This is a genomic window from Leisingera sp., from assembly GCF_982940295.1.
Genome location: NZ_CEYXRG010000010.1, coordinates 53,212 through 107,376, shown reverse-complemented (window position 1 = coordinate 107,376; position 54,165 = coordinate 53,212). Strand labels below are relative to the sequence as shown.

Genomic DNA, 54,165 nt, shown 5'->3' with positions numbered 1-54,165 from the left:
GTGATCGGCCATTCCGACACGCTGCAGCCGGATGTGTTCGGGCTGGTGGAAGCGGCGCGGGTGCTGAGCAGCGAGGGGTTCCAAGTCTTTCCCTATACCACCGACGATCTGGTGGTTGGGGAGAAGCTGCTGGACGCAGGCTGCGAAGTCCTGATGCCCTGGGGGGCGCCGATCGGCTCCGGCCAGGGGCTGCGCAACCCGGATGGCTTGCGGGCGATGCGGGCGCATTTCCCGGATGTGCCGCTGATCGTGGATGCCGGAATCGGGCGGCCCTCGGACGCGGCACAGGCGATGGAGCTGGGCATGGACGCGGTGCTGCTGAACACCGCCGTGGCCAAGGCCGGTAATCCGGCAGGGATGGCCCGCGCGATGGCGCTGGCGGTTGAGGCCGGGCGTCTGGGGTATGAGGCCGACCCGATGGAGCGGCGCGATATGGCGGTGCCCTCCACCCCGGTTCTGGGATTGGCGGAGTTTGCATGATGGACCGTTTCTATTTGATCGTGAGCCATGTCGGCAGGCTGGAGCTGCTGGTGCCGCAGGGGGCCAGCCTGGTGCAGCTGCGCATCAAGGATGAGCCGGATGCCGAAGTGCGCCGCCAGATTGCCCGCGCGCGGGATTTCTGCGCGGTGCATGGCGCGCAGCTGGTGGTGAATGATTACTGGCAGGCGGCGTTGGACCTGAACTGCAACTTCGTGCATCTGGGGCAGGAGGACATGGACACCGCCGACTTCGCCGCGCTGCGCCGCAAGGGGGTGCGCTTTGGACTGTCGACCCATGATGAAGACGAACTGGAGCGGGCGTTGTCCTTTGATCCCGCTTACGTGGCACTGGGGCCGGTCTATTCGACACTCTTGAAGAAGATGAAATGGGGGCCGCAGGGGCTGGAGCGGGTGACGCGCTGGAAGCGTATGGCGGGAGAGGTGCCCCTGGTCGCGATTGGCGGGCTGACGCCGGAGCGGCTGCCGGGGGTCTTTGCCGCCGGGGCCGACAGCGCCGCGGTGGTGACTGATATCCAGTTGGCGGAGGATCCAGAGGCGCGCACCCGGGAATGGGTGGAGGCCTGCCGGATCAAGGAGCCGGCATGAGCCGCTATGCGCGCCAGATGATCCTGCCGGAGGTCGGCGCCGAGGGGCAGGACCGGCTGGCTCGTGCCCATGTGCTGGTGGTGGGCGCCGGGGGACTGGGCTGCCCGGTGCTGCAGTATCTGGGCGGGGCCGGCGTGGGCCGGATCACGGTGATGGATGGCGACGTGGTGGAGGAGAGCAACCTGCACCGGCAGGTGCTTTACACCATGGACGATCTCGGCCGGCCCAAGGCGGAGGCTGCCAGGAGGCATCTGCTGGCGGCCAACCCGGAGCTGGAGGTGCAGGCGCAGGTCCAGCCGCTGGAAGCCGCCAATGCCGCCGCGCTGGTGGCCGATGCAGATCTGGTGGTGGATGCGGCGGACAGTTTTGCGGTGTCCTATATCCTCTCGGATGAATGCCTGCGGCAGGGCAAGATGCTGATCTCCGCCTCCGCGCTGGGGCAGGCCGGCTATGCCGGCGGCTTCTGCGGCGGCGGACCGTCCTTGCGTGCGGTGTTCCCGGATCTGCCCGCACAGGCCGCGACCTGCGCAACCGCAGGCGTGATGGGGCCGGCCGTGGGCATGATCGGAGCGCTGCAGGCGCAGCTTGCCTTGAAGGCGCTGCTCAATCACCAGCCGTCCCCGCGGGGACAGCTGTTTATTTTCCGGCTGCAGGACTTGCAGGTCAGCACATTCCGCTTCGACGGCGCCGAGGAGCCGGAGGACACCCCGCCCTTTATTGCGGCGTCTCATATCACCCCGCAGGATACGGTGATCGAACTGCGCGATGCCGCCGAAGCGCCGCGCCTGCCGGCTCCGCAGGCCCGCCGGATTGCCCGCGGGGGCCTGCTGACGGCAGACCTGCCGCGCGAGGGGCGTATCGTGCTGTGCTGCCGCACTGGTCTGCGGGCCTGGGGCGCGGCGCAGGATCTGCGGCAGGCCGGTTTCAACGATCTTGCGCTGCTGGCGGCGGGAGATGGTGCGTGACAATGATCCTGGCCATTGGCGGCACCGACAGCAGCGGCGGCGCGGGGCTCACCCGCGATACGGCTATGGCGGCGGAGCTGGGTGTCTCCGTGCGCCCGGTGGTGACAGCCGTCACGGTGCAGACCAACGAGGCGGTTCTGGCCGTTCACCCCTGCCCCGCCCAAGGTGTTGCGGACCAGGCGCGCGCTGCCTTGGCAACGCTGCCGCGGCCCGGTGCGGTGAAGATCGGGATGCTTGGCTCGGCTGCGGTGGCGGAAGCGGTAGAGGCCGCTTTGCCCGCGGGCCTGCCCATCGTGCTGGACCCGGTGCTGAAGGCAAGTTCCGGCGGCACCCTGATGGCGGCGGACGGGTTTGGCGCGCTGCTGCGGCGGGCGGCGCTGGTAACGCCGAACCTGGCGGAGCTGGAGCTGCTGTCCGGCGTGCAGGGCAGCCTTGAGACCCAAGCCGCCGCGCTACTGGCGCAAGGAGTGCAAGCGGTGCTGGTCAAGGGCGGCCATGGCACCGGGGCTGAGAGCATTGACCTGCTGCTCACCGCAGATCACGCGCCCGTCCCCTTTGCCGCGCCGCGGCTGGCGGTATCGAGGCGCGGCACCGGGTGCAGCCTGGCCACGGCCATCGCTTGCCATCTGGCGCGAGGGGCCAGCCTGCAGGCGGCCTGCCGCCACGGCAAGGACGCGGTGTACCGCTGGCTGCGCCGCTGAGGCGGGCAAGGTCGCTGGCAGACGGTTTTGAGGCCGGTTTCAGGACGGAGCCTGCGGAAACGTCTCCCTAGTGTCCCGGCAGCCTTAACGCCAAAGCCCGGGAGACCTGCCGCATGACCGGAATCACTGCGCTGAGCGCCGAACAGATGGCGGCCAAGCTGCGCGCCCGCGAGCTGAGCGCCCGCGAGGTGCTGGCGGCGCATAAGGCGCAGACAGAGGCGCGGGAGGGCGCGGTCAATGCCTTTGTCACCCTGGACTGGGACGCGGCAGAGGCGCGGGCGGCGGAACTGGATGCGATGGCCGCCGGCGGACGTTTTGCCGGGCCGTTGCACGGGCTGCCGCTGGCGGTCAAGGATTGCTTTGAAACCACGGGGTTGCGCACCACCTGGGGGTCGCGGAGCTTTGAAAACCATGTGCCGGACTATGACGCGCTGCACGTGGCGCGGCTGCGGGCGGCGGGCGCAGTGATCACCGGCAAAAGCAACACGCCGGAATTCACCTTTTCCGGCCAGACCAGCAACCTGGTGAGCGGCACCACCCGCAACCCGCTGAACCCGGAAAAGACTGTGGCCGGCAGTTCCGGCGGCGCGGCGGCGGCGCTGGCGGCGAACATGGTGGCATTGGCCGATGGCTCCGATCTGGGCGGCAGCACCCGCACGCCTGCGGCCTGGTGCGGTGTCATGGGGATGCGCCCGACCTCCGGCCTGATCCCCTATGCGCCGAACCCCGCGCCCTTTGACGGGCTGTCGGTGCCGGGGCCGATGGCGCGGACGGTGCGCGATCTGGTGCTGATGCTGGAGGTGATGCAGGGCAATGCCGCCAGCCAGCCGCTGGGCTTCTGGCACGGCCTGCCGCGGCTGGCGGACCTGGAAGAGCCCCCTGCCCGGCGCCCTGGCCGGGTTGCGCTGTCGCTGTCGCCCTTCGGGGCCAGTGTGGAGCCGTCAGTGCAGGCGGCAATTGCGCCGGTTGAAATCCTGTGCCGGGAGCTGGGCTGGCAGGTGGCGGAAGACGCCCCGGCGCTGGAGCCGCTGCTGGCGCATGGCGATGTCACCCGCGGCCAGTGCGCGCTGCAGATCCGCGCGGCGCTGGAGCCGGACATGGCGCTGGCGGGCGAAAGCTTCCGCACCGCCTGCGCCCAGGCAGAGGGGCGCAGCCTGGCGGAGCTGGTGGCCTATCAGACCACCCGCGCCCGGGTCTGGGCGGATGTGGCTGCTTTCTTTGACCGCTATGACTTTGCCCTGTGGCCCACGGCGACGGGGATGCCGTTCTCTGCGGATCTGCGCGACAGCGAGCTGCCTGAGGACTGGCGCACGGTGACGCTGACACCGCCGATGGAGCTGCCCTCAGTCTCAATTCCCTTCGGCACCTCAGCCGATGGGATGCCCGTGGGGCTGCATATCACCGGGCCGAAAGGGTCGGATGCGCGTCTGCTGCAATTTGCCCGCAGCATCGAGCGGGCGCTGCGTTAGAAAGAAAGCACCGCGCCACTGCCGCCCTCAGCGCATCCAGAAGCCTTCTTTCTTGATCCGGTTGCGGATCGCCTGCTCGCGCCGCGGCAGGTTTTCGCGGTCAAACAGCGCCCGCACCTTATCTCCGCGGCCCTGATAGACCATGCGCTTGATAGGCTCATAGGATTTCAGCACCTTCTTGATCCGGTTCGGTGCGGTGATCTCGTGCAGCAGCTCCACCACCCGGTCGCTCTCGCGCGCATAGAGCAGCGGAAACAGCCGGTAGTGGCAGCTGGTCTCCCCGTCCAGATAACCGGCTGGCAGCGCATCGCGGCCGCCGCCGAAGGAGTGGATTACCAGCGGCAGCACGATCTGATCCAGCCACGGATCCAATGACTGGCCCGTCAGCTCCGGCGGCGGATCATTCCTGACCGATTGCGCATAGACCAGGAAGCGCTTGCCAAAGGCCCGCGGGCAGGCGCCGTAAAAGAAGCCCGCGTTGAAGTAGAGATACCGCTTCCAGAATTCATCCGGCTGGCTCAGGTCGAGGCTGGCCAGGAAATCAAGGCCAAAGCGTGTATAGAGCGACTGCCAGATGCCGGCATAGCCGGGCCCGTAGAGGGTCGGCTTGGGCCAGGTCCCCTCCACCCGCAACGACGCCGAGGGACGGGAGAAGTCAAACGGCACCTCCGCCAGCTCGCCGGTGATCAGCGTGTCGGTGTCGAAGAACACGAACGGCTCCCCTTCCGGCAGCACCTGCAGCGCCTCGATCTTGTTGCCATAGGGGTATGCGGCGCCGAACACCTTGCTCTCGAACGGCACAATCTCCGCGCCCAGATCCGCGAGCACCTGCAGCACCTCCCGGTTGCGGATGCTGGGGTCCTTGTCCCACAACGGCCCCGGCTGCGGCACCGCCACAAACAGGCGGCCGGAAAACCCGGGGGAACAGTGGCGCAGCGAGGCGGCAAACAGGACCGCCTCATACTGCAGCCGGCCCGCCTGGCCGATGATCATCACGTTGAAGGGGGCATTTGCCATTGTTTTCCCCGTTTTTTCGTCTCTGCCGGGCGGCTAGGACTGCCTGTTAAGGCCGCAGGCAGACCTGCCTGCTATGGTAGCTACTAGCCGGCAGGATGCCGTGCAACAGGCCGCCGGGAATTTCGGGCGGCCCTGTGACTCGAAAGGGCGTCCCAAGTGGAGAGAGAACATGATTGATGTGATCCTGGCGATAATCGCGGCCGCGGCGCAGCCGGGCTCGGAGGACGGCACGCAGGAGGCTGCGGCGGTCGCCGCGCCTGCTCCGGCTGGCAGCGCGCTGGCGGCGGAGCCGCAGGAGGCCACCGGCCGCTTTACCACCGCAACCGAGGTGAAGCCGATCCTGGCCGCGACCCTGGCCAATTGGATACATGTGCGCGAATTCAACGGCCAGGACTTGCTCTATGTCACCCACCTGTGGTCCTGGCGCTGCGGCCTGGCGCAGGTGAAACTGGGGGTGAACGGCAGCCCGCTGGAAGTCTGGCCGCTGCCAAAGTGCCATCTGGACGAGGGCTTTCCCAACATGATCAAAGAAGAAGACGGCATGCCCTACCGCAGCTACCCGCTGGGCTCGATCCAGCAGGTCGCGGTTGAAGTGACCTATGATGACCTCAGCACCGAGAGCTTTTCCTTCGGCCGCAACGGCCACCCCCTGCGGTAAGCCTGAACCGCTGGCCGGATCTGGCCGGTTATGGCTGAGCGGCCGCGTACCGGCCTTCCCGGCAAGGCATTGGCAGCAACCCCCGCGGCAGTCTCCCGCAGCGCCAGCAATGCGCGCGGCGGTCTGCAATTCTGCAAGCTTGTTCATTTGCTGAAAAGACCTCTTGCGAGGGACCTGCGAAGGATGCTAAGCGCGGTTTCACAGCTCGGCGCCCCTATAGCTCAGCTGGTAGAGCAACTGATTTGTAATCAGTAGGTCCGCGGTTCGAGTCCGTGTGGGGGCACCACTTTTTCAGCTAACATATTGGTTTCTCTCCGGCTTCACCAAATCTCAATGAGCCGTGGATCCTGCCGGAGACCGTTTCGCCTACGGCTGCCTTTGCAGGTGCCGGTGCTTTTGGCTCCGGCAGCTGATACGCAGGAAATCGGAAAACAACATCCTCTGGCCGTTCTGCGTGCTGCAGTCGGCGGGGCGCGGGTGATTTGCCCGCTTGCTTCCCTTGCCGATGCTGCCGCATGCCGCCAGCGGCACGATCCTCCGCGCGGCCTGCCTGCGCTGCGGCATTGGCGCGATTGCCTTCTGCATCCAGCCATGCTGTTGTGCGCGCGAAAGAGTTTTCAGGGAGACCCACTCATGACCGATGCCCCGTCTTATGGCTTTGACACCTTGCAAATCCATGCCGGCGCCAAGCCGGATCCGGCGACCGGCGCGCGGCAGACGCCGATCTATCAGAGCACCGCTTATGTCTTCCGCGATGCCGAGCACGCTGCGGCGCTGTTCAACCTGCAGGAAGTCGGATTTATCTATTCCCGCCTGACCAACCCCACGGTTGCAGTGCTGCAGGAGCGGCTGGCGACGCTGGAGGGCGGCGTCGGCGCGGTCTGCTGCTCGTCCGGCCATGCGGCGCAGATCATGGCGCTGTTCCCGCTGATGGGTCCGGGCTGCAATGTGGTCGCCTCGACCCGGCTGTATGGCGGCACCGTCACCCAGTTCAGCCAGACCATCAAGCGCTTCGGCTGGTCGGCGAAATTTGTCGACACCGACGATCTGGACGCAGTGAAGGACGCAATCGACGAAAACACCCGCGCGGTGTTCTGCGAGTCGATCGCCAACCCGGGCGGTTACGTGACCGACATCCGCGCGCTGGCGGACATTACCGATGGCGCCGGCATCCCGCTGATCGTCGACAACACCTCTGCCACCCCCTATCTGTGCCGCCCGATCGAGCAGGGCGCGACGCTGGTTGTGCATTCGACAACCAAGTACCTGACCGGCAACGGCACTGTGACCGGCGGCTGCGTGATCGACAGCGGCAAGTTCGACTGGTCGGGCAACGACAAGTTCCCCTCCCTGTCCGAGCCGGAACCCGCCTATCACGGCCTCAAGTTCCATGAAACATTCGGACCCCTGGCCTATACCTTCCACGGTATCGCCATCGGCCTGCGCGATCTGGGCATGACGATGAACCCGCAGGCGGCGCATTACACGCTGATGGGTGTCGAGACCCTGTCCCTGCGGATGCAGCGCCATTGCGAGAACGCCCGCAAGGTGGCCGAATGGCTCGAGAACGATGACCGGATCGACTATGTGACCTATGCCGGCCTGCCGTCCTCCCCCTATTACGAGCGTGCCCAGCAGCACTACCCCAAGGGCACCGGCGGGCTGTTCACCTTTGCCGTCAAGGGCGGCTACGAGGCCTGCATCAAGCTGGTGGATTCGCTGGAGATCTTCAGCCACGTCGCCAACCTCGGCGACACCCGCTCGCTGATCATCCACTCGGCCTCCACCACCCACCGGCAGCTGACGCCGGAGCAGCAGGAAGCCGCGGGCGCCAGCCCCAATGTGGTGCGCGTGTCCATCGGCATCGAGGATGCGGACGACCTGATCCGCGACCTGGACCAGGCGCTGGCCAAAGCCTGCGGCTGAGGCACGGCTTATCCGAATGAGAAAGGCCGGGCGCTCTGCCCGGCCTTTTTTGTTATTCGCTGCCCTCGCCGCCCGGCACCGCCATGTCGAACACCACCGAGACGTTGTGCGTGAACGTCAGCTCCCCGGCTTCGACCGGCATCGACTCGCTGCGGGCCATGTCCATCGCCATCATCGGCCGGGGCCCGCCGCCGCTGCCGTGCTCGGTGATTGTGCGCACCGGGCCCAGCTCCATGCCGGCCGCCTCCGCCAGCTGCTGCGCCTTGCGCATCGCATCCTTGACCGCTTCGCCGCGGATCCGGTCAGTGACCGCGGCAGGGTCCTCCACGCCAAAGGTCAGGCCCTGGAACTGGTTGGCGCCGGCGGTCAGAACCGTGTCCAGCACCGGTCCCAAACGGTCCAGATCCCGCACCCGCACCATCAGCGTGTTCGAGGCCTGGAAGCCAGTGATCTCGCGCCGGCCGCCGCTGTCGTAGGACCGGTCCTGCGACCAGACCGGATGCATCGCGATCTGCCGGGTCTGCAAGTCCGCGCCGGCGATGCCGCTTTCCTTGAGCCGTGCGATCACCCCGCCCATCGCCTCAGACACGGCCGCCATCGCAGCTGCGGCTTCCTCGGCCTCCTCCGTCACGCCCAGGGTGATGGTCGCCAGTTCCGGCGCCACTTGCAGCGTGCTTTCGCCATTGACCGTGATCTGCCGCGGCGCCGCGGCCTCGCTTGCGGCAGCAGCGCCTGCGCTCATCGACAGCATCAGTGCGGCGGCCAGAAGTTTCCTTGCTTTCATTCTCAAAAGCTCCTTTTTCGAATACCCCTTAGATGGGGACGGCAAACTGCCGCCCGCAAGCCCCGGCAGAAGTCTTTTCCTTTAACTCGGCAATCTCCTGCTTTAAGGTCCGCGGCAAAACACCGGGCGCGTCGGGCGGCCCCGGGCAGTATGGATTTGGATGGTTTGACCCAAGGCATGAAACCGGCTTTTGCTCTTTCGCTTTCCGCTGATGGTATTGCGCTTCTCTATCGCGCCGAAGACGGCTGGCGGCACGTGGGCAGCACTCCGTTTGACGCCGAGGATCTGCCCGCCGCACTGGCTAAGATGCGTGCTGACGCGCTGCGGCTGGCGCCGGAGGACGTGTTCAGCAAGCTGATCCTGCCCAATGACCAGATCCGGTATCTGACGGTTGAGACAGGTGAGCAGTCCGCGGAGGAGCGGATTGCCGCCGCCAGGGCTGCGCTGGAAGGGGCGACGCCTTATCCGGTGGACGAGCTGGCGTTTGACATCAGCGCTGACGGCAGCCTGACCCATGTTGCCGCCGTGGCGCTGGAAACGCTGGATGAGGCGGAAACCTTTGCGGTGGAGCATGGCTTTGGCCCGGTGAGCTTTGTCGCGGCACCCGAAGACAGCGGTTTTCAGGGCGAGCCCTTCTTTGGCACCACACGCGCGATCCGCGGCACCGAGGTGGAACCCGACGCCGAAGCGGTAAAGGTTGCCGGCCCGGCCAAACTGCCGGACCCGGTGACAGAGGACGGCAGCGAAGACAGCAGCTCCGAGGCTGCGGCGGACACCCCGTCACCCGCCCACGCCGGCGATCAGAAGCGGCCCGAACCGCAGGCAGACAACTCTGAGCCGGCGAGCGGCGGAGACGCCGCCCTGCCCTCCGAAGAAACTGCGCAGAAACCGGAAGCGGACCCGGCGCAGGAGGATACGCCGGAAACCCCTCCGGTGAAAGCTGCAAAGACTGAGACGCCGGCCAGCCTCCCGCCTGCCCCGCCGCCTGCCGCGCCCGCGGCTGACGTGCAGGTGCAGAACGCCAGCGGGTTCTCGACCACCCGCAACAAAGCTGCCGCAGCCGCAAACTCTGCTGCTCCGCCAATCCCGGCTGCGGTCCCGGCGCCGCAGCCCCAGGAAAACACAGCACCGCTTGCAGCCGCACGGCAGCCGGGCCCCGTGCCGGAAGCGGCGAAACCGCTGGGAGCCGCAGTTGCGGCCAAGGGCGCAGACCAGGCTGATGCCGCCGCGGCCAGCCCGAAAATTCCGCCCGCGCCCGCGGCGCTGCGCGAGTCTGCCCCAGCCCCTGCCGCACCGTCCAAACCCGCACCGTCCAAACCCGCCGCAGACAAGCCCGCCACCAAAGGCAAGCCTCGCTTTCTTGGCCTGATCCTGACCGCCATCCTGCTGCTGTTCATGGCCACTGTCGCGGTCTGGGCCGTGTTTGGCGGCGGCGGCTTCCTGTCTGACGCAGCAGACGGCGGCCGCAGCCTCTCCCCCGCTTCCGGCGGCAGCCAGACGGAGGAGACAGATGGCCAAACCGAACCGCCCGCCCTGGTGCCGCAGCCCGAAGCAGACCAGGACACCTCCCCCATCGCTCCGCAGGTCAGCGTGCTGGCCGATCAGCCCGATCCCGGCATCCAGGAAACCGGGGCGGCAGCGGAGGAGGCTGCCGGCGACGCAGCCCTGGCGGACACTGGGCCGGACCCCACCGCCGAGGACGAAGCCGCCGCAGACGGTGCGGAGCTGCCTGAGGATGGCACGGACACCGCCCTTGTGGACACGGACGCGGCCGCCGTCCAGGATGAGCCGCTGGACGAACTGGCCCTGGCCGCGCGGTACGCTGCAACCGGGATCTGGCCTGTGGCGCCGGATCTGGGGACGTTCCCCGCTGCGCCGCGCCTCGATGAGCTGTATACCGCCTCTATCGACCGCATCGGCAGCGCGCCGGACGCTGTGGCGCTGCCGCAGCCGGAGACCTTTGCCCTGGATGAGGAACCGGGCGCCGTCGCCTCGCCCGCCGCGGCAGGCGCAGATTTCGACCTCGATGAGCGCGGCCTGGTCAAAGCGACGCCTGGCGGCACGCTGAACCCCGATGGCATTACGGTCTACCTGGGCCGCCCCAAGAAGGTGCCGCCGCCGGCACCCGAACGCAACGACCCGGCCGCTGAGGCCCTGGCCGAGGAAGTGGCCCGGAATCAGGTGCTGTCGCGCAAGCGGCCAAAGGCCCGGCCCGCGGACCTGCAGGAACAGACCGAGCGCGCCCAGCTGGGCGGTCTCAGCCGCGCTGAGCTCGCCTCGCTGCGCCCGCGTCAGCGGCCGGCCAGCCTGAAGCCGGCGGAGGAAGAGCAGCTGCCCGCAACAGCCTTGGCAATTGCCGCCTCGGCAGTCCCCCGCGAGCGGCCCGCGAATTTCGCAAATCTGGTCGACCGCGCCCGCCGCAACGCCCAGAACCAGGTGAAGACCGCCGCCGCGGTGCCGGCTGCCGCCGCCGCCGTCGCGCCGCGCATCCCGACTACGGCGTCGGTCGCCCGCCGGGCCACCGTCAGCAACGCTATCAACCTGCGCAAGCTGAACCTCATCGGCGTCTACGGCACTGCGTCCGACCGCCGCGCGCTGGTCCGGCTGCCTTCGGGCCGCTACAAGAAGGTGCAGGTCGGCGACCGCATCGACGGCGGCCGGGTGATCGCCATCGGCGAAAACCAGTTGCAGTATCAGAAAGGCGGCCGCAACCGCACTCTGAAGATGCCGAACGGCTAAGCGCCCGCTCCAAAGAGATTTCCCTTTCCTGCGCTCTCCCCTGGCCAGCATACAGCTGCCGCCGCCGCAACGCGGGCGGCGGCTCCTCTTTTACGCGGGCCGGGACAGGAAGGGTGCAGGCACAGAAAAGGCCGGGCCCGCGATGCGGACCCGGCCTGGGGCAAAAGCCTGCTAGCCGTTATTCCGCGGCCTGGATCTCGCCGTTTTCGATCTGCTCGCGCTCGATCGATTCAAACAGCGCCTTGAAGTTGCCTTCGCCAAAGCCGTCGTCGCCCTTGCGCTGGATGAATTCAAAGAAGATCGGCCCGATCACGGTCTTGGAGAATATCTGCAGCAGGATCTTGGTTTCGCCGCCATCGACCACTCCTTCGCCGTCGATCAGGATGCCGTGCTTCTTCATCCGATCCAGCGGCTCGTCATGTCCCTGCACCCGGTCGTGGCTCAGGTCGTAATACGTTTCCGGCGGGGCCGGCATGAAGCGGATGCCGCGCTCCGAGATCTCATCGGTCGAGTCATAGATGTTCTCGGTGCCGACGGCGATGTGCTGGATGCCCTCACCCTTGTACTTCTTCAGGTAGGAGACGATCTGCCCGGTCTCGCCACGGTCCTCGTTGATCGGGATCCGGATACGGCCGCAGGGCGAGGTCAGCGCGCGGCTCAGCAAGCCGGTGTACTTGCCTTCGATGTCAAAGAAACGGATCTCCTTGAAGTTGAACAGCTCGCCATAGAACTTGAACCACTTGTCCATGTTGCCCTTGTAGACATTGTGGGTCAGGTGATCGAGGTAGTAGAAGCCGACGCCGCGCGGCTTGGACTGCTTCAGCCACTCGAATTCCTCGTTGTAGGGCGAGGTGTCGTAGTACTGATCGATGAAGTAGATCAGCGAACCGCCGATGCCCTTGATCGCGGGCACATCCATGGTCTTGTCATCGCCGTCGTAGGCTTCGGCGCCCTTGGCGACGGCATGTTCGAACGCTTTCTGCGCGTCGGCCACGCGCCAGCCCATCGACGGGGCGCAGGGGCCGTGCTCTGCCACGAACTTTTCGGCAAAGCTGCCGGCCTCGGCGTTCAGAATGTAGGTGATGTCGCCCTGCTGCCACAGCTCGACGCCGGGCTTCTGCTTGTGGCGGCCGACCAGCTCATAGCCCATCTGGGTGAACAGGTCGCGCAGTTCCTGCGGTTCGGGGCTGGCAAATTCAACAAATTCAAAGCCATCGGTGCCAGCGGGGTTCTCCGGCGTGATCTCGGATTTCGGGGCGTTATGCGGGAACGGGCCCATTGCGCGTCTCCTTCATCTGGTGTGGGGACAGGATCAAATCTTGCCCTAAGAATACCGCTTTTCGGATACAGGTTTTCCGCATAGTTTCGCGCGCGCAGGTTGATATGCGCGGCGTTTTCACGGAAAGTGCCGAAAACGCGGAGATTTTGCGCATGCTGGACCCAACGGATACGAAACTCCTCGCAGCGTTGCAGAAAGACGCGCATCTGACGGCGCAGCAACTGGGAGACCTGCTCAACCTGTCGCCCAGCCAGGCCGGGCGGCGGCGCCAGCGGCTGGAGGCGGAAGGGTATATCGAGGGCTATTCGGCGCGGCTCAATCCGGCCAAGCTGGGGCTGGCCGTTCAGGGATTTGTGCAAGTGCATCTGGGCAGCCACGGCCCTGAACAGTCCAAGGGGTTCGCCCGGCTGGTGGCCAGCCAGCCGCAGATCACCTCAGCCTGGACGATGACCGGAGAGGCCGATTACCTGCTGCGTGTCTACTGTGCCGACTTGCAGGCGCTGAACACGCTGATCCACGAGATTCTGCTGCCGCATCCCGGGGTGTCACGGGTCCAGAGCCAGATCGTAATGGCACAATTAAAACGCGATGCGCCGCTGCCGACTTAACCAACAAACAAGAATTTCTATGTAATCAGGCTGCAACAAATATCTCAATCTGAAGTGGAAACTGACGTGTCCTTTGTCGACCGGCGTGTTGAAACGCGGCCAAGCAGCGGCGAGGCTCCCTTTGGCCTCAATGAAGTGTTCTTTTCGAGGACTGACAGCCGCGGTGTTATCCAGGCGGGTAACTATGTGTTCCGGCGGGTGGGCGGCTACCCTTGGGAAGAACTGATTGGCGCTCCGCACAAGGTGATCCGCCACCCTGACATGCCCAAGGGCGTGTTTTCGCTGTTCTGGGACACCATCCAGCGCGGCGAGTTCATGGGCGCCTATGTCAAAAACAAAGCCAAGGACGGTTTGTATTACTGGGTCTTCGCCGTGGTGGTGCCGTGCCAGGACGGCTATCTGTCCGCGCGCATCAAGCCCAGCAGCAAGCTGTTCGAGGAAGTGCGCGGCCTGTATGCGCAGATGCTCAAGCGCGAAAAAGAGCATGGTGTAAAGCCAGAGGAAAGCGCCCGGTACCTGCTCGACTGGCTGGAAAGCCACGGCTACGAGAACTACCACCAGTTTGCCGCCCACGCGCTGAGCCAGGAGCTGATCGCGCGCGACACCGGCCTGGGCAACCAGCCGCATGCCCGCATCCAGGAGCTGACCGGCATGCTGCGCAATGCCGAAACCCTGGTGGAAGAGACCGAGGGGCTGATCGCCGATTTCGACGCCATGCACACGATCCCGCATAACCTGCGGGTGCTGGCCTCCCGGATTGAGCCTTCGGGCGGCCCGGTCACCGTGCTTTCGCAGAACTACGGATCCATGTCGCGTGAGATGTCGGATTGGTTTGCCGCGCATGTGATGGGCAAGAACAGCAACTTCGCCAAGATAAAATCCTCAGTGAATGACAGCCTGTTTGTCGAGGGGATGGCGCGGATCCTGATCGAGTGCGACCACCAGCTGCAAAGGGAGCGCCGCGAACTGGGCGAACTCGACATGGAGTCGGAGCGCAATATCCTCGGCGATCTGGTTCAGGAGCAGGTCAAGCGCGCGCAGGACGGGATGAAGGAGGTCCATCAGGAAGCCGATCGCATCACAAGCGCCTGCCAGATCATGCACCGGCACTTCCTTGGCCTCAGCTCGACCCGGGTGCTGCTCAAGATCGAAAGCGCCAGGCTGACCGATTCCGGCGAAACCCTGGCCGATATCATCGACCAGCTCGGCGGTTTCCAGGAGCGGATCTCGCGGCGGCTGGACCGGATCGGCAAGCTTAGTGAAGAAATCCGTCTCCTCGAACAATAATTCCGCAGCGCCTGCCCCCGGCAGGCGCTGAATTGCCTTATCAGCGCGCCACAGCTGCCAAAGCCATTGCCAAGGCACCGGCGCACTTGCGATACCTTCTGTATGGAAGAGTTTTTTTATCAGGCAACCGTTTATCTGGCAGCCGCCGTCATCGCGGTGCCGCTGGCCGCCCGTCTCGGCCTCGGCTCTGTGCTCGGCTACCTGGCGGCGGGCATCGCCATCGGCCCGGTGCTCGGCCTGACCGGCACCGAAACCGAGGATCTGCGCCATTTTGCCGAGTTCGGCGTGGTCATGATGCTGTTCCTGATCGGGCTGGAGCTGGAGCCGCGCGCGCTGTGGGCGATGCGGCACAAACTGCTGGGGCTTGGCGGCATGCAGGTGTCGCTGTCCACGCTCGCGCTGATGGGCGCGGCAATGGCGATGGGCCAGCCCTGGCACGTCAGCCTGGCCATCGGCCTCGCTTTGTCGCTCTCCTCCACCGCGATCGTTTTGCAGACCCTTTCGGAAAAGGGGCTGATGCGGACCGGCGGCGGCCGTTCGGCCTTTTCGGTGCTGCTGACCCAGGACATTGCGGTAATCCCGATCCTGGCCTTCCTGCCGCTGCTTGGCTCATACGCCATTCCGCAGTTTTCCAGCGATGGCTCCATCCGCCTCGAAGGCGATGACCACGGCGCGGGCCACGGTTCCCTGTCGCTGGTGGAAGGGCTGCCGGGCTGGGCGGTAACACTTGTCACCCTGGCAGCCATCGCCTTCATCATCCTGGCGGGCATCTACCTGACCCGGCCGCTTTTCCGCTTTATCCACGCCTCCAACCTGCGCGAGATGTACACCGCCTTGGCGCTGATGATCGTGGTCGGGATTTCCTTCCTGATGACGCTGGTCGGCCTGTCGCCGGCGCTTGGCGCGTTTTTGGCGGGGGTGGTTCTGGCCAACTCCGAATTCCGGCATGAGCTGGAAAGCGACCTCAACCCCTTCAAAGGCTTGCTGCTGGGGCTGTTCTTCATCACCGTCGGCGCGGGCATTGACTACCGCCAGTTTCTCGCTGATCCGGGCGACCTGATCGGCTTGGCCGCGCTGGTGATCCTGGCCAAGGGCATAGTGCTGTTTGCGGTCGGCCGCGCCTTTGGCCTGCGCCGCCGCGGGTTGTGGCTGTTTACCCTCAGCCTGGCGCAGGCCGGGGAATTCGGCTTTGTCCTGCTCGCCTTTTCGCGCCAGCTCAACGTCATTCCGGCGGCGCTGTCGGAAAAGCTGCTGCTGGTGATTGCGCTGTCGATGCTGATCACGCCACTGCTGTTCATCCTCTATGACTTCCTGTCCAAGCGCATGGGGGACGCTCGCCAGGAGCACGAGCCGGACGAGATTGACGAGGAAGGCCCGGTCATCATCGCGGGCATTGGCCGCTTCGGGCAGATCGTCAACCGGCTGGTGCAGGCCAGCGGCTTCAAGACCGTGGTGCTGGACCACGATATGGAAGCGGTGCAGCTGATGCGCCGCTTCGGGGTCAAGAGCTTCCTGGGCGATCCGACCCGGCCGGAGCTGCTGAAGGCGGCCGGCATCGCCAAGGCCAAGGTTTTTGTGGTGGCGCTGGACGATCCCGAAGGTGTGGTCAAGATGGTGGCCTATGTGCGCCGCGCCTATCCGGACCTGCACATCATTGCCCGCGCCAAGGACCGCAACCACGTCTATGAGCTGTATCAGGCCGGTGCCGACGATATCGTGCGCGAGCTGTTCGACAGCTCGGTGCGGGCGGGCCGCTACGTGCTGGAGAACGTCGGCCTCAGCGAATACGAGGCGGCGCAGGCGGCGCAGACCTTCTATGCCCACGACCGTCAGAACCTGCGCGATCTGGCTGAGCATTGGATCCCCGGCACCCCGGCCAGCCAGAACCCCGCCTATATTGAACGCGCGCGCGAGCTGGAGAAGGCACTGGAAAGCGCGATTTTCGAGATGGCGGAGCGCAAGCGCAAGAAATCCTCGGAAGCCGCAGAATGAAAAAGCCCCGGCACAGGCCGGGGCTTTTTCATGTTGGCATTCGGCCGGTCAGCCGTCTGAAACCCCCGCCTCGGCAAAGGTCGCCATGCCGCTGTGGCAGGCAATTGCGCCTTTTAGCACCTGGATCGCCAGCGCAGCGCCGGAGGCCTCGCCCAGCCGCAGGCCCAGTGACAGCAGCGGCTGCTTGCCCAGCTTCTCCAGAAGCGCCGGATGCGCGCCCTCGGCGCTTTGATGGCCTGCCAGCGTGTGGTCCAGCGCCCCGTCTGCGGTCTGCAGCAGGCAGGCGGCTGCGGCGCAGCAGATGAAGCCGTCCAGGATCACCGGGATGCGCAGCACCCGGGCCGCGGCAATGGCCCCGGCCATGGCGGCAATCTCGCGCCCGCCAAGGCAGGCCAGCGCATCCAGCCCGTCGCGGATAGCGTCCTTGTGCAGTGCCACGCCCTCGGCCACCACCCGGGTCTTGTTCGCAAGGCCAGCGTCATCCACACCGGTGCCGCGTCCGGTCCAATCCGCCGCCGCGCCGCCGAACAGTGCGCAGGCCAGGGCTGCGGCCGGGGTGGTATTGCCAATGCCCATCTCGCCAACCACCAGCAGGTCAGCGCTCGGGTCGACCGCATCCCACCCCGCCTGCAGTGCCGCCAGCAGCTCATCACCGCTCATCGCTGCGCCTTGGGTGAAATCGGCGGTCGGGCGGTCCAGCTCCAGGGCGAGCACATCCATGCGCGCGCCTGCCAGTTTGGCCAGCTGGTTGATCGCGGCGCCGCCGTGCTCGAAGTTGATCACCATCTGCGCGGTAACCTCCGGCGGAAAGGCTGAGACGCCTTGCGCCGTCACCCCGTGATTGCCGGCAAAGACGATCACCTGCGGCGCGGCGATTTCGGGCCGGTCGCTGCCGCGCCAGCCGCCGTACCAGATGGCCAGATCCTCCAGCCGCCCCAGCGCGCCCGGCGGTTTGGTCAGCTGGGTATTGCGCGCGGCCGCCCCCTGCAGGGCGGCCTGATCCTGGGCCGGTGCGGCGGCGAGTGCGGCGCGGAAATCATCAAGGGAGGAAAGCTGTGGCAGCATGTGAAAGCCTCGTTGCATCTGAGCGGGTGACGCGGATAAAGCGGTTGGCAATCTGTTTAACCGCTGGCGGCAGTGCCGCAAGCCCCGCAATAGGCCCGTAAATGCGAAAAAACGACATCCAGGCAAAAGACGTGGCTTTGGCGCTGGTGCTGCTGACCCGGCTGCCGCTGCCGTATCTGCCGGCGGTGGCGTTCCAGCGCCAGGCCAAGGCTGTCTGGGCGTTTCCGCTGGCGGGTCTTGCGGTTGCCCTGCCCGCAGCACTGCTTGCCGCGCTGGCGCTGGCGGCGGGCTTGCCTGCCACGGTGGCCGCGGGGCTGGCGCTGGCGGTTCAGGTCATGCTGACCGGCGCCATGCATGAAGACGGGCTGGCCGACACCGCCGACGGGTTGTGGGGCGGCTTCGACCGCGCGCGGCGGCTGGAGATCATGAAGGACAGCCGCATCGGCGCCTATGGGGTGATTGCGCTGATCCTCGGGTTCGGCCTGCGCTGGAGCGCTTTGACGGCCTTGCTGCAGGTTGCGGGCCCCTGGCCGCTGCTGGCGCTGGCGATGATGAGCCGGGCGGTGATGCCCGCGCTGATGGCGGTGCTGCCCAACGCGCGCGCCGCGGGGCTGTCGCAGACTGTGGGCCGCCCCCGTGCCCTGCCCTGCGGGCTGGCAGCGTTTCTGGCGGTTCTGCTGTCCTTGCCGCTGATTGGTTGGGCAGCCATTGGTGTCGCGCTTGCAATGGGCGCAGCCGCCATGGGACTGGGAGCGCTGGCCAAGGCCAAGATCGGCGGCCAGACCGGCGACATCCTCGGCGCTTCGCAGCAAGTGGCGGAGATCGCTGGGCTTCTCGCCCTCCTCGCCATCTGCAGCTGAGCCGGTCCGGGCATGAAAAAGGGCCGCGCCCTCGCAGGCACGGCCCCTGATTTCCGTGATCCGCCGTATCAGGCAGCGCGGGAGGTCAGCACCTCATCCACCTGCTTGGCGGCGGCGATCTCATCATTGCCGGAGACGGCGGCCACTTCGCGGGTCAGGCGCTCCAGTGCAGCTTCGTACAGCTGGCGCTCGGAGTAGCTCTGCTCGCGCTGGTCGTCGGTGCGGTGCAGGTCGCGGACCACTTCAGCGATCGAGATCAGATCGCCGGAATTGATCTTCTGCTCATACTCCTGGGCGCGGCGCGACCACATGGCGCGCTTCACCTTGGCCTTGCCCTTGAGCGTCTTCATCGCCTGCTCGATCACATCGGGCGAGCTCAGCGAACGCATCCCCACTTCGGTCGCCTTGTTGGTCGGCACCCGCAGGGTCATCTTGTCCTTTTCAAAGGTGATCACGAAAAGCTCCAGCGCAAAGCCGGCCACTTCCTGCTCCTCGATCGAGATGATCTGGCCAACGCCATGCGCCGGGTAGACCACGTAATCATTGGGGCGGAATTCGAGCTTCTTCGACTTGGTCATACAGGTTTTTCCTCACTCACAGCCGGGCGGCACCGGCATTAACGCGAAAAAGCACCCGGCTCCGGCCAGTTCATCTGGACCAGTCCCCGGGACATTTTCTCCGCAGAAATACCGCCCAAAGTGCGCACCGCTTGAGGCGTGCGCCGGGGGCGGACTCCGATTGTTTATGTCTATTGTGCTTGGAGTATATCATAAAAAAGGGCCGCCCGGAAGGCGGCCTGCTGGCGAGGAGCCGTAAAATCCCAATGCAATACGGCGAATTTCCGCACAAATGCGGCACCTCTGCGTGTGGCGGAGAATCAGCCGCCTTCGCCGGGTGCCTCGGAGAAATACTTCTCCATCTTGCCCTCTTCGCCGTCGCGTTCTTCGGCGTCGGGCAGCGGGTCCTTCTTGGACACGATCACCGGCCACATTTCGGAGTATTTGCGGTTGAATTCAACCCATTTGTCCATGTCCGGCTCAGTGTCCGGGCGGATGGCATCCGCCGGGCATTCCGGTTCGCAGACGCCGCAATCGATGCATTCGTCGGGGTGGATCACCAGGGTGTTCTCGCCCTCATAGAAGCAGTCCACCGGGCATACCTCGACACAGTCGGTGTATTTGCAGGCGATGCAGTTTTCCGTCACGACATAGGTCATAGTACCGAGTCCCGTTATCCGTTTGCGCCTAGCTAATCCAGACCGGCCAAGGCTTCAAGCCGTCAAAGGGTATCCTGCTTGCGAGTAAGATCAAGCGCCCTGCGGGCTTTTTTGTCCGGGCGGCCTTTTCCTTCGAACTTGGGGTTGGCCGGAACTTTTTCCTGCTTTTCCGTCATGTCAAAGTACAGCGCCTGCGCTTCCGGTGCCGGGCCGCGGCGCTCGCCGATGGACTCAATGCGGACCACGCGGATCATCTTGCCCTGGGCAAAGGTCAGAACGTCCCCGGGGGAGACGTTCTGAGCCGGTTTCAATGCCTTGGCGCCATTGACGCGCACATGGCCCGCACCGACCTGTTTGGCGGCAAGGCTGCGGGTTTTGAAGAACCGCGCATACCACAGCCACTTGTCGATGCGGATCTTGGGCGCGCCTTCGGCCATGGCCGGGTCAGTCGCCCTGTTTCAGCCCCATCAGCGCAGCGGCAAAGGGGTTGTCCGGGTCGATCTGTTTTTCCTTCTTGGCGGGACGCGAGGAATAAGTCTTGGCGCCCTTGTCCTGGCGCGGACCGCCCTTGCGGCCCGGCTTGCCGCGGCCTCCGCCTTCGCCGCCGCGCGGCTTGCCCTTGCCGCCAGGCTTGCCTTCGCCCTGCGGACGGCGGTTCTGCTGGCGCTGGCCGCCTTGTCGGCCGCCACGGTTGCCGCCCCAGGTGAAGGTATAGAAGACCTCCATTTCGGGTTCGTCCACCACGGCATCGGCAGCTTCGCCAACCGGGGTTTCATCGGCAGCGGTTTCCGCAACCGGCGTCTCTGCCACTGGCTCGGCCGGTTCTTCGGCGATCGGAGCAACGCCTGCATCCTCAATCGCTTCAGTGCCTGCGGGCACATCTGCGGGTGCGGTTTCACCTTCCTCGGCCGGTGCGGCGGCGGGCGTGTTCTCCACCTCAGCGGCGGCGTCCATCACCGGCTTGTCTTCGGACGGGGTTCCGGTTTCGGTTACCACGGCGTCCACCGGCTTCACCTTCTGGCGCTCGCCCTTCTCGGCCTTGTAGCCGAGGCCCTGCATCAGGTCGGCGAACTGCTCCAGCGTCATGCCGGTGATCGACAGCATGTCGGCTTTGGCTTCAAAGCCGCCGCGGCTGTCTTCGGCGCGCAGCATGTCGGCCAGGCGCTCCAGCATGTCGATGCGGATCATCCGCTCGCCTGCGGCACGGTAGCCGCACATGGTGTCGTAACCTTCCGGCGCGTCCTTGATCGACGGCACGGTGACCAGTCCCGGGGGCGGTGCTTCGGGGAAGTCCTGCAGGCCATTGGCCAGCGACCACAGCACCAGGCGCAGACGGGTCGGTGCGGGTTTCAGGAGCAGCGGCATGAAGATGGTGAACTGGCCGAACCGGATGCCATGCTTGCGCAGCGCGCCGCGGGCGTCCTGATCCAGGTCCTTGACCTCTTGCGCAACGCCTGCACGCGGCAGCACGCCGAGGTTTTCGACCATCCGGAAGGCAAAACCGCGGGCCAGGCCTGACAGCTCCTCGTCCTTCTGCAGGTTCAAGAGCGGTTCGAACAGCGCGTTGATCTTGCGGGTGATGAAATGCAGCAGGCGGCGCTCCACCTTCTGGGCAACATCCGGCCCGGCGGCGTCATCGACGAACACCTCGATCTGCGGGCTCAGCGCGTCCGCGCCGGCCACCAGCTTGCCCACCGCGTCGCCGCCCCACATCAGGCCGCCTTGCTCGGTAAAATCGATCTCGGTATCGGGCGCGTTATAGAACCGGTCCGCACGCAGATGGAATTGCGGCGCCAAAGCCTGCAGCGAGGCCGCTTTCAAGGCTTTTGCCTCAGCACCCTGCGCACCTTTGTCCGGGCTGAACCGGAACCCTTCCAGACGGCCGACGAATTCGCCTTCGACCGTCACTTCACCCTTGTCATTCACTTCGGCCAAAAGGGCCTCCTTCTGTTTGAGCCGGCGCAGAAGCACGGATGTGCGCCGGTCCACAAATCGCTGAGTCAAGCGCTCGTGCAGCGCGTCTGACAACCTGTCTTCTACAGCGCGCGTCTCCCCGCGCCAATGGCTTTCGTCACGCAGCCAGCCATTCCGCTGCGCGACATATGTCCACGTCCGGATAAATGCCAGACGTTTGGACAGGGTATCGATGTTGCCGTCGGTCCGGTCAATCCGCTTGATCTGGCGAGCCATCCAGTCGTCCGGCACCACGCCGCCGCCGTGCAGATGCTCAAATATAACGCCCAGAAGCGAAGAATGTTCCGCATGGCTGATGCCGCGGAAGTCGGGAATCCGGCAGACGTCCCACAGCAGTTTCACAGATTGCGCATTGGTTGTGCGGGCGATGATGGCGGATTCCCGCGACAGCATTTTCAGCGCGCCCAGGTCGTCGGCCTCGCGCGCCTTGATCAGGTGCTCGTTCGAGGGGCTTGATTCGAGCGAGTTGATCAGCGCCTCGACGGTGCCGAACTGCAGGTCCGCAGAGCGCCAGTTGAGCTTTTTCAGCGGCGTGAACTGGTGGTTCATGATCGCCGAGGCGGTGCCCTCGTCCAGCGGCCGGGCGTCGCCGGTGACGCCGAAGGTGCCGTGGCTCATCCCGCGGCCCGCGCGGCCTGCGATCTGCGCCAGCTCATTGGGGGCCAGCTCGCGCATCCGGCGGCCGTCGAACTTGGTGGTGGAGGAAAACGCCACGTGGTCGATGTCGAGGTTGAGCCCCATGCCGATGGCATCGGTGGCAACCAGATAGTCAACCTCGCCATTCTGGTAGAGTGCCACCTGCGCATTGCGCGTCCGCGGGGACAGCGCGCCCATCACCACTGCCGCGCCGCCCTTCTGGCGGCGGATCAGCTCGGCAATCGCATAGACATTATCAACCGAGAACCCGACGATGGCGGTGCGCGGCGGCATCCGGCTTATCTTTTTCGAACCTGCGTAGACCAGATCGGACATCCGCTCGCGGCGGTGGAATTCCACGCCCGGCACCAGGGCCGAAATCGGTCCGCGCATGGTATCGGCGCCCAGGAACAGCGTCTCGAGCGTGCCGCGGGCGCGCAGCAGCCGGTCGGTGAAGACATGGCCGCGCTCGGGGTCGGCGCAGAGCTGAATCTCGTCGATCGCCAGGAAGTCGCAGCCCATGCCCTCCGGCATCGCCTCCACGGTGCAGATCCAGTACTGCGCCCGCGGCGGCACGATCCGCTCCTCGCCGGTGACCAGCGCCACAACGGACGGCCCGCGGGCGGCGACCACCTTGTCGTAAACCTCGCGCGCCAGCAGACGCAGCGGGAATCCCATGGTCCCGGTGCGGTAGCCGAGCATGCGTTCGATGGCGTAATGTGTTTTGCCGGTATTGGTCGGGCCCAGGACGGCCACGATCCGCGATGCGCTTGCCATTGCTTCAGCCCCCGCCCCCGAAAGGGCTTAGAGTTCCCTGCCCTCGACAGAGGGCTTCAGACGTTCGAGGGCGCTGCTTACTTCCTCGTGATGCGGATGTATAGCCTTGGCGCGCCGGTAGGCCTGATAGGCGCGCTCAGGCTCGCGGAACTGTTCAAAAAGCGCGCCCAGCGCATAGATGGCGTTGTAATCCTTGGGGTTCAAGGCCAGCGCCCGTTCCAGGTCGGCCACCGATGGCCCGTAGAGACCAAGCGCGAAATAGACCCGTGCACGCTCGTACCAGCCGCGGGCGAACCCCGGCGCGTGGTCGGTCAGCGCCGTCAGATGCTCTGCCGCCTGCTGCAAGTCTCCGCGCTCCATCGCATCGGTGCCGCGCCGCAGCAGCAGGTCCATCGACGGCGAGCCGCTCTTGGCCCACAGCGCTTGCAGCTCGCGGTCTATTGCCGCAGCCTCTGATGCTTCGGCCATCGCGAGGTCCTGCAGCAGCACATCGGCCGACAGGCCCTGCGCAAGCCCCTGGCCAGGCAGGGACAGCGCGGCTGCGGCGGCCGTTGCCGCCACGATAGCTTTGAGCTTTGGGAAATTTCTCCGCATGATGCCTCCAGTGTAATCCCGCGCGCTGCATTTTCCAGTATTGGATGCACATGCTTCACAGGTTTGTGCTATAAGCGCGCCAAACAGATTGAGGACCGATATGAGCGTTACCCTTGAACAGGCGGCAGAAGCCCTGAACGGCAAGCTGGACGCAGGCGAATTCGATTCCACCGCCAAGTTTCAGATCGAAGACCTGGGCGCCATCATGCTGGACGGCGCCGGCGCGCGTGTCGGCGACGAAGAGGCGGATGTGACCATGACCGCAGATGCCGACACCTTCCAGTCGATCCTGGACGGCGAGCTGAACCCGACTGCCGCCTTCATGTCCGGCAAGCTGACAATCGACGGCGACATGGGCGCTGCGATGAAGCTGGCCTCGGCCCTCGCCTGATGGACGGCGCCCCGGTGGAGCTGCAGCCGGCGCCCCTGTACGCGGAGATCGCGCAGGGGCCTGCGGACGGCGCAGCCCATTGGGTCCAGACCTCAGATGGCCTGCGCATCCGTGCGGGCCATTGGCGGCCTGAAGGGACAACCAAGGGCACGGTCCTGCTGTTCCCCGGGCGCACCGAGTATATCGAGAAATACGGGCTGGCCGCGGCGGAGTTTGCCGCTTGCGGCTATGCCACCCTCACCGTTGACTGGCGCGGCCAGGGGCTGGCCGGGCGGATGCTGGCCGAACGGCGGCTGGGCCACGTGGGCCATTTCACCGATTTCCAGAAAGACGTGCATGCGCTCGCAGCGCTGGCTGAACAGCTGGACCTGCCCCGGCCATGGTTCCTGGTTGGCCATTCCATGGGCGGCGCCATCGGCCTGCGGGCGCTGATCGAGGGCTTGGACGTCAATGCCTGCTGCTTCACCGGCCCGATGTGGGGCATCCAGATCCCGCCGCTGATGCGCCCGCTGGTTCGTGTGATAAGCGGCATCGCCCCCTATCTGCGCCTGCAGGAGCGGCTGCTGCCGACCACCGCGCTGGAGCAATACGTCCAGATCACCCCGTTTGAGGGCAACACGCTGACCACCGATCCGGAGATGTACCGGATGATGCACGCCCAGCTGGCGGCGCAGCCGGACCTGGCGCTTGGCGGCCCCACTATCCAATGGCTGCGGGTCAGCCTTGAGGAATGCGCCGAGCTGGCAGCAATGCCCTCCCCCGCGCTGCCCTGCATCACCTTCCTTGGCACCGACGAGCAGATCGTTAACGTGCAAGCCATCCATGACCGCATGGACCGCTGGCCCGGCGGCAAGCTGGACCTGATCAAGGGCGGCCAGCACGAGGTGATGATGGAAACCCCGGAAATCCGCACCCATGTCTTTACCAGCATGTGCCGCCTGTTTGAGCAGCACGGCGGCTGACGGCGTGCCTTTGTCCGTTGCCTGTGCAGCGCACCCCTCTTTTACCCGGCCGTTACCCGCCTCTGCCATTCTCCTGTGCTGATCCGCCCCCGGCTGCTTGTGATCCCGCAAGCCGCCGCTTAGATGTTGGGGCAAAGCATTTCACATGACAGGAGCCCCCATGTTCCAGCTTCCCTTCCCCGTCCGCGACGCAAACGCCACAGCCGGTTCCGGCGGCCTTGGCGACCTGCCGGAATGGGACCTCAGCGACCTCTACACCTCCGAGGACGCTCCCGAACTAGCCCGCGATCTGGACTGGCTGCAGCAGGAATGCGCCGCCTTCGCCGCCGATTACGAGGGCAAGCTGGCGGATCTTGACGCGGATGGCCTGCTGGAGTGCGTGCAGCGCAACGAGAAGATCAACAACATCGCCGGCCGCATCATGTCCTATGCTGGCCTCCGCTATTACCAGCTGACCACCGACGCGGACCGCGCGGCCTTCCTGTCGGACTGCCAGGAGAAGGTGACCATCGCCACCACCCCGCTGGTGTTCTTCACGCTGGAGCTGAACCGGATCGAAGACAACGTGATGGACGCGCATCTGGCCGCCAACGCGGAACTGGGGCGTTATGAGAGCGTCTTCCGCCGCATCCGCGCGATGAAGCCCTACCAGTTGTCCGATGAGCTGGAGAAATTCATGCACGACCTCGGCATCGTTGGCGACGCCTGGGAAAAGCTGTTTGACGAGACCATCGCCGGCCTCACCTTCACCGTGAACGGCGAAGAGCTGAACATCGAAGGCACCCTGAACCTGCTGACCGAGCAGGACCGCTCCAAACGCGAGGCCGCGGCCCGCGAACTGGCCCGCGTGTTCGGCGAGAACATCAAGACCTTTGCCCGCGTCCACAACACGCAAGCCAAGGAAAAGGAAATCATCGACCGCTGGCGCGGCATGCCCAGCGCACAGATGGGGCGCCACCTCTCCAACGACGTGGAGCCCGAAGTGGTCGAGGCACTGCGCGAGGCGGTGGTTGCCGCCTACCCTAAGCTGAGCCACCGCTATTACGAGCTGAAGCGCAAATGGCTCGGCCTCGACGTCATGCAGGTCTGGGACCGCAACGCGCCCTTGCCGCTGGAAGACACCCGCACCATCAGCTGGGACGAGGCTGAAAAGACGGTGATGGAGGCCTATAAGGCCTTCGATCCCCGCATGGGCGAGATCGCCGCGCCGTTTTTCTCGGACGGCTGGATCGACGCCGGGGTGAAGCCCGGCAAGGCGCCCGGCGCCTTTGCCCATCCGACTGTCACCAACGTGCACCCCTATGTGATGCTGAACTATCTGGGCAAACCGCGCGACGTGATGACCCTGGCGCATGAGCTGGGCCACGGCGTGCACCAGGTACTGGCGGCGGAACAAGGCGAGATGCTCTCCTCCACCCCGCTGACTCTGGCGGAAACCGCGTCGGTGTTCGGCGAGATGCTCACCTTCCGCAAGATGCTCGACAAGGCCGAAACCAAGGAGCAGCGCAAGGTTTTGCTGGCGGGCAAGGTCGAGGACATGATCAACACGGTCGTGCGCCAGATCGCCTTCTACGACTTCGAATGCAAGCTTCACGCCGCCCGTGCCGAGGGCGAGCTGACCCCGGACGACATCAACGCCATCTGGATGTCGGTGCAGGCCGAAAGCCTGGGCGAAGCTTTTGAGTACATGGACGGTTACGAGACCTTCTGGGCCTACATCCCGCACTTTGTGCATTCGCCCTTCTACGTTTACGCCTATGCCTTTGGTGACGGGCTGGTGAACGCGCTCTACTCGGTCTATGCCGAGGGCGGCGAAGGGTTCGAGGACAAGTATTTCGAGATGCTCAAGGCAGGCGGCTCCAAGCACCACAAGGAGCTGCTGGCGCCCTTCGGCCTCGATGCCACCGACCCCAAGTTCTGGGACAAGGGCCTCAGCATGATCTCCGGCTTCATTGACGAGCTGGAAGCGATGGAAGACTGATGCCCATCACCTTGCGCCCGGTGGCCCGAAGCGAATTTGATCTGGTTTCCCGCATCCAGGTGGAACCGGATCAGATCCGCTTTTCCGGCACTGTGGCGCAGGCGTTTGAAGAGAATGAGGAGGGCGTGGATTTTCACGCCATCCTCGACGATGCCCGCGCGGTCGGCTTCTTCAAGATCGACCGGCTGTATCATGAGACCTATGAGTTTGCCCAAGCGGATGAGCTGGGCCTGCGCGCCTTTATGATCGGCCGGGAGGATCAGGGTAAAGGCTTTGCCACCGCGGCGGTGGCAGCGCTGAAAGACTACCTGCCCGGCCATTACCCGGACCGCCGCGCGGTGGTGCTGACGGTCAACCTGCAGAACCCTGGCGCCGTCCGCTGCTACCTGAAGGGAGGCTTTGCCGATACCGGCGGCATCTATCCCCACGGCCTTGCCGGCCCGCAGCACATCCTTCGGATGGACCTGGCGCGCGCCTGAAGCCAAAAGCTGCATCCGCGCGCGGGTCAGCCACCGGAAGCAGCAAAACAGGATACCTCTCAAAGTCACATTCTCGGAAAACCAGTCAATTTGTGGTATAGTAACGCAGTTCACTAGTTTGAGGGGATAAGTGATGTCATTGCTCAGAAACATCAGCGTAATAGCATCCGTTCTTGCAGCAACCGCGGTGTTTGCCGCTGGTCCTGACCGGAAGAATGCTGTCAGCGGTCAAACAGTTGCAGAACTGTACGCGGGAAAAACGTGGGTCTGGAGCAAAGGCGGGTCCTACTGGGGGTCTGACGGCAAATTCCAGGCGGTATGGAAAGAGAGTGTCGGAATTGGCAGGTGGTATGCCACCACCAGGGGAAACCTCTGCTATGAAGCCGTTTGGTACTACGATGACGGCGGTAAGGTCGGCGAGGAGCCGGAAAAGAAATGCTGGCGGCACGTTGCAGACAGCCAGGGGCGCCTGTGGAAGCACGACCAGAAAAAGAATGAGTGGTACCGGACCAAAAAAGAGTTCGCCGAACGGGTCAAGCCAGGCAACAAGATTGGCAGGCAGGTCCGCAAGCTTCGTAAGAGATACGGCGTCTGACCCCCGGCAGGCTCCACGGGTCACGCTCCGAAAAAGGCTACCAGCAGCTGCGAATTTCTGAATTGACGGGAAACTGCTGCTGCCTGAGCTAGCTTGATGCTGCAATGCTACATGCATCCGGTTCGAGCAGAATGAGTGAACGCCCCAGATCAGACCCGCCAGCCTCAGCGACCAGCCAGGTCACCATGCTGCTTGGGCTTGCTGGCTACTTTACCGCCTTGTTGCTGATGCGGGGCACTGGCACCGGGCGGGTTGAGGCCGGGATTATTGCGATGCTCGCCACCGCGCTGCCGATGATGGCGCATGAGATCCTGGTGCTGCGGGTATACCGCCACAAGGCAGCCGGGTTTGGTCCGCTGACTGCGCTGCGCTGGCAGCGCATCCACTGGCCGCGTGTGCTGGTGAAGCTGGTTGGCCTGTGCGGCACCCTCGCCGTGATCGCCGCGGCCTATTGGCTGTTTCCGGAGTACCACCGTTCTTTCTACGCGCCGTTCTGGGAGGCTTGCCGCATCTGCATGCCGGTGCTTCTGGTCCTGGCGGTTCCCTACTTCATCCTCACCGATCTCCGGATGCGCAGACCAGAAGACGGCTATTTTCACGCAGGCAACCTGCTCCTTGGCCGCCTCGCCCCAGCGAACAGGGCAGCTTTGCTGGACTACGGCCTCGGCTGGCTGATCAAGGGGTTCTTCCTGCCGCTGATGTTTGTCTATTTCAGCGGCAATGCCGCCTATCTGCTGAAGACGCCGCTGACCGCGGCAGTGGAGAGCTTTCCCGCCTTTGTCAGCTACACCGGCCGGCTGGCGGTGGGTGTCGACCTGGCCTTTGTCAGCATCGGCTATGTGCTGACCCTGCGGCTCACCAATTCGCACATCCGCTCCTGCAACCCGCTGTTCTGGGGCTGGGTGGTGACGCTGGCGATGTATGTGCCGTTCTTCTCGGTCATCGGCCGCAAGTATCTGGAGTATAATGACGGGCTCGGCTGGCTGGACATGTTCGGGACCGGCTGGGGGCTTTGGGTGGCCCTTTGGGGCGCCGCCATCGTCACGGCCAAGGTGCTGTGGGCCTGGGCCAACGCCTCCTTTGGCATCCGGTTTTCCAACCTCACCCACCGCGGCATCATCACCAACGGCCCCTACCGCTGGACCCGCCATCCGTCGTATCTGTTCAAGAACATATCCTGGTGGCTGCTGTCGGTGCCCTTTTTCACCACCGAAGGCACCGCCGAGGCACTGCGCCACTGCTTGCTGCTGCTAGGCATCAACGGGATTTATTTCCTGCGCGCCAAGGCGGAGGAAAAGCACCTGTCCGAGGACCCGACCTATGTCGCCTATGCGCTGTGGATCGAACAGCATGGTAAGCTGCGCTGGCTGGGGCGCCTGATGCCCATGCTGCGTTATTGCCCGCCCAAGGGTCTGGCAGCCGCACCGGCCCCTGTGCCGGAGGGCAGACAAACCTGACCGGATGCAGGCAGCGGTTATTTCAGCTGACTGTCCTTGGAGCCGCGCCGGTTGATGCCGCCGCGCGCCTGTTGCGCGCCATCGCGCTCCTGCTGGCAGTCGATGCAGAGCTTGACGCCGGGAATGGCCACGCGGCGCTTCTCCGGGATCGGCTCCTCGCATTCGGCGCAATGGGTCAGGCTTTCACCCACCGGGCGTTTCTGCGCCTTCATCCGCGCAAGCTCGTCATTGATCGAAGCTTCGATCTGTTCATTCACCGCGCCGTCCTGCGCCCAGCCGCCTGCCATGGCTCCTCCTCCTGTGCCAGAGGATGTGAATGTAGGTACGCACAGGCAGCCTGACCAGTCCCGCGCGGCGGCAATATCCGAGCAAATCTGTCAACTATTTGATTTTATTGCATTTTCCATTGACCGCCTGGCCAGCCGCCGGTACACAGGATGCAGAGATTGCAAGCAAGCCAGAATCACCAGGCCGCAAGCAGCCAGCGCACCAGCCATCCTCCGGGACAGCCAGACCGCCAGCGATGCCCGCCACCAGAGTGATTTCAGCCAGCCACGCGCCAGACTTGCAGCCAGCACTTCCGCCAGTCAGCCCCATCCAGCCTAAGCGCACCCAGCTCCGCAGCAGCCAGGCACGCGCCAGACAGGTTTCCTGTCAGCATCCGCCAGCCATTCAGGTCAGCCTGACTGACCCAATGTTTCGCGCGCGAAACATTGGGGAAACACTGCTGCCGTAAAGCCAGCGCAACCGCCAGCAGCCCGGGGCACGAAAAAAGGCGGTGCCGGAGCACCGCCTTTATACGCTTCTTCGGGACACAGCGGTCAGACGCTGGACAGCATGCCCTTTTCGCTTGCCAGCTCGCGCATCTTCTTCTGCAGCTTTTCAAACGCCCGCACCTCGATCTGGCGGATCCGTTCGCGGCTGACGTTATACTGCGAGCTCAAGTCCTCAAGCGTTACTGCCTGATCCATCAGGCGGCGCTGGGTCAGGATGTCCTTCTCGCGGTCGTTGAGCACATCCAGCGCTTCGGCCAGCAGCTCGCGCCGCGCCTCAAGCTCATCACGAGCCTCGTAATCGCCGGCCTGGTCGGCATCTTCATCCTCCAGCCAGTCCTGCCACTGCATGGTGCCCTCGCCCTCGCTGCCGACAGTGGCATTCAGCGAGGCATCGCCGCCGGACATGCGGCGGTTCATCGAGATCACCTCGTCCTCGGTCACGCCGAGATCGGTGGCGATTTTCTTGACATTCTCGGGGCGCAGATCCCCGTCTTCCAGCGCGCCGATGCGGGCCTTGGCCTTGCGCAGGTTGAAGAACAGTTTCTTTTGCGCCGAGGTGGTGCCCAGCTTCACCAGCGACCAGGAACGCAGGATGTATTCCTGGATCGAGGCGCGGATCCACCACATGGCATAAGTCGCCAGGCGGAAGCCCTTTTCCGGGTCAAAGCGTTTCACCGCCTGCATCAGGCCAACATTCGCCTCGGAGATCACTTCGGCCTGCGGCAGCCCATAGCCGCGGTAACCCATGGCGATCTTGGCCGCGAGCCGCAGATGGGAGGTCACCATCTTGTGGGCCGAAGCCGCATCCTGTTCCTCGACCCAGCGCTTCGCCAGCATGTATTCCTCTTCCGGTTCTAGCAGCGGAAATTTGCGGATTTCCTGGAGATACCGGTTCAGGCCGCCTTCGGGCGTCGGGGCAGGCAGGTTTGCATAATTCGCCATCTAAAGTGTCCCTCCCAAAATGTATAAGGACTTAACATTAGCGCATATGTGTTAGCGCTAAGCCCTTTTCAAGGACCGCTTGTGGAATTCTTCTATGTTAGCTCCGGCGTGGCGGTCTGTGAATTGCATCACAGGGAAGAACACAACTATTTGCTGGTAATTTACTGCCGCAAAGCCGCCAGCAAATCAGCCATATCCTGCGGCAGCGGCGCTTCGAATCTGAGCGGCTCACCGGTGACCGGATGCGCAAATCCCAGCACCGCAGCATGCAATGCCTGGCGCGGGAAGGCCTGCACCGCAGCCTGCGCCGCCGCGCTCAGCACCTTGGCAGGCAGCTTGCGGCGGCCGCCATAGGTGGGATCGCCCACCAGCCCGTGGCCGGCATGAGCCATATGCACCCGGATCTGGTGGGTGCGGCCGGTTTCCAGCCAGCACTCGATCAGCGCCGCGCAGGGGGGATTGCCGAAACTTTCGCAGATGCGGGCGCGGGTCACCGCGTGGCGCCCGCCCTGAAACAGAACGGCCTGGCGCTGCCGGTCGGTCTTGTGCCGGGCCAGCTGAGTGGTGAGCTTGAGGATATTGCCGGGCTCAAAGCTCGCGCCCTTGACGCCGCGCAGACGCGGGTCGTTGCCGTCCGGAACCCCGTAGCAGACCGCCTGATAGTAGCGTTCCACCGTGTGTTTCTCAAATTGCGCAGCCAGCCCCTGATGCGCGGCATCGGATTTGGCCACAACCAGCAGACCGCTGGTCTCCTTGTCGATGCGGTGGACGATACCAGGGCGCTTGACCCCGCCGACACCCGACAGGTTGCCGCCAAAGTGATGCAGCAGCGCGTTGACCAGTGTGCCCGAGGGCGAACCCGGCGCCGGATGCACCACCATGCCCGCGGGCTTGTTGATGACAATCAGATCGTCGTCCTCAAAAACGATCTCCAGCGGGATATCCTCGGGGCCAATATGGCTGTCTTCGGCTTCTTCCACCTCGATCGCAATCTGCGCGCCCTCGGCGATCTTCGCCTTGGGATCCCTCACCACGGCGCCGTCCACCGTCAGCGCCCCCTCCTCGATCAGCCGGGCCAGGCGGGTGCGCGACAGCGACGCCTCCTCTGGCACATCGCGCGAAACCGCTTTATCAAGCCGCTTAGGCGGGTTTTCCGCGATGACAAACTCAATCCGGCGGCTGCCCATGACTGATCCTTCCGAGACCGAAATCCAACAGGAACCGCCGCAGATCCGGTTCCTGCGGCGGCTGGTGACCACGCTGACCGTGGTGATGATTGGCGGGCTTGTAGTGATTATCTCGCTGCTTGTCATCCGCCTGCAGGCAAGTGACGCGCCGCTGCCTGCGGAAATTGCCCTGCCCGATGGCGCCGAGGCCGAGGCCGTGACTCTGGGCCGGGACTGGATTGCCGTTGTGAGCCACGACAACCGCATCCTGATTTTCGACCGGGAAACCGGTGAATTGCGCCAAGAGGTGCAGATCACCGACTAAGCCGGCCCGATCAGGACCGGAGCAGTACCTTGTTCGAGTCGATTGCCGCGGCGATTTGGGCGTATTGCGTCTGCCGCTCGCGCGCGGTTTCCGCGCTGCGCAGAAGGACTGTGGCAGCTTCCTCCAATATCCGGGTGGCCTCCAGGTTCACGGCGGCCTGTACAGAGGCGCGCACCGGCGTGAGCGGCCGGGCGGTGCGTTCTGCCGGGTCGGCGGCGCTGGACACGGTCACCCGGTTCCGCTCCGGATCGCGGTTCAGGCGGGCCAGTCGCTTGAGCCTGCCGGAGGTGTCCTTGAGCACGCTGCGCACTTCGTCGTAGTCGGTGTCTTCCGGGATGCCGTCTGCGGCGGCTTCAAGCCGTTCGGACAGACAATCGACCTGCAGAGCCGAATCGCCGGTGGCGCCGCAGAAGGCTTTGGCCGCAGCCAGGGTTGCCAGCAGTTCCGCCAGAAACGCCGCCGAGCCGAACTCTCCGCCCGGCACAACCACCGTGTAGACAAGCGGACCAGGGCTTTGCGCCAGGACGGGCGAGGCGGACAAGCCCAGGCAGGAAACCCCTGCTGTCAAACACTTGCAGATTGAATCGAACATCTCGTAACCCCAACTGTTGCATGAAACTGCCCGCCGGCGGCGGGCAGTCCGCGCAGCAGCGCTGCGCGGCTTCTTGCCGGAACGAATGGGCCGCGGCGCAGCAATGTTGCCCGGTGAACGGCCGTTAACTAATCTGAATTTGTCCCAATCATAAGGTTGTTTATACATGTATACCAGTATCTTGCGGGCGGCTTCGCTCATTATTCCGCTGGCCTTTGCCGGACAGGCGGCATTGGCCCAAGCGTCGGGCCCGGCCTTGGATGAGGCCAAGCGCCGCCTGGCCTGCGGTGCCGGTGTGCCCGTCTCCGCCAGCTATCTTCCGGACGGCTCGCTGCAGGTGACCTGCCAGGCCACAGGCGCCGAAACCGTGACCCAAGCTGATACCGGCCGCATGCCGGAGACCGGCCTGTCAGCCGGTGCCACCGCCGGGGTGGTCGCAGGTGCCCTGTTCCTGGTTGTGATCGCCGATGACGATGATGGCACCACCACTACGACGACAACAACCACCACAAGCACCGCCGATTGAGGCCGGGGCCGGCCGCTGGTTCAGGCAGCGGCCGGTCTGCATCCCCACGAGAGAAACAGCCCAGCCCCGGCAGAGGCTTCCGCACAGGCTCAGCAAGGCCCGCCCTGCGCTGCCGCAAACGTCACAGGCAAATGCGCAAACTATAGAACCGCCAAGCAAATGCGCCCGGCGCTTGCTGATTTCATATTCTACCAAGGGGAGATGGTACCGCCTCCCCGGCTTGAACGGGGGACCTCTGGATCCACAATCACAAAATGGTACGTTCCTTTGCTTTCCTGGACATTACACATCTCTCCAAAAAGCACGCAAACCCATCGCCTTAGCCGTTAGTCCGTGTTCCCGTAGCTTCCAACGGCTTCCCGGCCTTTTGGCTACACTGTGGCTACATGAGAAGACCATAGAGGGTTTAAGCATGCCTCAGATTTTATTGAACGCAAGCGTGATAGACGCGCTCCCAAACCCGGAAACCGGGCAGAGAATCTACTATGGCTCCAAGCTCCCTGGCTTTGGTGTTCGGATAACGAAATCCGCCAAAAGCTGCATTGCTGAGGCCCGCGCAAGTGGCCGCAAGCGGCGGGTTACGATCGCATCAGTCGGAGTACTGCCCCCAAGTTTCCATACATCAGGCTTCCGAGCGGAGGAGCTCGTTACCGCGTTTCCGACCTACAAGCAGTAATTGAATCTGGGCTAGTTGGTGGCGGGCGTGGCACCGCGTTCTGATGCCTTTGAGCGGCAACTCAGGCTTTGTCACCAGTGCCATTCAAGCAGGGGCCGCAGAACGTGCCATACGCCGCCAGACAGGACACGCTTCGGTAACAACGATGGAAAAGCATATCCGGTTGGCGAACCTGTTTGAAGATATTCCGGCAGACCTACTGTTCTGACGAGGCAGCGGCACCATGGGCGGGGAGCTGCCGTTCGCCGCGCAGCGTACGAACGGCAGCTTCGACTTCAGCTTGCGTCCTTGAACTCGGCGTATTCGCCGCGGACTTGGACTGTCACTGTCACGTCCGAGCTGTCGCGGTTGCGCCAGAACCAGCCGTGCTCGCCGTTGAATTCGGCGACGATCTCGCCCTCTGCGCCGGTCGAGCCGCGGCCCTTCTCATAGGTGACCGAGTTGCCGCCGCCATGGCCGTGCAGGTCGAAGTTGACCCGGCCGCCCTCAACGAGCATGCGGTATTCGGCCGTCTGGCCTTCTTCCATCACTAGTTTCCATTCGGCGGAGGCGCCCGGAGCCAGGGTGAAGCTGGTCTCGTCCCGCCACTCCTCGGCCGCCTCGGCGGCGGTGGAATCCTGCGCGTAGGCTGCGCCCACGAAGAGGCCCAGCATCTGGTCAAGCAGGCTGGACTGTTCGTCCACCTGCCGGTCAGCCTCGGCCTCCTCGGCGAGCTGGGTCTTGATCTCGCCCATCTCGGCCAGGCCGATGGCGCGGCCGATGCCGGTGGGGTCGATGCCGTATTCGGCAGGCAGCACCACGGTAACGAGGATCGCCACCGCCGAGACTCCGGCGATCACGGTCGAGCGGATGAGCTGCTTCGAGCTGGGCAGTTCGTCGAGGCTGGGTTTTTCTGCGTTGAACATCTGGATATCTCCTGTCGGTTCAGGCGGCCACGAAAAGGCCGGTGAGCTGGTAGCACACGAGGATGAAGCCCGCCGCCATCATGACGACATTGGCGGTGTAGGCTTGGGCGAAGAAGCGCGGGGAGCGCCGCCAGTAGCCCATGACGATGAGGATCACGGCCAGGGCCATAAGCTGGCCCAGCTCGACGCCGACGTTGAAGGCCAGGAGGTTGGCCAGAAGGCCCTCCGACGCGATGTCGTAGTCGAGGATCTTGGTTGCCAGGCCGGTGCCGTGGAAGAAGCCGAAGATCAGCGTCGCCAGCTTGGTATTGGGCTGGAATCCGAACCAGCGCTGGTAGGCGCCGAGGTTGTCCAGCGACTTGTAGACCACCGAGAGGCCAATGATGGCGTCGATGACATAGGCGTTGATCCCCCAGCCGAACCAGACGCCGAGCAGCATCGTGGTCGAATGCCCGATGGCGAAGAGGCTGACGTAGATGCCGACATCGCGCATCTTGTAGAGGAAGAAGACGACGCCGAGCAGGAACAGGATGTGGTCGTAGCCGGTCACCATGTGCTTGGCGCCGAGATACATGAAGGGGATGATGTTTACCCCCCAGATCTCCTGGATATAGCCGGCGTCGCCCTCAGTGACGTTGTGGGCTGCGGCCTGCGTTGCGCCGAGCGCAAGCAGGATAAAAGTTGTCAGGAACAGCGGCCTGCGCAAAGCGGCGAGGCGCGTGTCCCGGAAGACTGCGGTCATGTTGGTCTCCGAAAAGAATGTGTGGGATCTGTGTGGCGGCCGCTCGGGCGGCACCAGATCACACGCGCGGAGGCCGCTCGTGGCGGTAGACCGGGCCCGGACGCCATGACGGCCCGGCGGGAGAGCCCGCCGCTTGGGGGACATCCCACGCTTCGGCAAAGGAGCCGCGGACAAGAAGCGCCGGGCTGTGGTCATGATCGGCAACATCATGGCTGTGGCCGTGCAGAGCCCAGGCGAGGTCTTCCTCGAACCCGTGGCTATGGCCATGGGTCTCGATCATCTCTGCATGGTCCTGAATGGTGGCAAGCACATCCGGGATGTGGGAGGTGACCGGCTGGGAAGACCAGAACACTAGGCACAGGCAGAGGAGCGCGGCCAGGCCCCGCTGCATCCATTCCGACCATTTCCCGGCAATCCGTGCTTGCACCATGTCCCTGCTCGTGGCTCTCTAAACGCCATCTTGCTTTATCCCCCCTGGGAGGATAGCACCTTCTTATGATAGAACCACACCGGCATGCAAGCCACCCCAAGCTCTCCGCACGGCTGAAACGCGCCGAAGGGCATCTGCGCTCAGTCATCGGCATGATTGAAGACGGGCGCCCCTGTCTCGAAATCGCGCAGCAGCTTCAGGCGGTGGAAAAAGCCGTCCGCAACGCCAAGCAGGCGCTGATCCATGACCACATGGATCACTGCCTCGACGGGGAAAACTCCGAATCCGACCGGGCCGAACTCAAGGCCATCTCACGTTACCTTTGAGGCACTCATGCTGGACATCCTGTCTGACCGCACCTACCGGCACCTGTTCCTGGCCCAGGTTGTGGCACTTCTGGGAACGGGCCTTGCGACTGTTGCGCTTGGGTTGCTGGCCTACGATCTGGCGGGTGACAGTGCTGCGATGGTGCTGGGCACGGTCTTCACCATCAAGATGGTGGCTTATGTGGGGATCGCACCGATTGCGGGTGCCTTTGCGGACCGGGTAAACCGCCGCCGCCTCCTTGTCGTGCTGGACCTGGTGCGCGCTGCCGCGGCGCTGGCGCTGCCCTTCGTGACCGAGGTCTGGCAGGTCTACGTGCTGATCTTCCTGCTCCAGTCTGCCTCGGCGGCCTTTACGCCCACCTTCCAGGCCACGATTCCCGACGTGCTGCCCGACGAGGCGCACTATACCCGTGCGCTTTCACTTTCGCGCCTCGCCTACGATCTGGAAAACATCATTAGCCCGACATTGGCGGCGCTGCTGCTGGCACTGATGAGCTACAATACCCTGTTCCTGGGCACCGTGGCGGGCTTTGCCGCTTCCGCGCTCTTAGTGGTTTCAGTGATGCTGCCGAGCCCTCAGGCCGCCGAGCCGCGAGGGATCTACGACCGCACAACGCGCGGAATGCGCATTTACCTGGCAACCCCGCGGCTGCGCGGCCTGCTTGCGCTCAATCTTGCGGTCTCGGCAGCCGGAGCGATGGTGCTGGTGAACTCGGTCGTTCTGGTGCGCGGCCTGCTTGGCCTGCCGGAAAGCGCGCTGGCCTGGACGATGTTCGCATTCGGCACGGGCTCCATGGCGGCAGCGTTGCTGCTGCCAAGGCTTCTGGACCGGCTTCCCGACCGCCCCGTCATGCTCTCGGGTGCCTGCCTCATGATCCTCTCCTTGCTTGGGCTCGCCGGGGTCACCACCGCATCCGGTCTGCACTGGGGAGGACTGCTTTTCACATGGCTGCTTGTCGGCTTCGGCTATTCCGCGGTGCTGACCCCCTCTGGGCGGCTGCTGAAGCGTTCGGCGCACCCCGAGGACAGGCCCGCAGTGTTTGCTGCACAGTTCGCGCTGTCGCATGCCTGCTGGCTGGTCACCTATCCGCTGTCCGGCTGGCTGATGACACACTTCGGTGCCATCCCCGCGCTGGTTGCCTTGGCCGGGCTGGCGGGAATTGGGATCGTGGCCTGCCTGGTGCAGTGGCCCGGCGGAACGGCCGGGGAAATTGAGCACACCCACGACGATCTGCCGCCTGACCACCCGCATCTGCGGGAACACGGAGCGACCGGGCACAAGCACGAAGTCATCATTGACGATCTGCACCGCAGCTGGCCCATGCGTTCCTGAAATGCTTTCCATCGCTGGCCTGTTCACGGCGGCCCTGGTGGCCGCAACGCTCTTGCCTGCACAGTCAGAGGCTGTGCTTGCCGGAATGCTGATTGGCGGCAGCCACCCGGTATGGCTGCTCCTGGCGGTAGCAACGGCAGGAAATGTCCTGGGTTCAATCCTCAACTGGGTGGCCGGGCGGTATCTCATGCATTTCTCGGACCGCAGCTGGTTCCCGGTATCGCGTGCGCGGCTGGATCAAGCCTCGGCGTGGTATGGAAAAGGGGGCCGCTGGAGTCTTCTCGGGTCCTGGGTGCCAGTGATTGGAGATCCGTTGACGCTTGCGGCAGGTCTCCTGCGCGAACCGCTTTGGCGCTTCGTGCTTATCGTGACCATCGCAAAAGGCGGACGCTATCTTGTTGTTGCCGGCGTTGCATCCGCCGCCGTCTGACGCGGGTCAACTTGCAGTCAGACAGCTTGTGTGAACTGGACGCTTGCAACGAAGAGCAAGATCACCCCGGTCAAAAAAAGCGCGACACGGGATACCCTCGCAGCCACATTCCCGGCATAAGGTAGCGCATGCCCCAAGCCCGCCCGCAGGGCGGTGGCAAGGGCCGCGGTCAATGCCAGCACGAACGCCACGCCAATGAGCATCATGAATGCAAAGGCGATGCCTGCTTCGGTGACACCCCGGGCGCTTGCGAAGGTCATGACGAACAGCGTGAGCGGGCACGGGATCAAGCCTGCAAAGACACCGAAACAAATACCCTCCTGCTGAGAGTGGCGGTTGGCCTTTCCAATCGCGACAATGATCAGCCAAAACCCCACGGCCCCGAGCAGTCCGCGGCTGAGCGCATCGAGGACCGGGGCGCGTCCCACTTCGCCGACGGTCATTGAAACCACCGGCAAGGCGAGAAGCACAATCGCGACTGAGGTTGCAATATGCGTGGCTGAAAGCGAGACTGCCGTCAGCAAGCCGCGGGACAGCGGCGCGCCGCTTCCTGCGACGAAGGTTGCAAGCAGTGTTTTGGAATGGCCCGGCGTCAACGCATGCGCCGCGCCGAAAACGATGCTCCAGGGAAGAAGCGCTGCGAGAGACCCCCAATCGCCTGTTGCTGCGTAAACACGCAGCAACTGAGCGAGCTCAGCCGAGATTTCGCGCTGAACGGCGACAAGCGAAGCCCAAACCGAAAAGTAGAACCCGATGATCTCCGGCATTACCCGACCAGATAGCTGGACACACTCGCTTAGGCAAATAGGACAAACCCTCGTTCAAGCGCGATCCGCGCATGGTTCAATCAGGTTCAGAAAATGACGTTCAACTTTAACGTTCAAGAATGCCAAACACGTAAAATCCCACCCGGCTTGCTCCAAGCCAGGAGTTGAGGGGCGAGGCAATGTCCAGTTCGGCGGGCCGCATCGCGGCATAGCTCGGCCGGAAGCAAGTTCAGCTTAGGGCCGGTGGCGGCCGAGGACACCCAATGGCGAGAGTGGGGGATTCCGCACATTCGCCGCGCTAAGAAGCGGTGTCCAGCAATCACGTCAAACCGGATACAGCTCTTTAATTGTGCAAGCGAAACGGATGGCCAAGGCATTCTTCAAAGGCTCCATGCGAAGATGCCGTACGCGCCAGTGGCGATGTAGAAGCCTTGCATCGTCGTCCAGCCCCACATGCGTTTGCGAATGGCAAGGGTGAATAGCAGCAAGGCTGCCAAGAGGAAGAACACGAACGACAGGACCTCATAGCCTGTGTTGGAGGCTATGAGCAGGGAATAGGCGATGGAGAGAAGCGCGCCGCCCCATTCCAAGGATTTGTTTGCATCTGGTGCCATGTTTCAAACCGTTTTCTGACTTTTCCTGACTGTAGTTTCGCTGTACTAAATGACGCAAATGAATGATTGTCATGAAACAATCGATATCCTGAATGGCTTGAAGGCATGGCTGAGAGACTGGAAATAGATGGTCTGCGTGCGCTTCTGGCGATCGCAACCCATGGCGGCGTCACCCGGGCGGCAGAGCATCTTGCACTGTCGCAGCCTGCGGTCAGCCACAAGATCAAGCGGCTGGAAAGGGCGCTGGATTGCGACCTTCTCGCGCGTCGTGCAGGCGGGCCGCTCTTCACCGAAGCAGGGGAACGGTTGCTGGACTATGCGCGGCGCATGATGGATCTGCATGACGAGGCGCTTGCCGCCCTGGGCAAGAAACCCCTGGCGGGAACGATCCGGCTTGGCATGACCGAAGACACGACCGGTGGTGACGTGGCCCGCATTCTGGGCCGCTTTACCCGGCTGCATCCGGAAACCCGGGTGCGCACGCGGATCAGCCAGAGCCTGACACTGAACGACTGGCTGGCCGAGGGCGAGATCGACATCGCCGTCATGCAGATTTTCCGGCGCGATGTGAGGCCGGGCGACTTGATCCTGTACGAAGACCAGTTGCACTGGATCAAATCCCACGATCTGCGGCTGGACCCGTCCGCGCCGGTTCCCTTCCTCGCCTTTGACAGCAATTGCTTTTACAAACACTGGGCGAATGCCGAAGGCGCGCAGGCCGGGCACCGGTTCGAAGCAGTGCTCGAATGCCCCAGTGCGGCAGGCATCCTGTCTTCGGTGCGCTCCGGTCTGGGCGTTGCGCTCTTAAACGGATTGCACCTGTCGTCTGATCTGGACGTGGTCGAGGGCATCTTCCCCGAACCGCCTGCAATTGCCTACGTCGTCCGCACCCGCCCTAAAACCAGGAACGACGCCGTCCGGGCGCTTGTTCAGGAAATCTCCCGCGAGGTCACGAATGCAATTCCCCTACGCGTTGCTTGACGAGCAGGTTCTCGCTGTCATCGAAGAGCAGGCTGCGCAGATCCTCAGCGAAACCGGCATAGAGCTTCAGGGAGATCCCGGCAGCGTGGAGGCCATGGCCTCGATCGGCGCTCGGATCGAAGGTGAACGGGTGCGCGTGGATGCCAGTCTGCTGCGCGAACTGATCCGGCAGGCGCCTGCCTCCTTCGTCTGGCAGGGAAAGACCGAGGCCGCCTCGGTCACGGTCGGGGGAGCGCGCCCCGTGCTTGTCCCCTTCTACGGGCCGCCCAACGTGCGGCGCGCGGATGGAAGCATCCGCATGGGCTCGCTGGAGGATTACCGCGAGCTTGTGCGCCTGTGCGATGCCTCACCGGCACTGAACAGCACCGGCTTTCAACTGTGCATTGCCCATGACGGAGCTGAGCTGGTGCCCTACAAGGAACTGGCGCGCGCGCATCTGGAGCTGTCGGACAAGCCGATGATGGGCACCGTCCTGTCCGAGGAAGCGCTGCGCGAGGTTGCCGCTGCGGCTGGTGTCACGGATGCGCAGGCAGGCTGCCGGCTGCTTCACCTGATCAACCTAACCCCTCCGCTGGTCTTTCAGCCCAATCCGTTGCGCTGTCTGCGGGCCTCCTCGGAATTGGGCCAGGCCAGCCTGGTCGCCTCCTACATGATGATGGGGGCTACGGCACCTGTCACCGTTGCGGGCGCCCTGGCACAGGGGCTGGCAGAAATCATGGCAGGATTGGCTTTGGCCCAAATTTACCGGCCCGGCACCCCGGTTTTGGGTGGCATCTTTGCAACCCCGTTTTCGATGCAATTCATGGGGCCAGTCTTCGGAACACCGGAATCGCGCCTAGCCCAGCTGGCCGGCTGTCAGTTGGTGCGGCGTCTCGGGGTCCCGTGTCGCGGGGATGGCCTGATCACCTCCTCCAAGATCAATGACGCCCAGGCTGGATACGAAGGTGCCAGCGCCCTGGGCGCGTCGTTAGCCGGCGGCGCGGACTTGATTTTGCACGCCGCGGGCTGGCTGGAGTTCGGGCGGACCGTGGGAACTGAGAAGTTCAAATCTGATGAGGCGATCCTGAATGTTCAGCTCTTGAAGCTGCAAAGCTGTCATTCGTTTGGGCAATTCTGAGTGACGGATATGGGCCGTCTTAAACGTTTGGCAGGGCACTGTTTGGATCAAATTTTGTTTTTGGAAAGTGTGCGATCCGATTGGTTCAGAAACGATGCTCCCTGTTTGCCAGGCTGCTGGATGGTCAACTCTCAAAGTTGGAACTTTAGCTTTGAGACTGCTGGGTGAGCGGTTTATCTGGGGACTTGTGCCCTAATGACCAAGAGACGACTGAGACCTAAGTCTTTGCGAACCTCAGGCATGCAAATATTTGAATGATTCGCCGCAGCTAGAGCAACTCGCGGAAACGAGCTGAGTGTTTGCGCAGCTGCCTAAAGTGTCCGGATTATAAATGTCACAACGATGGCGGATCATCGATGGCTACACATTGGCTACGCGACGCAATAGGCTGCTGTGCAGGGAATTTCTGGAAGCGGTAAATACTTACTTTAAATGAGATTTATGGTACCGCCTCCCCGACTTGAACGGGGGACCTCTGGATCCACAATCCAGCGCTCTAACCAACTGAGCTAAGGCGGCACTGAGGGGGCATTTATAGCACGTCCCAGAGGCACGCAAGAGGTTTTTTTGCCTTTCCGCCGCAGAAATCCCAGGCATCGCGGTTACAGGTTCAGCGGGCCGGACCAACGGCAGGCGCGGCCGCGGAGTTATCCACAAGCGCTTGCTATTACAAGCGAATCCAATTCTGCCTGGAACCGCATTGGTTAAGCGCCCGAGGTCTCAAAAGTCAGCTTCCAGGTCTGTTCCACCAGATCTTGGCCATAGCTGTGGACCGGGCGGCTGCCGCGCAGCTGCCAGCCGAAGGCGCGGTACAAGGCGCAGGCGGTGCGGTGGCTTTCATGGGTTTTCAGCATCATGCCGCGGTAGCCTGCGGCGCGGGCAAACGCCATGCATTCCCGCAACAGCCGCTTGCCCAGCCCCTTGCCGCGCGCTTTGGGCGTCAGCAGGAACAGCCGCAGCTGCGCGGTCTGCTCGTCCTTCCTCATGCAAAAGACTGTGCCCAGCCGCTCGCCGCGGCTTTCCGCCATCCAGCCCCGTTCGCAGCCCGGGTCATGGCCCGCGCAGAAACTGTGCAGAATGTCGGCAACCAGCGGCCCGAAAGTTTCATCAAAGCCGGCCTCGCGGGCGTAGAGATCCTGGTGGCGGGCTACCAGCCATTGCATGTCGGTCGGGGCGAATCGGCGCAGGGTCACATCCGTCATGGACCGAGTGTAGCGCAAACCCGGCTTGCCTTTCAGCGTGCGGCGGGCTAGCACCGGCTGCAATCCGCTGACCGGCTTAGGAGCGCAAGATGAGTATCAATACCGAACGCGACATCGAGGCAAACCTGCAAATCGGCCCCACAGATCAGGGCATGGTGCGGATCTTCATCGAGGCGGGCGGCACCGAGATCCCGATGGACTTTGATCCGGAAGAGGCCGAGGAAATTGCCGACGAGATCCGCGCGGCTGCCCAGGCGGCGCGCAGCATCAAGTGATCCTGCCTGCCTGACCCATTGTGCGCCCCTCCTGGCTGGCGCGCAGGCTCTTGTCCCGGCCCTGTAATCCGGACGGTTGGCCCGTCCCGCATCCCGGCGCGCTTGGGATTGCCGGACCGGGTGCTTCCTGACGCTATCCGCAGCGCGCTTGCAAAGCGTGCTGCCGGGCCCAAGGCCGCCAAGGGGTTCCGGCGCAGCCGGGGCACCTGCAGGCGCGGGAGCGCCCCCTTTCGCAGTCACACGCCCGGCTCTTCGCCCCCTGCCCCGCCCAGCAGCAGCCCGTCCTTGCCAGGGTCCGGATCGCGCAGGAATTGCAGGCGGCGGGCGGCGTCCATGGCGAATTTCTGCACCAGCTTCTTGCGGCGCGCCGGCGCCACCTTATCCTCCGGCGCCATTCGGATGATCTCCGCATCATAGGGATCGGCTATGATCAGGCCGGAGCCATCCGGCAGCAGATCGGTTGGAAACTCCATGTCCACCGCCCAGAAATAGCGGTCGCACCACTCCAGATAGCCTTCCCACTTGCCATCCCCCTGGAAATCGGCGCGGCTGGATTTGCACTCAACAACCCAAAGCTCCCCCTTGGGACCCAGCGCCATCACGTCCACCCGCAAGCCGCGGGCGGGGACGAATTCCTCCAGCGGGGCGAAGCCAAGCGAGCGCAAATAGCGCGACACCCCGCGGGCCAGTCTTTGTCCGGGCTGCAGATCTTCAATCATGGACGCGAATGTGAACAATTAGAGAACAAATTGCAATCCCGCGGTTTTGCCCGGAAATGGCGAAGCCGCGCCGCGCTCCCCCTTGTAACGAAGGACCGGGCAGCTTACTTACGCCCTTGGCGGGTTCTGCCCTTCTCGTGACAGGCAGCATTCCGGTGGCCTTAAGCAATTCCGAGGGAGCTGGCTCTGTTCGGATCCTGGTCCGTTTACCTGGCGCCCACCTGTATATACAGGTCCTCGGGAATCAAAGCCGCACGGTTGATTGGTGGTCCCGCCGCTTCCACCACCCTCTCTGCAAAAGAAAACCGCGCCTTCCGGAGGGGAAAGCGCGGGCAGAACGCCTGTGCGTCGGTTTGCTTAGCGGCGCGTGCGCAGCTGTTGCTGGCGCTGGGACGGCTTTTCAGCGGGCACTTTCACCGGCTGGAAGTCAAGCGCCACCGGAGTGCCGCGGCGGGGGCCGCTGTCTTTCTCAGCCATCGCCATCACGGCCCAGGCAAACTGCACGCCGGCAAAGACGATGCCATGCATGAACCAGAGCAGGAACACCGCCAGAACTCCTGCATCCGAGGCGGTGACCAGCGACCAGAGGTTCATTACATTGAACCACAGAAGCATTGCCACAAAGGCCGCGGCGATTGCAAAGCCGATCACAACATTGCGGATATACATCTTCACCAGTTCAGGCATCTGAGTCCTCCAGAATTGCAAAGTGAGGTTATCAGCCTTTGCGGCGCCGTCCAGCGGTTCCGGAGGAGATGAGCGGAATTTGTCGCACCCCTTGCGCGGCGCCTGCCCCTAACGCAAAAAAGCGCGCCCATCGGCGCGCTTCTTTTCTTTTCAGTTCGCTGACCGGCAGCCTCAGAACGCTTCGGGTTTGGCCTCACGCGCCATGTGGTCGAGCACGGCATTGACGAACTTCGGCTCCTTGCCTTCGGGAAAGAAGGCGCGGGCGATGTCGACAAATTCGTTGATCACCACCTTGGGCGGAGTATCGGACTGGGTCAGCTCGGCGCCTGCGGCGCGGAACAGCGCCCGCAGGGTCGGGTCGATGCGGGCAATCGGCCATTTCGCCACCAGGGCGCGGTCGGTCATCTGGTCGATCCGCGCCTGATGGTTCACCGCTTCGCGCACCAGATTGCGGAAGACTTTGGTATCGCCCTCCGCCATTTCGTCACCTTCATAGACAGCACCAAACCGGTGATCCTCGAACTCGACGATCACCTTGTCGAAGGTGAGGCCGCTGTGTTCCATCTGGAACAGCGCCTGCACGGCGTAAAGCCGCGCTGCCGATCTCATCTGATTCTTGCCGTTGCCCTTGGGGCGGCTGTCCTGGGTGCTCATGCGCTGGTGGATCCGTTGTCTGTACCGGCGACCTGATACGCCCCTGCGGGTGCCTTGAAGCCGATGCCTTTGGTCTGGGCGCCCCACTTACGCGTGAGCGCGATCAGATGCAAGGCCGCAGCCGCAGCGCCGCCGCCTTTGTTCTGATCGGCGGTATCGGCGCGCACCTCGGCTTGCTTGCGGTTTTCCACGGTCAGGATGCCGTTGCCGATGCACAGGCCCTGCAGGCCCATCAGCTGGATCGCGCGGCTGGAGTCGTTGCAGACCGTCTCGTAATGGGTGGTCTCGCCGCGGATCACGCAGCCCAGCGCCACATAGCCGTCGAAGTTCGAGCTGCGGTCGGCAATCGCAATCGCAGTCGGCACTTCCAGGGCGCCGGGCACTTCCACGATTTCAAAGGTGCCGCCCGCGGCTTCGATCTCGGCCGCTGCGCCGGCGACCAGATTGTCAGCGATATCCTTGTAGTAAGGCGCGACAACAATCAGCAGCTTCACCGGCTTGTCGAACTCGGCGCGCGGCAGGGTGTAGTGGGTTTCATGTCCAGCCATATCAAGCGTCCTTCAGAATGGGGCGGCTGCCGGTGATGGACAGGCCATAGGCGTCCAGCCCGACGTATTTGGTCGAGGGCGAGTCGGTCAGCAGGACCAGCTCATGCAGGCCCAGGCTCGACAGGATCTGGGCGCCGATGCCGGTCTGCTTGATGGTCACCGTGCGCGGGCCCTCGTCCTCATTAGCGTACAAAGCATTGCGCGGCTGGCGGAACAGGGTCACCACGCCACGGCCCTCTTCGGCGATGATCTCCATCGCGCGGGGCAGCTGGCGGGCGGACTTGGGGCCCAGCCCCAGGATGTCGGTCGCCTCATGCAGCGCGTGGGTGCGCACCAGCACCGGCTCCGGCGTGGTGATGTCGCCCTTGATCATCACCACGTGCTCAATGCCGTGAGTCTGGTCGGTGAACAGGCGCATCTCCCACTCGCCGCCGATTTCGGAGGTCACGGTCTCGCGCGAGGTTTCCACCACCAGGTTGTCGTTGCGGGCGCGGTAGGTGATCAGGTCGGAGATGGTGCCGATTTTCAGCCCGTGCTTTTGCGCGTAATCCACCAGGTCGGGCAGACGCGCCATGGTGCCGTCTTCCTTCATGATCTCGCAGATCACGGAGGACGGGTAGTGGCCTGCCAGGCGGGCGACGTCGCAGCCGGCCTCGGTGTGGCCTGCGCGGACCAGCACCCCGCCCCGGCGTGCGCGCAGCGGAAAGACATGGCCTGGTGTGGCGATGTCGGCTGCGGTCTTGTCCGGGTCGATGGCGGTGGCCACGGTCAGGGCGCGGTCCGCGGCGGAGATGCCGGTGGACACGCCCTCGCGCGCTTCAATGGAGACCGTAAAGGCGGTTTCGTGGCGCGAGGAGTTGTGCAGCGCCATCATCGGCAGGCCCAGTTCCTCAATCCGCTCGGCCGGCATCGTCAGGCAGATCAGCCCGCGGCCGTGGGTGGCCATGAAGTTGATCGCGGCGGCATCGGCGTGCTGGGCCGGGATCACCAGGTCGCCTTCGTTCTCGCGGTCCTCGTGGTCGACCAGGATGAACATACGGCCCTGGCGGGCCTCTTCGATGATCTCTTCAATCGGGCTGATGGCATCGCGCAGTTGCGCCTCAACCGGCCCCGGTGTTTCAAAGCTCATATGGCAGCCTTTCGATGTGCGTGGGCAGCACGCCTGGCACTGCGGGTTCTTTCCCAGCCAGATAGCCCAGGCCGGCGGCAAATGCCAGTCCCGCAAACGGCAACAAGGGGTCTGGACGCGCCCTGTGCATCTGTGCACAAGTTGTTTTGGATCCAATCTCTGGATCAAGCATCAATGGGTTGGGAGGACCAGACATGCGCGCATCCCGCATATTGCAGGCGGTCGAGGCTCATGCAGAGGGCGAGCCGGGCCGGGTGATCACCGGCGGCATGCCCCTGCTGCGGGGCAATTCGGTGTTTGAGAAGATGCAGGACATGGCGGCGAACCATGACGATATCCGCCTGCAGATGCTGCGCGAGCCGCGGGGCAATCCGGGCCTGTGCGGCAATGCCATCGTGCCGCCCTGCCACCCGGAGGCCGATGCGGGTTTCATCATCTTCGAGCAGACCGAATACCCGCCGATGTCCGGCTCCAACACCATTTGCGTGGTGACGGTTCTGCTGGAGACCGGCATCGTGCCGATGATGGAGCCGGTGACGGAGCTGGTGCTGGAGGCGCCGGCCGGTTTGATCCGGGTGCGGGCCGAGTGCCGGGAGGGCAAGGTAACGCGGGTGGCGTTCCGGAACGTGCCCGCCTTTGCAGTGCATCTGGATGCGCAGGTGGAGGTGGCGGGGCTCGGCACCGTTACCGTGGATGTGGCCTGGGGCGGCATGTTCTTTGTGCTGGCCGAGGCTGATCGGCTGGGCGTTTCGCTGGATGCGGACCACGGCGCGGAGATCGTGCGCGTATCCGAGGCGATCCGCCACGCTGCCGCCGAGCAGTTGCCGGTGGTGCATCCGGACAATCCTGAGATCACCGGCCCGACCATCACAAACCTCTGGGGCGCGCCGGTTGCCGAAGGAACCCACGGCCGCGGTGCGATCACCATTTCGACCGGCCCCTTCAACCCGGAGCGCCCGCAGGACGCCAGCGGCATCCTCGACCGCTCGCCCTGCGGCACCGGCACCTGCGCTAAGATGGCGGTGCTGCACGCGCGCGGGCTGCTGGGCGTCGGGCAGGACTATGTGAATGCCGGGCCGCTGGGCACCACCTTCACCGGGCGGATTGCCGAAGAGACACAGGTGGGGCCATACAAGGCAATTGTCCCGACCCTGTCCGGCCAGGGCTGGATCTATGGCCTCTCCAGCTACACGCTGGATCCCAGCGACCCGTTCCCAGAAGGCTACACCGTCGGCGACATGTGGTGATGCGCGCCGCGGCAGCGGCGCGCCCGGCCCAACTCTTTTGACGGCATCTGTGATGCAGGCAGAAGGGGCGGGAGCGCTTCTTCGAGAGGGGGTTGAGGGGCGCTGCCCCTCGGCCTGGCGGCCTCACCCCGGAGTATTTCGGGAAAGATGAAAGGGCCGGCGCGCTTATCCGGCTTCCTGCAGGCGCGCGACGTAGCGGGCCAGGGTGTCGATTTCCAGGTTGATGCGGTCACCGGTCTTCACATCGCCCCAGGTGGTGACGTCCTTGGTGTGCGGGATGAAGTTGATGCCGAAGTCGCAGCCATCCACATCGTTCACCGTCAGCGAAGTGCCGTTCAGCGCTACTGACCCCTTGGGGGCGATGAAGCGCGCCAGCGCCTCCGGTGCACGCAGGGTGACGCGGGTGCTGTCGCCCTCGTCCGTCATGGCCACCACTTCGGCGACGCCGTCCACATGGCCGGACACAATATGGCCGCCCAGCTCGTCGCCCACTTTCAACGCGCGCTCCAGGTTCACCCGCTTGCCTACGGCCCAGGCGCCGAGATTGGTCTTGGAGACAGTTTCCGCCGAGACCTGCACGTCGTACCAGTCATCGCCCAGCGCTATCACGGTCAGGCAGACACCATCGGACGCGATTGAAGCGCCGATGTCGATGGTGGCCGTGTCATAGGCTGTGCGGATCCGCGCGCGCAGGTCGCCCTGCTGCTCCAGTTCGGCGATGGTGCCTACGTCAGTGATAATGCCTGTGAACATGGGTACGCTCCCCGCCGGTGCAATGTTTATCCTGCGGCAGAGGTAGCCAAGCCGCGCGGTCTTCACAAGCCCCGGCTTGCGTTCCCCCCTGCTGAGGCCATAGTTTCGCCGCACTCAAATGTTAGCCGGTCCTTATTCTTGTATTTCGAGTTTTGCACCCCGTGATGCCCAACCATCCTGCGACACACCGAAGCTTCCTGTTCCTGCAGGGCCCGCACGGGCCGTTTTTTGCCGCGCTTGGCAAGATGCTGCGGGCTGCAGGCTGCGAGGTGGCGCGGGTGGGGTTCAATGCCGGCGACCAGGCGTTCTGGCGCGGCAGGGACAGCTACATTCCTTTCACCGGCAGCCAGCAGGAATGGCCGGAGGTGCTGGCCGGGCTGCTGGACAGCCGGTCCGTCACCGACATTGTGCTCTATGGCGACACCCGCCCCATTCACGCAGCAGCAGTGGCGGCGGCACGGCAGCGCGGCCTCACCGTGCATGTGTTCGAAGAAGGCTATCTGCGCCCCTATTGGGTGACCTACGAGCGCGGCGGCGCCAATGGCCATTCCCGGCTGATGGACATGACGGTCCCCGAGATGCAGGAAGCGCTGGCGCTGTCGGACATGGAGGCGCCGCTGCCGCCTGCGCACTGGGGCGACATGCGCCAGCATGTCTTCTATGGTGCGCTGTACCACTGGTTCGTCATGTTCTGGAACCGCAGGTACCGCAATTTCCGCCCGCACCGGTCGCTGCCGGTGACCAAGGAATTCCAGCTCTATCTCAAACGCCTGCTGCTGATGCCTACCCAGGCGCTGGAGCGGCGGCTGGCGGAGCTGCGCATCCGCAACGGCGGTTTTCCCTACCATCTGGCACTGCTGCAGCTGGAACATGACAGCTCGTTCCAGATGCACTCCCCGTTCAGCAGCATGCGGGATTTCCTGGAGGAAGTGATCGGCGGCTTCGCCGCAGGCGCCCCGCGCCACCACCACCTAGTGATCAAGGCGCATCCGCTGGAAGATGGCCGCGCCCAGGTGCGCCGCACGCTGCGGCGGCTGGCGCGGGAGCATGGCATCGCCGGCCGGGTCCATTATGTGCGCGGCGGCAAGCTGGCGCAGCTCTTGAACGAGGCGCGCACCGCGGTGACCGTCAACTCTACCGCCGGCCAGCAGGTGCTGTGGCGCGGCATCCCGCTGCGGGTGTTCGGACGCGCGGTTTATGGCAAGCCGGAGTTTGTCTCGCAGCAACCGCTGGCAGAATTCTTTGCCGCCGCCTGCCGCCCCGACAGCCGCGCCTACAAGGATTACCGCCGCTTTTTGCTGGAAACGTCGCAGGTGCCCGGCGGGTTTTATTCCCGCGAGGGGCGCCGCCAGCTGCTGCGCCAGGTGGCCGATATGATGCTGGCGGACGAAGACCCCTATGACGCGCTGCGCCTGGGCACAGCGGCACCGCGGCAACAGTTGCGCCTGGTGACCTGACGCAGAATTGCCCAAAGACTGGATTTTTCCCTGCTGCCCGGTTAGGTTGCCGGTAAAACTTGAGGCAAACAATAATTGGTCGAGGAGACCGAGCAGTGAAATCCGTTCCCCTTCGCTGGGCGCGTCCGGTGGCCATGCTGGCGGCCTTGACGCTGGCGGCCTCTTGCGGCCTGCCCAAAGTCGGCCCCAACAAGCGCCAGATCTTCGCCGGGTCCGTGCAGCGGGAAGGCGATGCCTTTATCGTCTCCGTCAACGACCGGGTCGCCCGCGCCACCGCCGTGGTGCCTGCCCTTGGCTTTTCCTCCGGCTTCACCTCCGCGGGCAGGCTGACCTCCGACACCATCCGCCCCGGCGATGTGCTGGGTCTCACCGTCTGGGAAAACGTCGATGACGGGCTGCTGGCGGCAGAAGCCACCAACTCCACCGTGCTCGAAGAGGTGCAGGTGGACAGCGCGGGCTATATCTTTGTGCCTTACGCAGGCCGTCTGCGCGCCTCCGGCAACACGCCGGACCAGCTGCGCGAGACCATCACCCGGAAGCTGGAAGACCAGACTCCTGACCCGCAGGTGCAGGTGCGCCGCCTGGCCGGTGATGGCGCCACCGTCAGCCTGACCGGCTCTGTCGGTGCTCAGGGCGTCTACCCGATCGAACGCCCGACCCGGACCCTGTCCGCCATGCTGGCCCAGGCCGGCGGGGTGACAATCCAGCCGGAGATCGCCCAGGTCACCGTGATCCGCGGCCAGGAGAAGGGCAAGATCTGGTTCCAGGACCTGTTCGACAATCCGCAGCTGGATGTCGCCCTGCGCGGCGGCGACCGAATCCTGGTTGAGGAAGACACCCGCTCCTTCACCGCCCTTGGTGCAACCTCCGCCCAGGCGCGGGTGCCGTTTGAAAGCCAGGACTTGTCAGCGCTGGAAGCGATTGCCCAGGTCGGCGGGCTGATCTCCAACGCCTCGGACCCCACTGGCGTGTTCGTGCTGCGCAACGAGCCGTCCGAGATCGCCAACCAGGTGCTGGGCCGCGATGACCTGATCGGTGCCCAGCGCATGGTTTATGTGCTGGACCTGACCCAGCCGAATGGGCTTTTTGTCGCCCGCGACTTCGTGATCCGCGACGATGACACGCTTTATGTCACCGAAGCGCCCTACACGCAGTGGACCAAGACCATCTCGGTCCTGTTGACCCCGGTGGGCTCGCTGTCGAGCGTCTCCACTGCGCTGGATGGCTAAACCTCCATGCGCCTGAACACAGGCCAGCAAAAAGCCGGGAGCGACGCGTCCCGGCTTTTTGTTTTCAACGGCGGTTTTCTGACCCAGCGGCGGGTACGGCGGATTTTGCAGCTGTCCGGGTATGATATCCGGCTGGGCCTGCCGCGGCCGGAGGATCTGATCGGTATCTGGGGTGCCTCCCCCACGGCGCACCGGGGCCTTGCAGTCGCCGAGCGCCGCGGCTGCGGGCTGCTGCGGGTGGAGGACGCCTTTCTGCGCTCAATCCACCCCGGCCGCGCGGGGGAGCCGCCGGCGGGGCTGCTGCTGGACCGGGCAGGAGTGCACTTCGATGCCGGCGTGCCGTCGGACTTGGAGCAGCTCCTGGCCAGCCACCCGCTGGATGATGCCCATCTGATGCGCCGGGCGCGTGATGCGGTTGCCCGTCTCAAAGCCGCACACCTCAGCAAGTACAACGCCTTTGACCCCGAAAACCCGGTGCCGGAACCCGGCTATGTGCTGGTGGCGGATCAGGCGCGGGATGATGCCTCGGTCAAAGCCTCGCGTGCGGACCGGGCCCGGTTCCTTGAAATGCTGGCCTTTGCCCAGGAGGAGCACCCCGGCGCGCGGGTGCTGATCAAGACCCACCCGGAGACGCTGCGCGGCTACCGGGCGGGCTATTTCGATGCCGGGGATGCGCAGGGCCGGGTCGAGTTGTTTACCGGCAGCGTCTCTCCCTGGGCGCTGCTGGAAGGGGCTGTAGGGGTCTATACGGTCTCCTCCCAGCTGGGATTCGAGGCAATCCTGGCAGGCCACAAGCCGCGGGTCTTTGGCCAGCCGTTTTATGCGGGATGGGGGCTGAGCATAGACGACGCGCCGCCCGCACGGCGGCAGCGGCAGCTGACACGGGCGCAGCTGTTTGCTGCTGCAATGATCCTTTATCCGAAATGGTACGACCCGTTCCGGGATGAGCTGTGCCCGCTGGAGACGGTGCTGGACAATCTGGAGGCGCGTGTCCGCGCCTGGCGGCAGGACCGTAAGGGCTGGGCCGCCTGCGGTATGAGGATGTGGAAACGCAAACCGCTGCAAAAGTTCTTTGGCGTGGAAAAGAAGGTACTGTTCACCGGGGACGCGGCCAAGGCGCAGGCCAGCGGCCGGAACTGGATGGTCTGGGCCGGAAAGGCCACAGACGCGCACAGTGGCGCGGTGCGCGTCGAGGACGGCTTCTTGCGCTCGCGCGGGCTGGGCGCCGAATTGGTGCCGCCCCTGTCACTGGTGACCGACCGGGGTGGGATATACTACGATCCGCGCACCCCCTCTGACTTGGACGCGCTGATTGCCCGCCGGGTGGAAATGACCCAGGCGGAGGAGCTGCGGGCTGATCGCCTGGTACAGTCGCTGATCCGCGACGGCGTGTCGAAGTACAACCTTGGCGGCGCCGCCCCTGCCCTGCCTGAGGGCCGCCGGATCCTGGTGCCGGGCCAGGTGGAGGATGACGCCTCGATCCTGTGCGGCGGCGGGCAGGTGCGGACCAACCTGGAGCTGCTGCGCGCCGCGCGCGAGGCCAACCCCGAAGCCGTCATCATCTACAAGCCGCACCCGGATGTGGAGGCCGGGCTGCGCAAAGGCGGGGTGGACGCAAAAGGCCTTGCGGACGTTGTTGCTGCGCAGGCCGACCCCATGGCCCTGCTAGGCCAAGTGCAGGAGGTCTGGACTATGACTTCCCTCCTGGGTTTCGAGGCGCTGCTGCGCGGGGTGAAGGTCACGACGCTGGGGACACCGTTTTATGCTGGCTGGGGGCTAACCACGGACCTGGCCCCGGTGCCGTCCTGGCGCCAGGCGCAGGTGCCGCTCTTGGGTCTCGCCCATGCGGCGCTGATCGACTATCCGCGCTATTTCGACCCGGTGACCGGCCAGCCCTGCCCGCCGGAAGTGGCAGTGTTGCGCCTGCGCCAAGGGCGCCTGCCGCACCCGGGCCTCGGCAACCGCCTTCTGTCCAAGCTGCAGGGGCTGTTTACAACGTACACCCGCCTCTGGCGCTGACCGTAGCACCGATCCGCGCGGGTGAAGCTCCCGCGCCCGCGGGACGCCCTGGCTGGCGCCAGCGCGTCCTTGGCGGCCTTGGGCGTGGCCCGGCGCAAGGC

Annotated in this window: 55 protein-coding genes and 2 tRNA genes (1 of these 57 only partly in view); 31 read left to right on the top strand and 26 right to left on the bottom strand. The window is 64.4% G+C overall.

Annotated features, from left to right (window positions below; all coding sequences use genetic code 11):
- From AC4HIX_RS11350 to AC4HIX_RS11330, 5 genes are all read left to right on the top strand, one after another.
- On the top strand, positions 1 to 480 hold the 3' portion of the coding sequence (locus tag AC4HIX_RS11350; protein WP_490399068.1) for a thiazole synthase. The gene continues 288 nt to the left of window position 1, outside the view; only the last 480 of its 768 coding nucleotides appear in the window; its start codon lies beyond the left edge, outside the window; it ends in the stop codon at positions 478 to 480.
- Positions 480 to 1,085 carry a thiamine phosphate synthase gene (locus tag AC4HIX_RS11345; RefSeq protein ID WP_490399067.1) on the top strand — a complete coding sequence of 202 codons (606 nt, stop codon included), beginning with the start codon at positions 480 to 482 and terminating at the stop codon, positions 1,083 to 1,085. The genes AC4HIX_RS11350 and AC4HIX_RS11345 overlap by 1 nt, the downstream gene beginning before the upstream one ends.
- The gene (locus AC4HIX_RS11340; protein ID WP_490399066.1) at positions 1,082 to 2,050 is read left to right on the top strand and encodes a ThiF family adenylyltransferase; all 969 of its coding nucleotides are present in this window, start codon (positions 1,082 to 1,084) and stop codon (positions 2,048 to 2,050) included. The genes AC4HIX_RS11345 and AC4HIX_RS11340 overlap by 4 nt, the downstream gene beginning before the upstream one ends.
- A gap of 2 nt (positions 2,051 to 2,052) precedes the next feature.
- Complete coding sequence (gene thiD / locus AC4HIX_RS11335) at positions 2,053 to 2,751, top strand: bifunctional hydroxymethylpyrimidine kinase/phosphomethylpyrimidine kinase (protein WP_490399103.1); 699 nt, start codon at positions 2,053 to 2,055, stop codon at positions 2,749 to 2,751.
- A 113-nt stretch (positions 2,752 to 2,864) separates the two neighbouring features.
- Positions 2,865 to 4,220 (top strand): amidase, encoded by a 1,356-nt coding sequence (locus tag AC4HIX_RS11330; RefSeq protein ID WP_490399065.1) that lies wholly within the window; start codon positions 2,865 to 2,867, stop codon positions 4,218 to 4,220.
- Positions 4,221 to 4,247: 27 nt separating this feature from the next.
- Here AC4HIX_RS11330 and AC4HIX_RS11325 read toward each other — a convergent pair whose 3' ends face one another.
- On the bottom strand, positions 4,248 to 5,237 hold the full coding sequence (locus tag AC4HIX_RS11325) for a GT-B fold glycosyltransferase domain-containing protein (protein ID WP_490399064.1): 990 nt from the start codon (positions 5,235 to 5,237) through the stop codon (positions 4,248 to 4,250).
- A gap of 169 nt (positions 5,238 to 5,406) precedes the next feature.
- Between AC4HIX_RS11325 and AC4HIX_RS11320 the strand changes: the two genes are divergently transcribed.
- From AC4HIX_RS11320 to AC4HIX_RS11310, 3 genes are all read left to right on the top strand, one after another.
- Positions 5,407 to 5,895: a hypothetical protein gene (locus tag AC4HIX_RS11320; RefSeq protein WP_490399063.1), complete on the top strand. Its 489-nt coding sequence runs from the start codon at positions 5,407 to 5,409 to the stop codon at positions 5,893 to 5,895.
- Positions 5,896 to 6,105: 210 nt separating this feature from the next.
- Positions 6,106 to 6,181: transfer RNA gene (locus AC4HIX_RS11315), tRNA-Thr, on the top strand.
- A 347-nt stretch (positions 6,182 to 6,528) separates the two neighbouring features.
- Positions 6,529 to 7,821, top strand: coding sequence for an O-acetylhomoserine aminocarboxypropyltransferase/cysteine synthase family protein (locus tag AC4HIX_RS11310; RefSeq protein WP_475046589.1), 1,293 nt, complete (start codon positions 6,529 to 6,531; stop codon positions 7,819 to 7,821).
- Positions 7,822 to 7,873: 52 nt separating this feature from the next.
- Here the strand turns inward: AC4HIX_RS11310 and AC4HIX_RS11305 are convergent, their stop codons facing one another.
- Entirely contained in the window at positions 7,874 to 8,605 is a 732-nt protein-coding gene (locus tag AC4HIX_RS11305) for an SIMPL domain-containing protein (RefSeq protein WP_490399062.1), read from the bottom strand.
- A 177-nt stretch (positions 8,606 to 8,782) separates the two neighbouring features.
- Between AC4HIX_RS11305 and AC4HIX_RS11300 the strand changes: the two genes are divergently transcribed.
- Positions 8,783 to 11,344 (top strand): hypothetical protein, encoded by a 2,562-nt coding sequence (locus AC4HIX_RS11300; protein ID WP_490399061.1) that lies wholly within the window; start codon positions 8,783 to 8,785, stop codon positions 11,342 to 11,344.
- Between the two features lie 178 nt (positions 11,345 to 11,522).
- On the opposite strand, the gene hppD is transcribed toward AC4HIX_RS11300, so the two are convergent.
- Positions 11,523 to 12,623, bottom strand: coding sequence for a 4-hydroxyphenylpyruvate dioxygenase (hppD, locus tag AC4HIX_RS11295; protein ID WP_490399060.1), 1,101 nt, complete (start codon positions 12,621 to 12,623; stop codon positions 11,523 to 11,525).
- A 152-nt stretch (positions 12,624 to 12,775) separates the two neighbouring features.
- Here hppD and AC4HIX_RS11290 point away from each other — a divergent pair, with 152 nt between their 5' ends.
- The 3 genes from AC4HIX_RS11290 to AC4HIX_RS11280 all read left to right on the top strand — a co-directional run bounded on the left by AC4HIX_RS11290 (position 12,776) and on the right by AC4HIX_RS11280 (position 16,510).
- Positions 12,776 to 13,231, top strand: coding sequence for an Lrp/AsnC family transcriptional regulator (locus AC4HIX_RS11290; RefSeq protein WP_475046596.1), 456 nt, complete (start codon positions 12,776 to 12,778; stop codon positions 13,229 to 13,231).
- Positions 13,232 to 13,297: 66 nt separating this feature from the next.
- Positions 13,298 to 14,518, top strand: coding sequence for a PAS domain-containing protein (locus tag AC4HIX_RS11285; protein WP_490399059.1), 1,221 nt, complete (start codon positions 13,298 to 13,300; stop codon positions 14,516 to 14,518).
- 102 nt (positions 14,519 to 14,620) lie between these two features.
- On the top strand, positions 14,621 to 16,510 hold the full coding sequence (locus AC4HIX_RS11280) for a monovalent cation:proton antiporter-2 (CPA2) family protein (RefSeq protein ID WP_475046599.1): 1,890 nt from the start codon (positions 14,621 to 14,623) through the stop codon (positions 16,508 to 16,510).
- Positions 16,511 to 16,558: 48 nt separating this feature from the next.
- Here the strand turns inward: AC4HIX_RS11280 and cobT are convergent, their stop codons facing one another.
- Positions 16,559 to 17,575, bottom strand: coding sequence for a nicotinate-nucleotide--dimethylbenzimidazole phosphoribosyltransferase (gene cobT, locus AC4HIX_RS11275; RefSeq protein WP_490399058.1), 1,017 nt, complete (start codon positions 17,573 to 17,575; stop codon positions 16,559 to 16,561).
- Positions 17,576 to 17,676: 101 nt separating this feature from the next.
- On the opposite strand from cobT, the gene cobS reads away from it, so the two are divergent.
- Positions 17,677 to 18,435 carry an adenosylcobinamide-GDP ribazoletransferase gene (gene cobS, locus AC4HIX_RS11270; RefSeq protein ID WP_490399057.1) on the top strand — a complete coding sequence of 253 codons (759 nt, stop codon included), beginning with the start codon at positions 17,677 to 17,679 and terminating at the stop codon, positions 18,433 to 18,435.
- A gap of 68 nt (positions 18,436 to 18,503) precedes the next feature.
- Here cobS and AC4HIX_RS11265 read toward each other — a convergent pair whose 3' ends face one another.
- The 5 genes from AC4HIX_RS11265 to AC4HIX_RS11245 form a co-directional block, all read right to left on the bottom strand.
- A complete protein-coding gene (locus AC4HIX_RS11265; RefSeq protein WP_027236940.1) occupies positions 18,504 to 19,013 on the bottom strand; it encodes a CarD family transcriptional regulator in 510 nt (169 codons plus the stop codon).
- A 299-nt stretch (positions 19,014 to 19,312) separates the two neighbouring features.
- The gene (fdxA, locus tag AC4HIX_RS11260) at positions 19,313 to 19,651 is read right to left on the bottom strand and encodes a ferredoxin FdxA (RefSeq protein ID WP_027236939.1); all 339 of its coding nucleotides are present in this window, start codon (positions 19,649 to 19,651) and stop codon (positions 19,313 to 19,315) included.
- Positions 19,652 to 19,713: 62 nt separating this feature from the next.
- A complete protein-coding gene (locus AC4HIX_RS11255) occupies positions 19,714 to 20,088 on the bottom strand; it encodes an RNA-binding S4 domain-containing protein (RefSeq protein WP_490399056.1) in 375 nt (124 codons plus the stop codon).
- Positions 20,089 to 20,095: 7 nt separating this feature from the next.
- Positions 20,096 to 23,038, bottom strand: coding sequence for a helicase-related protein (locus AC4HIX_RS11250; RefSeq protein ID WP_490399055.1), 2,943 nt, complete (start codon positions 23,036 to 23,038; stop codon positions 20,096 to 20,098).
- 27 nt (positions 23,039 to 23,065) lie between these two features.
- Complete coding sequence (locus tag AC4HIX_RS11245) at positions 23,066 to 23,632, bottom strand: tetratricopeptide repeat protein (protein ID WP_490399054.1); 567 nt, start codon at positions 23,630 to 23,632, stop codon at positions 23,066 to 23,068.
- A 100-nt stretch (positions 23,633 to 23,732) separates the two neighbouring features.
- On the opposite strand from AC4HIX_RS11245, the gene AC4HIX_RS11240 reads away from it, so the two are divergent.
- From AC4HIX_RS11240 to AC4HIX_RS11215, 6 genes are all read left to right on the top strand, one after another.
- The gene (locus tag AC4HIX_RS11240) at positions 23,733 to 24,023 is read left to right on the top strand and encodes an SCP2 sterol-binding domain-containing protein (RefSeq protein ID WP_475046608.1); all 291 of its coding nucleotides are present in this window, start codon (positions 23,733 to 23,735) and stop codon (positions 24,021 to 24,023) included.
- Positions 24,023 to 24,985: an alpha/beta fold hydrolase gene (locus AC4HIX_RS11235; RefSeq protein WP_490399053.1), complete on the top strand. Its 963-nt coding sequence runs from the start codon at positions 24,023 to 24,025 to the stop codon at positions 24,983 to 24,985. Before AC4HIX_RS11240 ends, AC4HIX_RS11235 begins: the two co-directional genes overlap by 1 nt.
- A gap of 160 nt (positions 24,986 to 25,145) precedes the next feature.
- Positions 25,146 to 26,966 (top strand): M3 family oligoendopeptidase, encoded by a 1,821-nt coding sequence (locus AC4HIX_RS11230; RefSeq protein ID WP_490399052.1) that lies wholly within the window; start codon positions 25,146 to 25,148, stop codon positions 26,964 to 26,966.
- Positions 26,966 to 27,445: a GNAT family N-acetyltransferase gene (locus tag AC4HIX_RS11225; protein WP_490399051.1), complete on the top strand. Its 480-nt coding sequence runs from the start codon at positions 26,966 to 26,968 to the stop codon at positions 27,443 to 27,445. The genes AC4HIX_RS11230 and AC4HIX_RS11225 overlap by 1 nt, the downstream gene beginning before the upstream one ends.
- Before the next feature lie 133 nt (positions 27,446 to 27,578).
- Positions 27,579 to 28,040, top strand: a complete 462-nt coding sequence (locus tag AC4HIX_RS11220; protein ID WP_490399050.1) for a DUF995 domain-containing protein — start codon at positions 27,579 to 27,581, stop codon at positions 28,038 to 28,040.
- Positions 28,041 to 28,171: 131 nt separating this feature from the next.
- Positions 28,172 to 29,497, top strand: a complete 1,326-nt coding sequence (locus AC4HIX_RS11215; protein ID WP_490399049.1) for a methyltransferase family protein — start codon at positions 28,172 to 28,174, stop codon at positions 29,495 to 29,497.
- 17 nt (positions 29,498 to 29,514) lie between these two features.
- Here the strand turns inward: AC4HIX_RS11215 and AC4HIX_RS11210 are convergent, their stop codons facing one another.
- The 3 genes from AC4HIX_RS11210 to AC4HIX_RS11200 form a co-directional block, all read right to left on the bottom strand.
- Complete coding sequence (locus AC4HIX_RS11210) at positions 29,515 to 29,784, bottom strand: DksA/TraR family C4-type zinc finger protein (protein WP_475046618.1); 270 nt, start codon at positions 29,782 to 29,784, stop codon at positions 29,515 to 29,517.
- Between the two features lie 534 nt (positions 29,785 to 30,318).
- Positions 30,319 to 31,215, bottom strand: coding sequence for an RNA polymerase sigma factor RpoH (gene rpoH / locus AC4HIX_RS11205; protein ID WP_475046619.1), 897 nt, complete (start codon positions 31,213 to 31,215; stop codon positions 30,319 to 30,321).
- A gap of 161 nt (positions 31,216 to 31,376) precedes the next feature.
- Positions 31,377 to 32,402 carry an RluA family pseudouridine synthase gene (locus AC4HIX_RS11200; RefSeq protein ID WP_490399048.1) on the bottom strand — a complete coding sequence of 342 codons (1,026 nt, stop codon included), beginning with the start codon at positions 32,400 to 32,402 and terminating at the stop codon, positions 31,377 to 31,379.
- Here AC4HIX_RS11200 and AC4HIX_RS11195 point away from each other — a divergent pair.
- Positions 32,401 to 32,706, top strand: coding sequence for a DUF6476 family protein (locus AC4HIX_RS11195; protein WP_490399047.1), 306 nt, complete (start codon positions 32,401 to 32,403; stop codon positions 32,704 to 32,706). The two genes, AC4HIX_RS11200 and AC4HIX_RS11195, sit on opposite strands and share 2 nt — an antisense overlap.
- Before the next feature lie 10 nt (positions 32,707 to 32,716).
- Here the strand turns inward: AC4HIX_RS11195 and AC4HIX_RS11190 are convergent, their stop codons facing one another.
- Positions 32,717 to 33,298 carry a hypothetical protein gene (locus AC4HIX_RS11190; protein ID WP_490399046.1) on the bottom strand — a complete coding sequence of 194 codons (582 nt, stop codon included), beginning with the start codon at positions 33,296 to 33,298 and terminating at the stop codon, positions 32,717 to 32,719.
- Positions 33,299 to 33,464: 166 nt separating this feature from the next.
- On the opposite strand from AC4HIX_RS11190, the gene AC4HIX_RS11185 reads away from it, so the two are divergent.
- Positions 33,465 to 33,824, top strand: coding sequence for a hypothetical protein (locus tag AC4HIX_RS11185; RefSeq protein ID WP_475046626.1), 360 nt, complete (start codon positions 33,465 to 33,467; stop codon positions 33,822 to 33,824).
- Between the two features lie 951 nt (positions 33,825 to 34,775).
- On the opposite strand, the gene AC4HIX_RS11180 is transcribed toward AC4HIX_RS11185, so the two are convergent.
- Genes AC4HIX_RS11180 through AC4HIX_RS11170 form a run of 3 tightly spaced genes read right to left on the bottom strand, consistent with a single transcriptional unit; the run spans position 34,776 to position 36,577 of the window.
- Positions 34,776 to 35,405, bottom strand: coding sequence for a transmembrane anchor protein (locus AC4HIX_RS11180; RefSeq protein ID WP_490399045.1), 630 nt, complete (start codon positions 35,403 to 35,405; stop codon positions 34,776 to 34,778).
- A 19-nt stretch (positions 35,406 to 35,424) separates the two neighbouring features.
- Positions 35,425 to 36,147, bottom strand: a complete 723-nt coding sequence (locus tag AC4HIX_RS11175) for a HupE/UreJ family protein (RefSeq protein ID WP_490399044.1) — start codon at positions 36,145 to 36,147, stop codon at positions 35,425 to 35,427.
- A gap of 58 nt (positions 36,148 to 36,205) precedes the next feature.
- Positions 36,206 to 36,577 (bottom strand): hypothetical protein, encoded by a 372-nt coding sequence (locus AC4HIX_RS11170; protein ID WP_490399043.1) that lies wholly within the window; start codon positions 36,575 to 36,577, stop codon positions 36,206 to 36,208.
- 65 nt (positions 36,578 to 36,642) lie between these two features.
- Here AC4HIX_RS11170 and AC4HIX_RS11165 point away from each other — a divergent pair, with 65 nt between their 5' ends.
- From AC4HIX_RS11165 to AC4HIX_RS11155, 3 genes are read left to right on the top strand one after another with little or no spacing between them, the layout of a single operon-like run.
- Positions 36,643 to 36,903 carry a metal-sensing transcriptional repressor gene (locus AC4HIX_RS11165; protein ID WP_490399042.1) on the top strand — a complete coding sequence of 87 codons (261 nt, stop codon included), beginning with the start codon at positions 36,643 to 36,645 and terminating at the stop codon, positions 36,901 to 36,903.
- A gap of 7 nt (positions 36,904 to 36,910) precedes the next feature.
- Entirely contained in the window at positions 36,911 to 38,236 is a 1,326-nt protein-coding gene (locus AC4HIX_RS11160) for an MFS transporter (protein ID WP_490399041.1), read from the top strand.
- A 1-nt stretch (position 38,237) separates the two neighbouring features.
- The gene (locus AC4HIX_RS11155; protein ID WP_490399040.1) at positions 38,238 to 38,666 is read left to right on the top strand and encodes a YqaA family protein; all 429 of its coding nucleotides are present in this window, start codon (positions 38,238 to 38,240) and stop codon (positions 38,664 to 38,666) included.
- A 17-nt stretch (positions 38,667 to 38,683) separates the two neighbouring features.
- Here AC4HIX_RS11155 and AC4HIX_RS11150 read toward each other — a convergent pair whose 3' ends face one another.
- A complete protein-coding gene (locus AC4HIX_RS11150; RefSeq protein ID WP_490399039.1) occupies positions 38,684 to 39,433 on the bottom strand; it encodes a hypothetical protein in 750 nt (249 codons plus the stop codon).
- 380 nt (positions 39,434 to 39,813) lie between these two features.
- A complete protein-coding gene (locus AC4HIX_RS11145) occupies positions 39,814 to 40,047 on the bottom strand; it encodes a hypothetical protein (protein WP_490399038.1) in 234 nt (77 codons plus the stop codon).
- Between the two features lie 105 nt (positions 40,048 to 40,152).
- On the opposite strand from AC4HIX_RS11145, the gene AC4HIX_RS11140 reads away from it, so the two are divergent.
- Both AC4HIX_RS11140 and AC4HIX_RS11135 read left to right on the top strand, forming a co-directional pair.
- Positions 40,153 to 41,028, top strand: coding sequence for a LysR family transcriptional regulator (locus tag AC4HIX_RS11140; RefSeq protein WP_490399037.1), 876 nt, complete (start codon positions 40,153 to 40,155; stop codon positions 41,026 to 41,028).
- Entirely contained in the window at positions 41,003 to 42,145 is a 1,143-nt protein-coding gene (locus tag AC4HIX_RS11135; protein WP_490399036.1) for a trimethylamine methyltransferase family protein, read from the top strand. The genes AC4HIX_RS11140 and AC4HIX_RS11135 overlap by 26 nt, the downstream gene beginning before the upstream one ends.
- Positions 42,146 to 42,587: 442 nt before the next feature.
- Here the strand turns inward: AC4HIX_RS11135 and AC4HIX_RS11130 are convergent.
- Positions 42,588 to 42,664 (bottom strand) — tRNA-His (locus tag AC4HIX_RS11130).
- A gap of 185 nt (positions 42,665 to 42,849) precedes the next feature.
- A complete protein-coding gene (locus tag AC4HIX_RS11125; RefSeq protein WP_490399035.1) occupies positions 42,850 to 43,401 on the bottom strand; it encodes a GNAT family N-acetyltransferase in 552 nt (183 codons plus the stop codon).
- Positions 43,402 to 43,436: 35 nt separating this feature from the next.
- Here AC4HIX_RS11125 and AC4HIX_RS11120 point away from each other — a divergent pair, with 35 nt between their 5' ends.
- Entirely contained in the window at positions 43,437 to 43,622 is a 186-nt protein-coding gene (locus AC4HIX_RS11120; protein ID WP_421054530.1) for a DUF6324 family protein, read from the top strand.
- A 236-nt stretch (positions 43,623 to 43,858) separates the two neighbouring features.
- Here AC4HIX_RS11120 and AC4HIX_RS11115 read toward each other — a convergent pair whose 3' ends face one another.
- From AC4HIX_RS11115 to ribB, 5 genes are all read right to left on the bottom strand, one after another.
- Positions 43,859 to 44,341 (bottom strand): MmcB family DNA repair protein, encoded by a 483-nt coding sequence (locus AC4HIX_RS11115; RefSeq protein ID WP_490399034.1) that lies wholly within the window; start codon positions 44,339 to 44,341, stop codon positions 43,859 to 43,861.
- Positions 44,342 to 44,698: 357 nt separating this feature from the next.
- The gene (locus AC4HIX_RS11110; protein ID WP_490399033.1) at positions 44,699 to 45,028 is read right to left on the bottom strand and encodes a hypothetical protein; all 330 of its coding nucleotides are present in this window, start codon (positions 45,026 to 45,028) and stop codon (positions 44,699 to 44,701) included.
- A 171-nt stretch (positions 45,029 to 45,199) separates the two neighbouring features.
- Positions 45,200 to 45,682 (bottom strand): transcription antitermination factor NusB, encoded by a 483-nt coding sequence (gene nusB, locus AC4HIX_RS11105; protein ID WP_475046631.1) that lies wholly within the window; start codon positions 45,680 to 45,682, stop codon positions 45,200 to 45,202.
- Positions 45,679 to 46,230, bottom strand: coding sequence for a 6,7-dimethyl-8-ribityllumazine synthase (locus AC4HIX_RS11100; RefSeq protein WP_475046633.1), 552 nt, complete (start codon positions 46,228 to 46,230; stop codon positions 45,679 to 45,681). The genes nusB and AC4HIX_RS11100 overlap by 4 nt, the downstream gene beginning before the upstream one ends.
- Position 46,231: 1 nt before the next feature.
- Positions 46,232 to 47,359: a 3,4-dihydroxy-2-butanone-4-phosphate synthase gene (ribB, locus tag AC4HIX_RS11095; protein WP_490399032.1), complete on the bottom strand. Its 1,128-nt coding sequence runs from the start codon at positions 47,357 to 47,359 to the stop codon at positions 46,232 to 46,234.
- Between the two features lie 194 nt (positions 47,360 to 47,553).
- Between ribB and AC4HIX_RS11090 the strand changes: the two genes are divergently transcribed.
- Positions 47,554 to 48,606 carry a proline racemase family protein gene (locus tag AC4HIX_RS11090; protein WP_490399031.1) on the top strand — a complete coding sequence of 351 codons (1,053 nt, stop codon included), beginning with the start codon at positions 47,554 to 47,556 and terminating at the stop codon, positions 48,604 to 48,606.
- A gap of 165 nt (positions 48,607 to 48,771) precedes the next feature.
- Here AC4HIX_RS11090 and AC4HIX_RS11085 read toward each other — a convergent pair whose 3' ends face one another.
- Complete coding sequence (locus AC4HIX_RS11085; protein WP_490399030.1) at positions 48,772 to 49,359, bottom strand: riboflavin synthase; 588 nt, start codon at positions 49,357 to 49,359, stop codon at positions 48,772 to 48,774.
- 164 nt (positions 49,360 to 49,523) lie between these two features.
- On the opposite strand from AC4HIX_RS11085, the gene AC4HIX_RS11080 reads away from it, so the two are divergent.
- From AC4HIX_RS11080 to AC4HIX_RS11070, 3 genes are all read left to right on the top strand, one after another.
- Positions 49,524 to 50,816 carry a capsule polysaccharide biogenesis protein gene (locus AC4HIX_RS11080; protein ID WP_490399029.1) on the top strand — a complete coding sequence of 431 codons (1,293 nt, stop codon included), beginning with the start codon at positions 49,524 to 49,526 and terminating at the stop codon, positions 50,814 to 50,816.
- Between the two features lie 95 nt (positions 50,817 to 50,911).
- On the top strand, positions 50,912 to 52,045 hold the full coding sequence (locus AC4HIX_RS11075) for a polysaccharide biosynthesis/export family protein (RefSeq protein WP_490399028.1): 1,134 nt from the start codon (positions 50,912 to 50,914) through the stop codon (positions 52,043 to 52,045).
- A 6-nt stretch (positions 52,046 to 52,051) separates the two neighbouring features.
- On the top strand, positions 52,052 to 54,064 hold the full coding sequence (locus tag AC4HIX_RS11070; protein ID WP_490399027.1) for a capsule polysaccharide biogenesis protein: 2,013 nt from the start codon (positions 52,052 to 52,054) through the stop codon (positions 54,062 to 54,064).
- Positions 54,065 to 54,165: the final 101 nt, after the last annotated feature.

Coding starts and splice junctions, on each gene's coding strand:
- AC4HIX_RS11175 (WP_490399044.1), bottom strand. CDS start 36,147: ATGACCGCAGTCTTCCGGGACACGCGCCTCGCCGCTTTGCGCAGGCCG.
- AC4HIX_RS11180 (WP_490399045.1), bottom strand. CDS start 35,405: ATGTTCAACGCAGAAAAACCCAGCCTCGACGAACTGCCCAGCTCGAAG.
- AC4HIX_RS11140 (WP_490399037.1), top strand. CDS start 40,153: ATGGCTGAGAGACTGGAAATAGATGGTCTGCGTGCGCTTCTGGCGATC.
- nusB (WP_475046631.1), bottom strand. CDS start 45,682: ATGAGCACCCAGGACAGCCGCCCCAAGGGCAACGGCAAGAATCAGATG.
- cobT (WP_490399058.1), bottom strand. CDS start 17,575: ATGCTGCCACAGCTTTCCTCCCTTGATGATTTCCGCGCCGCACTCGCC.
- AC4HIX_RS11235 (WP_490399053.1), top strand. CDS start 24,023: ATGGACGGCGCCCCGGTGGAGCTGCAGCCGGCGCCCCTGTACGCGGAG.
- AC4HIX_RS11320 (WP_490399063.1), top strand. CDS start 5,407: ATGATTGATGTGATCCTGGCGATAATCGCGGCCGCGGCGCAGCCGGGC.
- hppD (WP_490399060.1), bottom strand. CDS start 12,623: ATGGGCCCGTTCCCGCATAACGCCCCGAAATCCGAGATCACGCCGGAG.
- AC4HIX_RS11210 (WP_475046618.1), bottom strand. CDS start 29,784: ATGGCAGGCGGCTGGGCGCAGGACGGCGCGGTGAATGAACAGATCGAA.
- AC4HIX_RS11195 (WP_490399047.1), top strand. CDS start 32,401: ATGACTGATCCTTCCGAGACCGAAATCCAACAGGAACCGCCGCAGATC.
- AC4HIX_RS11185 (WP_475046626.1), top strand. CDS start 33,465: ATGTATACCAGTATCTTGCGGGCGGCTTCGCTCATTATTCCGCTGGCC.
- AC4HIX_RS11225 (WP_490399051.1), top strand. CDS start 26,966: ATGCCCATCACCTTGCGCCCGGTGGCCCGAAGCGAATTTGATCTGGTT.
- AC4HIX_RS11080 (WP_490399029.1), top strand. CDS start 49,524: ATGCCCAACCATCCTGCGACACACCGAAGCTTCCTGTTCCTGCAGGGC.
- AC4HIX_RS11280 (WP_475046599.1), top strand. CDS start 14,621: ATGGAAGAGTTTTTTTATCAGGCAACCGTTTATCTGGCAGCCGCCGTC.
- AC4HIX_RS11340 (WP_490399066.1), top strand. CDS start 1,082: ATGAGCCGCTATGCGCGCCAGATGATCCTGCCGGAGGTCGGCGCCGAG.
- AC4HIX_RS11240 (WP_475046608.1), top strand. CDS start 23,733: ATGAGCGTTACCCTTGAACAGGCGGCAGAAGCCCTGAACGGCAAGCTG.
- AC4HIX_RS11100 (WP_475046633.1), bottom strand. CDS start 46,230: ATGGCTGGACATGAAACCCACTACACCCTGCCGCGCGCCGAGTTCGAC.
- AC4HIX_RS11230 (WP_490399052.1), top strand. CDS start 25,146: ATGTTCCAGCTTCCCTTCCCCGTCCGCGACGCAAACGCCACAGCCGGT.
- AC4HIX_RS11120 (WP_421054530.1), top strand. CDS start 43,437: ATGAGTATCAATACCGAACGCGACATCGAGGCAAACCTGCAAATCGGC.
- AC4HIX_RS11265 (WP_027236940.1), bottom strand. CDS start 19,013: ATGACCAAGTCGAAGAAGCTCGAATTCCGCCCCAATGATTACGTGGTC.
- AC4HIX_RS11215 (WP_490399049.1), top strand. CDS start 28,172: ATGAGTGAACGCCCCAGATCAGACCCGCCAGCCTCAGCGACCAGCCAG.
- AC4HIX_RS11300 (WP_490399061.1), top strand. CDS start 8,783: ATGAAACCGGCTTTTGCTCTTTCGCTTTCCGCTGATGGTATTGCGCTT.
- AC4HIX_RS11305 (WP_490399062.1), bottom strand. CDS start 8,605: ATGAAAGCAAGGAAACTTCTGGCCGCCGCACTGATGCTGTCGATGAGC.
- AC4HIX_RS11290 (WP_475046596.1), top strand. CDS start 12,776: ATGCTGGACCCAACGGATACGAAACTCCTCGCAGCGTTGCAGAAAGAC.
- AC4HIX_RS11165 (WP_490399042.1), top strand. CDS start 36,643: ATGATAGAACCACACCGGCATGCAAGCCACCCCAAGCTCTCCGCACGG.
- AC4HIX_RS11190 (WP_490399046.1), bottom strand. CDS start 33,298: ATGTTCGATTCAATCTGCAAGTGTTTGACAGCAGGGGTTTCCTGCCTG.
- AC4HIX_RS11150 (WP_490399039.1), bottom strand. CDS start 39,433: ATGCCGGAGATCATCGGGTTCTACTTTTCGGTTTGGGCTTCGCTTGTC.
- AC4HIX_RS11200 (WP_490399048.1), bottom strand. CDS start 32,402: ATGGGCAGCCGCCGGATTGAGTTTGTCATCGCGGAAAACCCGCCTAAG.
- fdxA (WP_027236939.1), bottom strand. CDS start 19,651: ATGACCTATGTCGTGACGGAAAACTGCATCGCCTGCAAATACACCGAC.
- AC4HIX_RS11220 (WP_490399050.1), top strand. CDS start 27,579: ATGTCATTGCTCAGAAACATCAGCGTAATAGCATCCGTTCTTGCAGCA.
- AC4HIX_RS11070 (WP_490399027.1), top strand. CDS start 52,052: ATGCGCCTGAACACAGGCCAGCAAAAAGCCGGGAGCGACGCGTCCCGG.
- AC4HIX_RS11330 (WP_490399065.1), top strand. CDS start 2,865: ATGACCGGAATCACTGCGCTGAGCGCCGAACAGATGGCGGCCAAGCTG.
- AC4HIX_RS11325 (WP_490399064.1), bottom strand. CDS start 5,237: ATGGCAAATGCCCCCTTCAACGTGATGATCATCGGCCAGGCGGGCCGG.
- AC4HIX_RS11160 (WP_490399041.1), top strand. CDS start 36,911: ATGCTGGACATCCTGTCTGACCGCACCTACCGGCACCTGTTCCTGGCC.
- AC4HIX_RS11310 (WP_475046589.1), top strand. CDS start 6,529: ATGACCGATGCCCCGTCTTATGGCTTTGACACCTTGCAAATCCATGCC.
- AC4HIX_RS11135 (WP_490399036.1), top strand. CDS start 41,003: ATGCAATTCCCCTACGCGTTGCTTGACGAGCAGGTTCTCGCTGTCATC.
- AC4HIX_RS11115 (WP_490399034.1), bottom strand. CDS start 44,341: ATGATTGAAGATCTGCAGCCCGGACAAAGACTGGCCCGCGGGGTGTCG.
- AC4HIX_RS11110 (WP_490399033.1), bottom strand. CDS start 45,028: ATGCCTGAACTGGTGAAGATGTATATCCGCAATGTTGTGATCGGCTTT.
- AC4HIX_RS11145 (WP_490399038.1), bottom strand. CDS start 40,047: ATGGCACCAGATGCAAACAAATCCTTGGAATGGGGCGGCGCGCTTCTC.
- AC4HIX_RS11250 (WP_490399055.1), bottom strand. CDS start 23,038: ATGGCAAGCGCATCGCGGATCGTGGCCGTCCTGGGCCCGACCAATACC.
- AC4HIX_RS11170 (WP_490399043.1), bottom strand. CDS start 36,577: ATGGTGCAAGCACGGATTGCCGGGAAATGGTCGGAATGGATGCAGCGG.
- cobS (WP_490399057.1), top strand. CDS start 17,677: ATGCGAAAAAACGACATCCAGGCAAAAGACGTGGCTTTGGCGCTGGTG.
- AC4HIX_RS11085 (WP_490399030.1), bottom strand. CDS start 49,359: ATGTTCACAGGCATTATCACTGACGTAGGCACCATCGCCGAACTGGAG.
- ribB (WP_490399032.1), bottom strand. CDS start 47,359: ATGAGCTTTGAAACACCGGGGCCGGTTGAGGCGCAACTGCGCGATGCC.
- AC4HIX_RS11155 (WP_490399040.1), top strand. CDS start 38,238: ATGCTTTCCATCGCTGGCCTGTTCACGGCGGCCCTGGTGGCCGCAACG.
- AC4HIX_RS11345 (WP_490399067.1), top strand. CDS start 480: ATGGACCGTTTCTATTTGATCGTGAGCCATGTCGGCAGGCTGGAGCTG.
- rpoH (WP_475046619.1), bottom strand. CDS start 31,215: ATGGCGAATTATGCAAACCTGCCTGCCCCGACGCCCGAAGGCGGCCTG.
- AC4HIX_RS11255 (WP_490399056.1), bottom strand. CDS start 20,088: ATGGCCGAAGGCGCGCCCAAGATCCGCATCGACAAGTGGCTGTGGTAT.
- AC4HIX_RS11245 (WP_490399054.1), bottom strand. CDS start 23,632: ATGCGGAGAAATTTCCCAAAGCTCAAAGCTATCGTGGCGGCAACGGCC.
- AC4HIX_RS11090 (WP_490399031.1), top strand. CDS start 47,554: ATGCGCGCATCCCGCATATTGCAGGCGGTCGAGGCTCATGCAGAGGGC.
- thiD (WP_490399103.1), top strand. CDS start 2,053: ATGATCCTGGCCATTGGCGGCACCGACAGCAGCGGCGGCGCGGGGCTC.